This is a genomic window from Pseudoalteromonas sp. C2R02 (genome assembly GCF_018860845.1).
Taxonomy (GTDB): Bacteria; Pseudomonadota; Gammaproteobacteria; order Enterobacterales; family Alteromonadaceae; genus Pseudoalteromonas.
This window is the reverse complement of sequence record NZ_JAHKQC010000031.1, coordinates 1-57671: the sequence shown is the minus strand read 5'-3', so window position 1 is coordinate 57671 and position 57671 is coordinate 1. Positions and strand designations below refer to the sequence as shown.

Here is a 57671-nt window from a genome sequence, read left to right as displayed (position 1 = left end):
TTGATGTAATTCCAAGAAGAGTGCCTATAAATAAGAGTGAAGAACTAACTTTAACTGTTTCAGGTTTACCTAATCAATATGATAATTTAACACTTTATGTAGGCGGGGAAGCTGTTACTAATTTTCAAGTACAAGTTTCACCAGAAAATGAAAGCCTAACTATTATCAAATTTAAATCACCTATAATAAAAGTGCCTGGCCTATTTGATCTCACGTTAAAACTGGATATCAGTTCTGCTGAATTATTTTCTTCTTTAAAAGGTGCAATAGTTGTTGATGAAAAGTTAATGGCAACTATAAGTTCTCCTTTGTGGACAGATATCAATGGGGGTGAACAAATTAATGTTTGGGGAACTGGTTTTGAGCCTGGTACCAGTGTTACCGAAGGAACCCGTATCAAAGTTGGTACATCTGTTGCTCAAAATGTCAGAGTGCTTTCTACAGAACATTTAATTTTTACGGCGCCAAAAAACAAAACTGGCTTAAGAAATATATTCATTTCGAACCATAAAAATAATGAGCAAGATACAAACTTAGAACTAGGGTATGGCTTAAAGTTATTAGGACAAACTCAAGTGACAGATTCTGCCCCAACAGACTTATTTGTTGAAAAAAATAGTGGTATAGCAATTACAACTGGAGGCTTATTCAAAGATGGGTCTTCAGAACAAACTTTATTTGGTTACCCAATACCAGATAAAACGCTTGCGTATACTGTTGATATAAACGATGTATATCAGCCTCTTACTGTTGGAGGGCTACCTTCTTTACTAAATACCACTGAAGGAAAGAGAGAGTTAGAGCAACTGATCACACTGAGAAGCATTGAAGCAAAATCTATCACTGGCGGTGAATTAAGTGAAACTGAAAAAAATTATCTGAAATATCACCAGGTAGATGACATTGGGTTTAGTTTAGATGCACTAGATATTGAAAAATTTGAACTTTCTAGTATTTATGGTCCAAAAATTAGTGAAAGAGCACTATTAAGTACTGGTAATGGAGGGATGTTTGTATTGAATCTTGATGAAGCTACTAGTTTACAAGCGCTTAATCGAGAATATATAGCAAATAATTCAGGTAAACAAATAACCTCTACAATTACAGGTAAAAATTTAAGTGTATTTAGTACAAGCTATGCAGCAGAGCTAATAAAGCCTCCTTTTCCTATGGGATGTGAATCGGCTCCAGCAAAGCAAACAAATTCAGTACTAACATCTTTGAATCTATCTGACCCCTCAGATCCTATTATTATAGGTTATGATTATCAGGCTGAGGTAGGAACAAACTCATTGTATCTAGACTCTCAAGGTTGGTTATTTCATGCTGGTCGTAAGGGAGCAATGGCGTGGTCACCAGGTAGAGAATGTCCGTTTATAGATAACTATACTGCTGACGTATCAACCGATCTTGAAAGTGAACACTATTCTTTAAATGCTATTAATTTATTCGATCCACAGCTTAATACAAGAATAAATGTTAGTGGTAATATCTATGATATAAAGAAATATGGCAAACATTTCATAATGGCTATGGGTACTCAAGGCGTCGCTATAATGTATGCGGATGCCTTTGAACAAGCTCAATGGTTAACGATAGATTCGTCTATTCAGTCTCAGAAAGGAAAGGCAATAAAATTAACTATTTTGGGCTCGACTTTATTTGTATCGCAAGATATTGGTGGTGTACTCATTTATGATATTAGTAATATTAATAATGCAAAATTAATATCTGCAGGTACAGATTTAGAAATTAAAGCCATTGATTATTACAAAGGAAATTTAGTAGCAGCCAGAGGAAAACAAGGATTAAGTACAATCGAATTACCAGGGGCTGTTGTAACCAATGCAAATATTGAACAGATGGGTTTGTTAGGTGAAAACGAAGAACTGATAATAGAATTTAATGAAAATATTACTATCGAATCAATCTCTCAGCAAGACGCTGCTAAATTGATTGATACAACAAATAATCAAGAAGTTTCATTTTCATTTAAACCAATAAATGAGGTAAATAACGCAGCTTCAAAATTTACAGTAATTTTTGATCCTCAAGTAGCGCATGACTATCAATTAAGTATTTCTAAAGCGAATACGATCAGAGCTACTGACTTATTAGCGCCATTTAAACTTAGTTTCTCTGTTGCGTCAGGCAATAAGCCAAATATATCTTGGGTTGAAGGTGGTGTGCATCGTAAAGGGCAAAACTCTGAAGTGACAATTCATGGTTCTGGTTTTATAGATGAGGCAACTGTATTTGTTGGCCCCTATAACATACCAGCAAATATATTCAATGATCGTATTACCTTTAATACCGCAAGTTTGAATTTATTACCTCTGAATTCTGGTCAACATGCTATAAAAATCAGCCAAAATGGATTTATGGATTGGCATATGGGAGCAATCGTAATTGCTGATGATATAGAATTAAATAGTTTAAAAATGAATATCAATTCTGGTCCAGTTTCAGGTGGTTATCAGATTTCAATAACATCGGATAAAAATGTTTTTTTACCGGGCACAAAAGTGTCTTTATTAAAACAAGATGGTACAGAAATATATACAGAGCGTACTGATGAAGGCGGTTATTTAGTTAACCTATTTGATGATGTTGTCACAATGAAAAAATTCAACTTTAGAGCGCCACTTGTTTTAAGTCCTGAAGTTATAAAAGTCTATGTCAATACACCTTCTGAAAGCACCTATGTTGGTGAGTTCTCATATCAGCAGCAAAAAGGGATTTCAGTTAATTTACCTAATTACCCGCCAATGGTTATAGGGGCAATGGCACTTCGCCAAGATGATTTATTTGTTGGTGTTTTAGAAGGGCAAAAACCAAATAACAAACAACCATATTTAATGGAATACGGTTTTGAAATTTACGATACAAGTTTATTACAGCAACCTGTTCGTCTAGCACAACTATCTTTAAAGGATAGTGTTACGAGTATAGAAGTTGCAGACAATCTGGCCTTTGTAAGTGCTAGGAGTCAAGGGATTGTTTTAATTGATTTACATGATTTAAATAGCCCATTTATAATCCAAGAACAAAAATTGGGTGGATATAATGCAAATGATCTTGCTTTAAATACTTCAAAAGGCATTTTAGCTATTGCAGCAGGTAGTGGTTTTTCTGATGGATTTATAAGATTTATTAATGTTAAAGACGATAAAATGGGTCCTCCATCAGGTTATAGTAATATAAGTTTCAACGAAGGGGATTTACTTGGTGAGCCTCTACAAGTCGCTTGGTTAAATGAAGAGCTTTATGTTGTGTATCAGCGTGAAGGACAGCTATATCTAGCTATTTTTAATAAACTGTCTGGTGAGCTTAATTATGTAACTCAAAAGATAGAAAGAGGTGATTACAAAGGAGGGGCTGTAAGTTTACTGTTATCTCAAGGGATCATCTCTTTAAGCCATGATGATCAATTATTTAAATTAGAATTAATAGATGATAAATATCAAACAGTATATTGGGAAGAAACATCTAATAATAGTGTTTTACTTGCTAGTGGCGGTACAGGTTATGTAACAACATCCCATGGCTTTGTACAATTAGTTGAGCCAGGACTTAATTTAGTTGGTGTATCTCCAGCTGCAGAACAGATCATCACAGTTCAAGATACAATTTCTATAAAGTTTGATAATCTAATAAATACTGATGAAGTACATATTAATGAAAACATAAAATTATTAGATGTAAATGGTCAAGCATTACCTGCTACTTTAATACATGGTATCAATACGTTACAAGGCGGAATAGTTAAAGTAGAATTTTCGCAAAACTCATTTGATGGGCTAGATTTATTCTCATTAATTATAGAGCCCGAACTCGTAAATATTAATAACAAATCATTAAATAAAAAATATGAGTTTAATTATGGTGTAAGTCAAAATTCAAGACCAACTATTGATAGAATTAGACGTCTGAGTGATCAACAAGAAGTGGGGCATTATTTCCATGCTGATGGGACAGAGAAAGCTGTAATTAAAGGTCGAGGTTTTGGTAACGATAAAAACTTAATTGAAATTTATTTAGGTGAATCAAAGCTATCAGCAGATCAGATAACTTCAATCAGTGATAACGAGATTGAATTCAATTTTCCAAAACTTTATCTAACACAATCTGTAGCTCCTTTAGCGGTAACTATAAATAAAAATGATATTTCAACTCAGCAATTAGGTGCTGTTGTAATAATGCCTAAGTTGGTATTACAAGACTTATACCCTCCTACTGGACCACCGCAAGGTGGCAATTTTATAACTGTTCGAGGGTATGGGTTTAATCCGGCTACACAGTTTAATATATCTGGTACCCCCGCTAATAATGTAAAAGTAATATCTTCATATGAAGCAAAAGTAATGATGCCGTCAGGAAGCTTTGGTTTTGCAGATGTAACAGCAATTAACCCGCAATTTAAAGATGAAATAGCTTTATCTCCAATCGATTATTTTTATGCTTCAAAGGAAACAGGGAAGCTTGACCTCGCTAATAATAGTGAAAACCCTATCGTTGCAATGAAACTTCATAAAGATATTATATACGCAGTAACTGGTGGGAAATATTCAGTATTTGATCTTGACGGTAAAGTTACTCAAACATTAAAAACTAAAAATTCAGAATTGATTTTAGTGGATACTACAGATCCAATAAAGCCAAAAATCATCACAAGATCACAAGGTGAACAAGTACAAAGCTATCATTTTAAAACTCAATTATCACCTAGTGGCTTTGTTGATTTAGCACAATTAAATGATATGTTATTTGTAGTTGGCGCAAACAAGCTGTATCAGTTTGATATTAGTCAAGCAGCTTATCCTATATTAATAAGTGAATACAATATAGACGGTCATGCTAGGAGTATAGTTACTAGCGATAATATTGTTTACTTAGCATCTACTTCTGGGGTTTCTGTATTCAAAGTAGAAAAGGATGCAAAACTTCGTCAGCTTGCACATATGTCCAGCTCAATGCTTGGTGGTTGGCCTTCGAAAATTAAAATAGAAAATGACCGATTGTGGGCTGCTTTGCCTTCATCTAGAAAAGTGGTCGCAATAGAGCTCAATTCTGGTCATTTCAATAAAATAAAAGATATTCCGTTGCTGTCAAATATAGGCCAGAGATTACCTGTGTCTGATATTATGATCGTTAATGATAAGCTTTTAATATCAACTGCAGAGCAAGCAAGTGTAGAAATCTTTGATATTGAAACATCTAACCATTTAGCTGGAATAAATCTCGCCTACTTACTTCGAAATGGAAACATCTACGCAGGAGATTTGAAATTACAAGGTTCAATGTTGTCTGTTGCGGCTGAAAATGGAGATGTACAGCAATTCAATATTAGTCATTGGTTGAATCATAGTTACAATCAATCGATCGAACTTGATAATTACTTTTCAGTTACAGGCTCTGTAAACAGTTTGTCATTTAGTCAAGACAAGTTATATGCCGGCGTATCATACGCAAGGAATAGTCGTGGTGAGCCTGTAGAAAGCCCTGTATCTGTTGGAAAAAGATTTAGTCAAATCGGTGGCGGAGTGTTCAGCTTTGAACAAAAAGGTTTGAGTATTTTATCTCATCAGCCTAAGCTGGCTGGTGAACTATCTTTAACTGAAGGCATAGAAATACAATTTAATAAATTGATTGATCATGAACAGTTTATTAATCATGCTAATAGTTTATTTGAAGTAACTATCGATAATGCTGTAGTCGCTGGAAATTGGCAAAAAACGACTTATCGTTTGGGCAGTAAAGTTATATTTACCCCGGAGTTTTCATTAATAAAAAATAAACGATATGAAATTAATGTAAATTCACAAGTATCGGATATCAACGGAAACTCACTAAACTCTGATTACAATTATTATTTTTATACTTCAGATACTCTGAGACCAAAAATAGATAATATTTCACCTGCATCAGGTTCATATCGTGGTGGTATTGAAATAAGTGTTTACGGTAGCAATTTCTCACATGATGCACATCTTCAGATAGGTGAGCAATCTATTCCAGCAGAAAAAATTAATTATGTTGGAAATCAAAAGTTAACTTTCACATTACCTAAATTACAAAAGGCTCCTGAGAATAATTTATTAACTGGAATAAAAGTTATTCAAGGCAGAATGAGTGATTTTAAAGATGGCGCATTTACTTACATTACAGATCCAGCAATAGATAAAATTGGAAGATATAATTCCGTCAATAATAGCGTTGATGAAAATGAAAAGAAATTCTACTTTAATGATAATGTGCTATTAGCGATGGAAGGTAAGGGTTATAGTGAATTTAGTCGAATTTATATAAATGATATACCAGCCCTAAATGTTGAACTTAAACGACACAACTTATTAAGTTTCCAATTACCGACAGCAACATTAGGAGAGTTAGATATACGAGTTGAAAATACTCAGGACTCTACTTTCTTTGCTAGCAATAGTGAAATAAGTATTATTTTACCAGCGCAAACGATACATTCTCAGCTAAAAAGTTACAGTCATAACAAGGGTGTTTTAGCGACTACAGTTTCTAATTCTCAAACCGTGATATTACAAAAGTTTATATCATCAGTACCTCAACATTTGGGACAAATAGAACTTGATACAGTCGTCAAAAATTTATTTTTAGATAAAAATAAATTGTTAATTCAACTTGATGATAATAGCTTAATTATATTTGATATTAGTGATCCTTATATACCGAAAAAATTAAATCGAATAATAACAAATCAACTAACACCAGAAGCTAATGTTACATTTTATGATGGTGTAGTACTTATTATTGACCAAGCTCATATATATTTAGGTTATGAGCATGCAAGCCAAATGCAGCAACTAAATGTTATTGCACAAGATGCACTTGTTAGTAAAAATTTCTTGTATGTGTTAGAAAATGACCGAATATCTGCTTATAAATTAAATAATTTAAACACAGCCCTAGTTACAATTAATTTACCTGTAGTTGGTGCAAACAAATTAATTATGAACATGGGACGCTTATACGCGCTTTCAAAGAGCAAAATTGTCAAACTTGAAACACATAATGTAGCGCATTCAAATCTATTACAGATTGAATCTGATGGTGTTTTACCTCAAAGTACACAGAAAATAGATATTAATGGTGAATTAGCTGTAATCTTTGATGGGGAGTCTTTATCTTTATATGATATCAATCAAACACAAGATAAATTAAGTTTCAATAAATTAAGTGAAGCAGAGTTACTAAACGATGTCGAAAAGTTAAATTTTGATAAAGATATTATTACAGTATTAACAGACGTAAAAGAATTACAAACTGTTGAAGTACCTTTACCAAATTTGGTTGAATTATCTACTAAAACTATAAAACATAATTTACAAAAATTAGTTGTTAATTTTGTAGGTAATAGTGAATGGTGGCATTCAACTATATTGAGTGTAGCAACAAATTCAAAACAGCAACCAGGTTACACTGAGGTATTTAATTCAAGTATTATTTTTACACCTTTAGAACCTGGTTTTATATTAAATGATGAAATTCAGCTTGGGTTATATACTTGGCCTGAACAACCTATACAAGGTGCATTTATAGATTTTGATTTAAATACAGGATTAAGTACAAGCCTATTATTCGATAATAGAGAGCCTGTTATATATCAAATAACGCCAGCTTCGACCATTACAAATAGGATGACACCATTTATTGTCTCAGGCGAATATTTGTCAGATATTGACAATATTTCCATAGGGGAAACTATCGTTAATATGGCGGATTATACGCTTAATGATGGTGGTAGCAGTCTATTATTTAATAAATCATTTGATACAACAGGATTGAGAAACTTAACAATAAATAAATCGCAATATAGTGATACTTTAATTGCAGCCGTAAATGTTTCTCAAGCATTAGAAATAGAGTCCATTAGTACTGATAATTCTTTAGGTAATGATAAGTTATCAGATTCTGGTAATAATTTAATTACGATTGTAGGTAAGGGGTTTAATGGTCATTTAGATGTTCATATTGTTGCGCCTGAACTATCTGAAGTTGCTGATGCTTCTACATTAATTGACTATAAACTAACTGATCAAACGTTAACGATTATCTCTCCTGAAGTTATCCCAAACATTCAATATAAAATAATAATTAATAAAAAGGAAACGAATGAAATAATTGAATCTCAACAGCAATTAATAGCAATTGATGATACTGCACCTATAGTTACTCAATTTAATGAGTTTAACTATAAACAGCCATTAAGTATTCTATTGAATGAAAATGCACAAGTTGAAAGCTTTTCAGTAAATCAAATAATGTTTAATTATTCAAACGCGCAACCAAAGGACGTTTCTCAAAAGTTTGATTTCAATATTGTAGATAACAAAATTAAGCTCGCTTTAAAACCAAACTTAACATTAGATAATAATAGTAAATACGTTTTCTCATTAAATAAAATTACTGATAAATCAGGAAATAGAGTACTAGATCACAGTTCAATTTATAACGGAAATTTGGGTTATGAGTTTACAACGTTAGACAGACTTGCACCTAAAAACGTTAGTTTGATCCGTGAAAAAGATAGTTTGCCAGTCTCACCGACTATGACTTTAACTCGTGGAAGAGCATATACATTTATTGCAGATTCCATTGATAATCTGACCCATAAAGATCAAATTTCTTATCAATTTAGAGTTTCTACAGATGGTATTAAATATAACGCTTATAAAGTAATGCCTAATAACAAAGCTGAAATTGAAATTTTAGAGCAGTTCCAACAATTAAAAATCAAAATTAAGTCGATTGATGAACTTGGTAACTTTAAAGAAAAAACATTCTCTGCAGCTGTAATTGATCCAGTGATAAATATTTCACCTATCTCAACTAATCCAGAAAAAGTTGAAGAGTTAACTAGTGCTCAAATTTTATTAGAAATTACAGGTGATTTTGATTTAGTTAATAAAGTTGATATACAAATAAATGGTCAATGGCACCATGCTCAGTATATTAAAAATCAAAGTAATGGTCAGATTAGTATTAACTTCTTAAACCCGCGTCTATCTGAAATAGCTCCGTTGGAACATATTAATGTAAAAACTCAGGTTCATTATGGTTACGGCTCTGTCAAGCAACAAGAAGATACTTATAAGCTACATATGGATGCTACTCCTCCAAGTATTCGCATCGTTTCTCCAACAAACGGGGATCGATTACCAATTGGCGAAATAGCTGAAGTTATCATTCAATCTTTTGATAAATATGGTGTGACTAAGGTTGAAATGTCAGTAAATGGCGGCAGTTATCAAATTCTACCTACAGCAAATCTATTTACCTTCACTCCAAGCTCAGAGGATGCTGTTACTTTACAAGCAAGAGCCACAGATCCTAACGGAAATATTGGCATATCAGAAATAGTAACTGTAAAACCATTTGATGCCACTAAAGGTGAGCCAGAATTGGCAATATTAACGCCTCAAAATGGGTCAACTTTAAAAGAAGGGCAATTTGTTGAAATAGAGTTTCTATTGAAAAATATAGATACTGCTAATTTAAATATGTTAATCGGTGCTAATGAGAATGATAGCAGAAACCCGGAGTTAATTTCGATTAGCAGAGATGAGAATTCACCTGAGAGGTTTAAGAGGTTAATTAAACTGCCATTAACAGATGAAAATATTGTTGTGCTATTAAAATTAAGTAGTGGAGATCACGTCGCACGCAGCTTTATTAACATTGAACGTGATACAGGAATAGATGAAAGTATTAACTTAACGCTTTTACCTCAAACCAAGGTTTTATCAGGCACAGGTCTTAGAGTTATTGGCCAAGTTCCTTCTGAAATGACTGATTATAACAATAAATCTTATATAGAAATTACCGATAGCGATAAGGATTCACAGGTATTAGCTTTGGCACCAGTGGATGAAATTATAAATATTAATGATACCCAAGGCAAAGTTGAAATAACTGCACATTTACAAGATCTTTCAGAGCATGTAAAAACACAAAAAGTTGATATTGTTAAACACGATTATTTAGATAATGATTATCAATTAGTTGCTGACTTAACTGGTAAATCTGAAAGGTTTGTAGATGTTGTAGAACAAGTATCTATTGATGGATATGTAACATGGGTTGGGATCCAGTCAAAGTTAAATGGTTTTACAATAAATGCGGATCAAGAGTCTATTTATAGCCAAACCGAAGGCGAAATAAAAGATTTATTCAAATCAACCTCATCAATTTATGCACTTATAAATGAAAATGGTAATGAATATCTACTCGCTTTTAATTACAAAAATAAGCTGGCCCAGACACCTAAAAAGATTGACCTATCGGGTGAATTAATTGGTGTTAATGGAGATGTGGTATTTCTAAAACAAGGAAAGCTATTAACAGCAAAAGTCATAGCAAATACGTCAATTAAGACACAAGTGACAGATCTAATCGGTTACCAATTTACAGATGAAATTAAGTCTGTATCCGTTTGGAGAAACCAGATATGGGTATTAAGCGGTTCGCAGTTGACTTTATTGGAGATAAAAAATGGTCAAAAAATTGATCCAAAAGTAAGCTTTTCAATCGCGCCAGGCGATAAGTTAGCAGTCGTTGCTGGTGAAATATATGTTTGGCAAAAAGAGATTGTAACTCACTACTCACTTACGAGTGAATTAGAGTTAGTACACAATAGAAGTATTTCAGTTCATTCTAAAATTAACGGTTACAAAACTCAGGGGAACATTCTTTGGTTATCTACAATCGATGAAACACATGGATTTAATTGGGTTGCTATTGAAGAAAGTGAAGTTGTTGGGGTTTTACCTTGGCAACAACCTATTAGTATAGGGACTGGCTTCTACAAAATTAATGAGCAAAAAATACATCGTTATACATTAAATTCAACTAATCCACAGATCTCTTCAATGGCAGTTAAAAAAGATGCTACGACTATTTATATTGAAGGGATAGAAAAATCATTAGCTATACATGATTTGTTACTCATTGATGAGAATAATAACGCTATCCCTGCATACTGGTTTAATGAAAATACAATAGCTATTAAACGAGGAGATGTCGTTGGTAGCAAATTAAGTGTTTATAAACGCCAAAGAGATAAAATTGAATTTACAACTGAATTTAATTTAAATAATACACCACTTACAGAAGCAAGCTCGATAATAAGCGGCTTTCCTATTGAAATTGCCGAAGGTGCCATTGCGCCTATTAATCTAATATACCCAGAAAATAACAGAATATTTAACAGTAAAGCGTCAACAATAAATGGACAAAATATATTGTTGGAACAATCTAAATCAAATGGTTGGAGCTGGTTAAAATCAGGTCCTGTTCAAGAGCAAATCATTAATTTAAGTGTTAATGATATCGAGATTCAGCCTATAACTGTTAATGTAAGGGAAAATGAGCCTGGAGATGGTCAGCTGAATATTTCTGAGCCACTCAATAATAGTAGATATAAAGAAGGTGACTGGCTAACTGTAAAATATCTCAGTGAAAATATAAATGATGTAAGGTTTATTGAGCTGGTTCTGATGGATTTTAATGGTAATGAAATTACTCGATTATTTGGAGATAAATCATCTGGAAGTATGGCTTTAAAATTATCAGGTTTAGACTCATTAGATACTTATAAGGTGAGATTGAGAACATACTTTGGCGAACATTTTGACTATATAGAAGACAGTGTCGGTATTCGTGTTGTCCCTCAAAGAACAAAATTAGCATTTTCAATTGATGGTATTGCTGAGCGTGCCTATACAAACAGTAAAGTACTTATATCGACTAGTAGTAAAAATCAGATAGGACCTAAGGCACAAGTTACGATATATGATGAACTTGGCAATGTATTAGCAAGTGGTTCAGAGCCGTTAGAAATAACAGTACCAGATGTCGAATTTCTTAAAATCGAGGCTAAACGTCAAGATGGACTAGGTAATACAAATGAGGAAGTGAAGAATGTATGGGTTAAGGATGCATATGAAATATCACAGGATGCACCAATATCTTCATATAGTCATCAGATAGTAACACCACAGCAGAATTTTTATTTTGATGAAGAAAAGTTATTCAATGAACAAGGTGACTTACTAAATCGCTTCGATGGTAAAGTGCAAGCTGTAACCTATTTATATGATAGATGGCTAGTTGCTCTAGAAGGCATAGGACTTGTATTTGTAGACCCGAATAATGAATTTGAAATACTAGGGACATATTTGTCTTATGATACTTACAAGGATATTGAAGTTATAAGAGATACAGTATGGACCTCAAATGTAAAAGGTGAATTAAAACAATTTAAAATATCTGGAAATAGTTTAAAGCTTAAAAATACTTTTTCATTAGGGGAAATCAAGCAACTGGAAAAGGATGATGATTCAATATGGATAGTGACAACATATTCACTTGAACAAGTTTTACTATCAAAGCCTACAGAATTAAATCAAATTTATGTAGGTGATGAATTGAGTTCAATGCTAATCGCAAAAGATAAATGGTTATTAACGCTTTCAGGTAAATTAATTAAAATTAGTGTAAATAATGACCTGTTTACATGGCAGCTTGATATAAAAAACACATCCCAGTTAGGCATGTTTAATAATGAATTATGGACTTATGATATCCAAAATCAGCAATGGATTTTAATAAGCATATCTTTAAGTAAGCCATTTGTAATTGCAAGGTATGACATCAAAACTCAAGGTGAGCTATTTGTTTTTAATAGTAAACTCCAAAGCTCTCAAGGTGATGTTTGGTTGTGGAAATATAACCATGGTGAAATTAAAAGCTTGTTTAAATCACATAATATTCGTGGAAATACTGTCAATGTACTTTTAAAAAATGGGCAAGCAATTGCAGCAAATCAAGGTTATGCCATAACACGACAAGAGGACTTACCTCATTCTGAAATAAATGAGGTATACCCTGCACCGTATTCTGCAGATATAAAGCGGTTAAAACAAATTGGAGATCAGATCTTAGGATATGATGAATCTAGTGGTGTAATTTATCGTATTGATTCAGATACCCTTATAAAGAGTGAGAGGTTATTTAAACAAGCTGATTTAATTGATATGGATATATATCAAAATAATTTGGTTATTGCACACAGTGATAAACTAAAGTTCAAGTCTTTAAATAGCGAAATTGAAAGTGAATTAGTTGTGGCTATCGGTGAATCCATTGTATCTATTACAACAGATTTTGAATTTATATATGTTTCAACATTAAGTGGCAGCTTATATAAAGTTAGAACGGGTTCTCTTCCTATTGATGACTTTAATGTAGAAATAACAGAATTATTAGCGGGTGGAGAAGAATTAAACAACCTTCAGTTATTATCTGATAATTTATATTTCTCTAGTGATACAGGTATAGGGAAATATAATTTAGCTACAAAACAAAGTTATTCATTATATGATGAAAAAGTTCAATCATTCACGATACATCAAGGTGCACTTTGGTTTAGTCAAGCTAATGAATTTAAATATTCACCACTTAAAAATAATAATGCTATAAATACTGTTTATGTAGCTGAAAATGATATTAATTCAATATCAATAGATGGAGATCAAGCACTTTTAGGTCAAGGTTTATCTGGTTTCGAGCTGATTTGGTTAGATAAACAATCAATAACGCCTCATACAGGTCTAGCAAAACCAGTAATAAATCATATATATCAACTTGGAGATCGTTTGAGTATTGAACAATCTTCACCTCATAATCTAAAATCTGTGACTTATTACATAAATGATGTGAAAGTAGCCACAGAATTAACATATCCATTTTCAACTAATGTACTTATACCTGCAGAGCTTAAAAATGGGCAGATATTTAAGTTGAAATCTATAGCAATCGATTTAAATGGCGAAATAATAACAAGTGAAGAAAAGCAATTAATTCTTCAAAGTGATGACATGCCTGTGAATAGGTTTGAAGTATCATTAGACTTTAAACAACCAAGCTATATACCAAGTCCATTAAGGTTGGAAGCAATAATAAGCAATACAGATCAAGACGTACGTCAAGTTGAATTTTATTTAAGTGATTCAATTGATGGCCCATATAAAATGATTAGAAAACATTATGGGCCTGAATTTGTTGTTCGTAGAAACTTTGAGCTTGCAGACAGTGGTAAATATATAAAAGCACGTGCAGTTGATATTTATGGTAATTTTACTGAATCAACTCCAAAACGTATTGATAGATTAATAGACCAACAAAAGCCTATCGTAAATATTTCATTAGATTCGCCTTTAGCTGAACAAGGTAAAGTTCCAAATACTCATGATTTTAAATTACAGTTAAATTATAGCGATATTGGTAGTGGTATTGAACTGGTATTACTTAAGCGTGATGGAGCTGTTATTTGGGCTGGTTTTACTGATGGTGATATAAATATTACTGAATCTGGTCATGAGCTAGGTAAAACTTATGTTTATAGCCTAACAGCAACAGATAAAGCTAAAAATACACAAACTACTGAACTGCATGTTGAAGTTGTATCAGATGCATATCCTGAACTTGTAGATATTCAATTACCAACTGATGTAATTGAAAAAGGACATTTTACAGTTAAATTGAATATGTCGGATGATATTGATTTAAATGAAGTTGATGTTAAATGGCCAAACTATGAAAGAAGTTACGATATATCAGGCAAAAAATTCGAAAAAGCAATATCAATAAAAGATATCCGTCAACAACGTTTAGATAGTGATATTACACAAAACTTAGTCATTGCAATTAAAGATGATATAGGTCAAATAACAGAGCAAACCTTTAATTTACCAGTTAAAGTAGATACGAAACCTAATGCATCTGCTCTAGTATTGACAGCTCCTTATGCTGCAATATATGGCCAAGTAATCTCCGTAGATGTTGCTAATCTAAATGGTGTCGATGATGCTGGAGCTTCGCAGCTAGATGTTAAATTAGAATTATATTTTAATGGTGTATTACAGAAAGAAAAATTTATCTGTATGAGTAATGCACAATATTATAGATGTAGTGATAAAGCTCGTACATCAATTGAGTTACCTCAACAATTGGTTGACGGCGATAAAGTTGAAATCAGCATTAAATTAACTGATAGGCTTGGTCAAACGACAACGACTGAAAAAACTAGTATCAGCTTGACACAAAAGCCGAATTTAATTCAGTTTGATAATTTAAATCAATCAAGTATCAATCCAAAAGAAATTCAAAGTGGTCAATTAGCTGATTTTAACGTTAATGTACTTGATATTTCAGCAAAGCCTGTTCCGCTTCAAACAGTCACATTTAAATTAATTAGTAGTGATGGATTGGAAAAAATAGTTGGGAATATTGAGTCAAATGAGATTGGAAATAGCTTATTAAATTTTGATGCATGGGAACTCAAAGCTGGTAAGTATAAATTAGTAGCCAGTTTAAAAGATTACCCTAATATCAGTCCTGATGTCATATTAGTTGATATATTACCTGGCGAACCGGCAAAAATTCTTATTGATCATATACCTAGTATCGTCGTTAACGAAACGAGTCAGGTTAAGTTATCAATGACAGATCAAGCTGAAAATATAATATTTAATAAAAATGATTTATTTGTTGAATTGATGTTTGATCATAATGATTTCCATTTTGGCTTCGCAGAAAATATAACGGTTGTTAATAAGTATGACGACGCTGGTGTATTTGTAGGAGAAGTTGCCAATGTAAAACTAGACCAGGGTATTGCGATTATTAATGTATCAGTACCACAAAAATCTGATTTATATCAGTTAAATAAGCTTGGCTCTTTCCCTCAATCGTTAAAACTATTATATCAACAGCGACAAGGTCAAAATTATAGTGAAATATCAAGTATCCCTATAAATATAATCGCAGGAAAGGCTGCACAATTTGACTTAAGTATTTCTGAAATAACCAACCATGAATTTGGTAGATTAGACATACTTGAAGTTGATGAAATAGCAACAATTAACATGCAATTAACTGATAGTTTCGGTAACCAAGTTAGCAAAGTTAATGTTAATGGCCAAGAAGAGGACGCAAACCTTAATGTCACATTTAATTTGACAAATAATGGGTTATTTAAAGACGTAGAGCAAAACAATACTTATGTTATGAATGCGGGCTCTTTAAGCATTCAGGTCACAGATAACTTCATAGAAAAAACACATTTGAGCTTAGAAAGTGTTCAAGAAGATGTAGCCATAAATAAAATTGCAAATATGACGCTAGATTTTGTGAAACGACTACCTGCGATAAGTTCATCTGAAGTTCAAACAGTTGAAGATTCAATAATAACACCAATTAATTTTGGTTTTACAGAACCGGTGATTGAATCCGCTGTAAATAAAGTGTTGAGCATATTTGATATTAATGGCAATGAAGTTGATGGGCAATACACATTTATTGATAATCAAACTGTTGAATTTCTACCAAATAATGAGCTAATACTAAATACTCAATATCAATTTACAACAACAGATTCTGGATTAATTGGTTTAGCTGAAGAAGATCCTTTGCTACTTCAAACGCTTGCTTTTAATAGCGCTGATATGAAAATAGCAGCACAAACTAAACCTTATTTATTAACTGAAACACTAATGAGTTTGGACATGACTTTTGGCGAGAATATAGCCAAATCACATATTAGTTCTGGGCAAATTGTAATTAATGGTACTTCTCAACCATTCATTTTCAATCAAGGTAGTTTTACAGTACCTACAGTAACCGAACAAGAAGAGGGTAAACTTGTACCCGTAGAATTATCAGGTCATATATCGAATAGAATGTTAATCGTTGCAAATACAATTACGTTACCTTTATTAACTCTAGAGGGGGATTATGATGGTGATGGTCTCAATAATGGGCTTGAGCATACGTTATCATTAGACCCTACTGATCGTGACACAGATAACAACGGAATAGAAGATGGTCGTGAAGACTATGATAATGACGGTTTAGATAATTTGACAGAATTGTCATTAGGTTCTGATTTAACCAATAAAGACACAGACGATGATGGCTTATCAGACGGTGATGAATATCAATGGGGAAGTGATCCAACTTTACAAGACACTGATGGAGATGGCATTAGTGATGCGATTGAAATAGCATCAGGTTCAGATCCAACCGATTTTAACAGTCGTAGCATCAAACCTGAATTTGTTACAGCACTTCAGGTGACACCAAAAGAAGTAAATTACAATATAGGTGCACAATCTGAAGATATAATGCTTTCTGTAATTGCTCAAGTTACATTAGAGGGACGAAATTATTCAGTAGATGTTTCTGATCCTGGCTATTATGATCTTATTTTTACATCATCTGATACAAATGTAGCCGTTACATCATACCAAGGCTTTACACCAGTTGGCGAAGGTACTTCTGAGTTAAAAGTCAGTTTCGGACAATTCTTTGATACATCAAATATAACAGTAACTGAAACAATCTCTTTAGGTGATGTTATATGGGAAAATGAAAACGTTACTTTTGATGGACCTGTATTTGCAGATAGCGTAACAGTTATTGGTGATGTAAATGTTGAAATTGCAGGAGATTTAAATGTTGCAGGAAACTTTGATGTAAAACCTGTTTCAAATCTACGTTTAAACACCAAAAAATTATCAATTGGCAATGATTTATATATTCTTGGAGAAGAAATTAATCAGAGTGTTACTGAGTTAAACTTAGTTAATTTAAATTCTGAAAATGGTCATTTATATTTTGATGTTGAGATACCTCAAGGAGCAACTAACCTTGCAGTAAAATTGTCAGGAGGCAACGGGAATGCGGATTTACATGTCACTTCTCCTGATATGTGGAACTGTATTTCTGAAGAACCAAATAATGAGGAAGTGTGTTTCTTACATAACAACAATTGGCGTTCTACACATAATATAACTGTACTAGAATCGACTCCTTTTTCAGAAGTCAGTTTATTGGTAACGTACGATATTGTTAATAATGATCCTAAAGCATCAACTGTAGATATTATTAGTTCTGAAGATATGTATATATCAGGAGATCTAAATATGATTGGAGGAGACATAAGCCATATTGGCCATAATATCGATATAACTGGTTCTTTAAACTTATCGGACTTTAATACAATAAAAGCTAAAAATATATTTGTTCATACAAATACAACTATTGATAGTGGAAGGTTAAATTTAGGTTTAACAGAAGAATTTGTAGTCGACTTAAATATGCTACAGGAAGGATCAATTCGTGCGTTGCCTGCTAATCAACAAACCAAAGAGTTATACCCTATACATTTAAAAGTTGGACAGAAACTCACTGCTAAAGGGTCAATTTCTGTAAATGGTGCAGGATATCCTGAAGGTGTAGGCTTTGGTTTTGTTGATGATTATTGTATTGGTGCACATGCCGCAGCAACTATTGAATCTTGTAGTTATGGTAGTTACAAAAAGCCATTATACGCAGGGTCAGGCGGTGAAAATGGTGCTGGTGGTGGGATTGTCAATATAAAAGCAAATCGCATAGAAGTTGATAGTAATAGCTACTGGATTTCGATTGGTTCTCAGTACCCTAAATTTGCACATGGTAAAAATACTGGTGCTGGAGGAAGTGCTTTTATCGATGCCCATGAGTTCAAAGTTATTGATGCCGAAAATATAGTTATATCGCACTATTTTGGTGGCTGGGGTGGAGAAGCACATGCAGTTGAAAGTATCAGTACATCTGCAGATTATGATGAGCAAATAAAAGTAGGTAAAACGGTTAATTATTCACAATCCAATGGTAGGGTTGCAATTATTTCCGATAAATTCGATATCCAAGTGACCGGTAATGGAGGTGGTGGAGGTAGACCTGAAGATATACAAAATCCATTCAATTTAGATAACCAAATAGAAACTGTTTCACCTGAAATGGAGCAATTAAAACGGTTATCAACTTTGATTGGCATTTCAAATGAACCTGCTACAGGTACCGTTTATTTAGCGCAAAAACAAAGTGAAAACTCAATGTTCATGATAAAACCTTCCGAATCAGGTGGAGGTGAGGTTTTTGCGAGAAATGAAAAGCTAAATTCAATTGAAAATAAAAATGCAGTGAAGCCTGGTGATTTTGAAAAGATGAAACCAATTAATCAGTTGATTCAACAAAATCAAGCTTCTGGAAATTGGTCTGTTTTGGATTTACTAGAACCAGACTCAACCGTTGTTTTGTCAGTGGGTAGTCATCAGGTGAATGATATCAACTTAATTGCAGATGATTTATGGAATATTACTGTAAATGATGACCCTTGGGCTAATAACTTAAAAAGTTTAGGTCGAGAACTAGATGGTACACAAATACGATTGACAAATGATTCTGATGCTTCTGTTGACGCACAAATAATATCAAATACAAAAAATAGTTTAGTTGTTAAATCAACTGAAGATTTATCAAACATGTCTTCAGGTGTTATACAAGGCTTACATTCTTTTAACAACTTAGAATTATTTTATGCAACTGTAAGTTTTGGTAAAGATATTGTCGAAGTAAATGATGGTCAATATTACCAGACTAAATTATGGGCGGGATATATAGACCCTATAACTATTAAATCAATAATAGAGTCAGGAAATATATACTCTGTCGATATTTATATTGATCAGGAATTAGTATTTGATGATATATCTTTTAGAGCAAATTATAGTTCATTAGCAGCAAAGAGTATTCAATTTAATAATACCATGACTTTTGATGACCGTTTTGATATTTCCGCGAATAGTATTGATTTTAAACAAGATGCGTATATAAATTCTACAGTTGTATTCAATACATTTAAGAAACTAAACGTAGCAGGTGATCTTGTTATAAATAAGGCATTTATTAATAGTATTGGTCAAATTAATGTAGACGGTGATGTTACTGTGAAAAATAGGTTAAGTATTGGCTACCCTGGATCTAATTTCTCTGAAATTAGCCCTAACAAATTTGAAATAAAAGGAAAATTATTAATAAATGAAGAAGCTGGTATTTACTCTATTCAAGGTGATAAAACTGTAAGAGTCGAAGGAGAGTCAGAAAATATACTTGCGGGGAGTCATGTAACTTCGGCGTTATCTACTGCTTTTGAAAGTATTAAACCGACTTCTATTGGTAACTATAAAAATCCATTATCACCAGGGAAAAGCGCTTTATACCACAAAGGGTGCGATCAAATTAATAAGTGCAACATTAATACCTCACTTAAGTTTTCGGGTGGAGGTACATTAAATATTAAAGCCCAAATAATAGAGAATAATGGGACTATATCTGTAAGTCCTGAGTCGAATTCTATATCAGAGCAAGTCATTGCCGCTGGTGCTGGTTCTATATTATTAGAGGCGGATACAATATTAGGTAATGGATCTATGTATTCGGTAGGTTTTTCTGGGACATACAATAAAGTTGATACTTTAGGTAGCTCAGGCCGGATAGCATTAATAAGTGAAAATTACAATTTTACTGGGGATATTATAACAGGTAAAAACTATAAAGGTTTATCTAACACGGGCACTGTTTTTATCAAAGATAAAAACATGGGATATGGTAGATTAGAGCTAAAAACCGATGTTAATTATGGTGGTGATACAACACTAACAAATTGGATAAAGTTACCTGAAATTGGAAATCATGTTATAACAAAAGTTGAGTCGTTGGAAAACCAGCATTGGAGAATTTCTGTTTCTAATGCAAATTGGCAAGATAATAAAGGGTTCAACATAAAAGGTGAGTATGTTGATTTACAAAATGGAACTAACCAGTTTTATGAAATTATAGACTTTGACGAAAATAGCGTAACAATCAGTTCACCTGAGGATCTTAATTATTTAAATCAAGCTTCGTTTGAATTAATCGGTGTTCATATTTTTGATTCAATTTATCTATCAGAAAATAGCAAATTAGATATAGGTAATGATAAGTTAATTGTCTTAGATCGGGCTAACTCGTATCTAGGCGACAATATCTTTTTGAAAGCCTTAATTAATAATTCAGAGACTCTATCATGGCTGACAGAAAATAATGTAAATTTGTATCAAAAAGAATTTATTGCCCCAAATGATTTAGAGTTAAATTATCGTGAAACTAAAATAATATCAGCTGATAAGATCAAAGTTTTTGGTTCTATAAACTTGAGTAATTCTGCGAACTTAATCCTACATGCGAATTCAAACTTAGAAGTAGAAGGTGATTTTATTCTTGGCCAAAATTCTAAAGTCACAGGTGACCTTGAAGGAGCCAATATTGAAATCTTTGGAGATTTAATTTTAGAGTATGGGAGTAACTTAAGATTTAAAAAGCAGGTGAATTCTTTTATTGTACATGGAGAAGTTAAATTGAATACATCTGGTGCAAAATTAGAACTTGTTTCCCATGATGTAGAGTTTAAAAACTCCTTAAACGTAGGTGCAAATTCTGATGTTGAACTTAAAATATTGGGCGATTTAACGATTGAGAAAGACTTTATTTTATTATATTCGAATGATCACTCTTTGATTCAAGTTAAAGGTGAGTGGTTAATAAAAAATAATATGGTACTTGAACAAAGTGCACATTTGAAAACATTTTCTTTAGGTGGTATTAAAATAGGAAATAACTTAAATACCTATAAATATTCAAGGTTTGCATTATCAAGTCCACAATATGATCAATTAAAACAGTTATTAATTAATATCACCAATACTGTTCAAATCGATGAATATTCAACAATCACAGCGACTGCTGCTGGCTTTACATTTAAAAACTTTCCAGGAAGTTTAAAGTATAGTTGTCATGCTGGTGTTGTGAAAAGCCGTTATAGAGATAGAGATTTTAAAGATTGTCAGTATGGTTTTTATGCTAAAGCACAATTCGCTGGGCTAGCTGGTGATGGTAGCTACCTTGATTATCGTTTAGATACCGCTGGTGGCGGTGTCATTGTAATTAATGCTAAAGATATTGTACTCAATGGTGATATATCAGCTGATGGTGGAGTAAGAAATGGTGAAGCAGGTGGATCTGGTGGCTCTATTCATATTCAAAGCGATAAGTTAACAGGTTCTGGTACTATTTCAGCCAAAGGCAGAAGCGGAGGATCATATGATCCTCAAGGTGGTGGAGGGCGAATATCAATTTATACAAATGACCATACAGCATATACTGGAAAGACCACAACTGCGTCTACTGACTATATAGGTTACAGAAATTATGAAGCGGGAGCAGGAACAGTATATATTGCAGATGATATCGGTAAACAAGGGCATTTTAAAATAGACAATGGGATTACTAATAGCCATATGCTCCATGCTGATTCAGGTACTGTAATACGAAATGCCGGAAAAGGAGTTATAGAATGTGTGACAGATCTAAATGAGAATAAGTGGCTGATACAGCCAGAAGGATATTGTGATAGTACTGTTACTGCAGGTCCATGGAATGACTCTTTTGAAAAACCTAAACACAGCCTCATCGGACGTTCAATCGATTTAGATATTGATGATGAAACAAATGAAATACTCACAATCATATCAAATACTAGAAATAGCTTAGTAGTTGCAAGTAATAAAGATTTATCTTACCTAGTTGGTAAAACTTATCAGGGAATACATCAATTTAAATCAATTGAGCTTCTTAATAGAGCAAATGTTGATTTTGGTAATAATCGTGTTGAAGTAACTGATATCGATAATTCAAAAGTGATGGATAATATTCAGCTAAAACTTGGCGCTGCAAATCCAGCTTTTAAAGCTTATTTAGATAAAACCTCTGCAATTATAACTTGGCTTGAGTAATAGTATGAAAAAGCGCTTTTTATTTATAATAAAAGTGCTTTTTATTAAATAAATCTCACTATTTTTAAATAGTTAGGGTATAATTCGCCGGATTTTGTATTTGTTTTAGGTAAAGGGAGTTGTGATGAAAGGCTTAAAAATCTTGTTTGGTGTAGTTGTTATTAGTGGTTTGATTGCTTGTGGTCCAAAGCCAGAAAGTGTGGCAAAAGTTGGTGATAAACAAGTTACGAAAGCAGAGATAGAGTCTTATTTATCATTAAAGAAAATAAATAGTAAAAATGAAGAACAATATCAATCAGCAAAGCAATATTACTTAAAAAATTTAGCATTAATTGCAGCGATCGAAAAAGAGGGGAGTTTAGATCAACAAAAAATAGAAACTGAATTATTTGAAATTAAAAAAGATTTAATTTTAAATCGTTATTTGATGAAGTTTTTAGACACTGTTGTCACTGATACTGCAATGAGAAATTATTACGCTGAAAATCAAGATAAATACCAAAAAGAAAAGGCGAAAGTGTCACATATTCTTTTTAGATTGGATAAGAATGCTACTGAACAGCAACGTCAGTCTAAATATAGCAAAGCCATGGAAGCCTATAGTAAATTAAAAACAGGCGCTATGTTTAATGAAATAACATCACAATATTCTGAAGATTTAGTTTCTGCAAAAAAAGGGGGTCAATTAGGTTGGATGCAAAAAGGGGCAATCTCTCCTGTATTTTCAGATAAGGTATTTAATCAATTGCAAGCTTCAGAAATATCAGAACCATTTCTAACTGAGTTTGGTTACCACATTGTAAAATTAGAACAAAGCCCTTCGATTGTGAAACAACCTTTTGAAAAAGTAAGGGGTAATATTAAACGTATATTACGCCAAGTTGCAAAAGATGCAGAACTAAAGCGATTACAAACGAGCATAACTGTCATTCAGTAAAATTAAATTATTAAGAGTAAAAATAAGGAAATATCAATGCGAACCATAGGATTCTTACTCTTAGTAAGCCTTGTTGCTGCGTGTAATAAAACACAAACTGACAATACAATAAATGGTAATCATGCGCCAGATGAGGTTGTAGCTAAAGTAAATGGTGAACCAATTTATAAAACAGAGTTTGATTTAATCGTAAATCAAACTGTTGGGGAATTTGCAGCTTTACAACTGACTAAAAAGACAAAAGATAAAATTTTGCAAAGCTTAGTACTTAGAAAACTAATGAAAGCCGAGCAATTAAAACTGATGGAACAGGTTGAGCTTCAACATATTGAACTTCAAGTTGCAGCATATCGTGATGAATTACTTACAAAACAATATATCAGAAATAACATTTCAGCAGAGCCCGTTTCGAATGAAATGGTGAATGAATATTATCATAATAACTTATCTCAGTTCGGTAAAAAGCAGATCAGACGTTTCGATATGATCAGAGCACAAATAGGACATGATGAAAAACAAGTAAAGAAAATTAATAAATTTATACAAAATATATCACCTAAAGAAGACTGGCAGGCGCTAGCTAATATACCGGAGTTTCAAAAAAACTCAGTTAAAATAATTCGTGGCAATAGCGCTGATAAAGGGCTACTAAAATCTTATCAATCAATAATATCTACTTTAGCAAAGAACGAGGCATCAAAAGTCCATAGTATTAATGGTATTTTAGTGCGTTTTAAAGTAATAGATTTAATAGAATTACCTGCAAAGCCGTTAATAGAAGTAAAAGAAGATATTCATAAACGTTTAGCACCGATACAGATTAAAAACGCGATTAAAAATCAAGCGCGATTTTTAAAAGATAAGTCAGAGGTTAAGATCTATGCCTTTGATTAATATATTTAAAGCAATAAAAAAAATATCCTTATTGATTTTCACCACTTCCTTACTAACTGCTTGTTTTAATTCAGATGAGGGCAAGAAGTATCAAGAAGGCATAGTACTGAATGATCCTATTTCTGCCGTTGAATTTAACTATTTTTCAGGTGATTACAATTCTATTGAATCTTTAACTCACGCTCAGCCTGACATTATGGGAATAACGCCTGAATTAAATTTAGATGTTGTGAAAAAACAAAGTAAAGGAGCTTATTATTTTAGGGGATACTTTTATGTTGAAGAAAAAGAACAATATCGATTTGAAACACGACAAAGTGGTCTCAGTTTATTACTTATAAACAATGAAGTAATTGAAAATGAGGTGAATCTAGATATAGGTTATCACGAATTCATTTATTGGCTGATACCTGAAGATATTGATATTCAACCCCAAGTATTCATACTCTCTGAAACAACAAGTACAATAGATTTAGCCGAACACAATTTATTTTTAACACAAAATAATTTAAGTCAAGCTGCCGCAATTGATTTTGAACCTCAAAATATAATAAATGGACTGTCATACCATTATTATGAATTAGATGGTATTTCATTTGAGTTATTAGAAAATTTATCACCAATTGAGCAAGGAAATTTAAATCAGTTATCCCTAGTTGAAAAAAATAAACATAATGATATGGCAATGATATTTAAGGGATATTTTAATGTTGAATCAGCTAGCTTATATAGCTTTAAAGCTAATTCCAATGTGCCTTTGCGTATCTATATTGGAGAAAAAGAGTTAATAAACCAAAATCTAATAGGGTCATCTTTATATATCAATTCGATTTGGATTGAGCCTGGAATTTATCAACTTAGGGTTGAAGTACTTGGGAAATCAGAATCAGACGCTATAAATTTACTCTGGAAAAAGCAAGAACCTAATATCGAGTCTCAATACCTAGCAATTGATGAGCTAGGCCTTACATCAGAAGAATTTACTAAAATTGAACTAATAGCTGAACCTGAAAATGAACAATGGGAACTTGGTATAAATGGTCGTTATTACTTTTCAAATCAGCCGGCAAGTATAAATGAAATTGATTTGTTTATGCCAAATACGGCAATGCGTTTAGATAAATTTGAAATAGAACAAGAGCAAATTAATTATCCATACTCAGCATATTTTACAAGTCAGGTACAAATACTAGAAGAAGGCAATTATACCTTTTATTTAGAGCATGATGATTTATTAGAACTGAAAATAGCTGAGCAGACAATTTCTAATAAAGTAAGTCAAAAAACAAATATCAAAAATAATTTAAATAGATCACACTCCAACACTTATTACTTAGACCAAGGATATTATAAATTAGAAGTTTTCTATCACTTAACTGACGAATCTAATTTACCAAAAATTGAAATAGCGCCGACGGGAAATATACGTTCAAGTTTAAGTTCATTTAAATTCTCTTCTTCAACACAAGAAGTTGCAACAGATTTTGATGGTGATTTAGTTTCTGATGAAGAAGATGATTTTCCAGACGACCCAACGGAGTCTTCAGATATTGATGGCGACGGAATAGGAGATAATACAGATGATGATATTGATGGTGATTCTGTATTAAATGATGATGACGCATTTCCAAATGATCCTAATGAATGGTCAGATTTAGACTCTGATGGTATTGGTGACAATTCTGATACAGATAGAGATGGAGATGGTGTTTTAAATGAAGATGATGTATTTCCAAATGATCCCAATGAGTGGTCAGATTTAGACTCAGATGGTGTAGGTGACAATTCAGATACAGACAGAGATGGTGACGGCGTTTTAAATGAAAATGATGCATTTCCAAATGATGGAACTGAATGGGCTGATTTAGATAATGATGGTATAGGTGATAATTCAGATACCGATAGAGATGGTGATGGTGTATTAAACCAAAATGATGCATTTCCAAATGATGCGACAGAATGGTCTGATTTAGACAGTGATGGCATAGGTGATAATTCAGATACAGATAGAGATGGTGACGGTGTTACAAATGATATTGACCTCTTTCCAAATGACGCTTCTGAATGGGCAGATTTAGATAAAGATGGTATTGGTGACAATTCTGATCCGGATAAAGATGGCGATGGTGTTTTAAATGAGGAAGATGCGTTTCCAAGTGATCCTAGTGAGTGGTCTGATTTAGATGGTGATGGTATTGGAGATAATGCCGACCCAGATAGAGATGGCGATGGTGTTTTAAATGAAGATGATGCTTTACCTAATGATAATACAGAATGGTCTGATTTAGATGGGGATGGTGTCGGTGACAATTCAGATCCAGACAGAGATGGTGATGGTGTTTTAAATGAAAATGATTTATATCCAAACGACCCAAGTGATTGGGCTGATATGGACGGAGATGGTATTGGTGATAATGCCGACCCTGATAGAGATGGCGATGGGGTAATAAATGAACTTGATGATTTTCCTGATGACCCGCTAAGATGGAACAACGATCCTGATGCAATAGATACAGATAATGACGGTTATCCTGATGATGTCGATGCATTTCCAAATGACCCGACAGAGTGGATTGATACTGATGGTGATGGTATAGGCAATAATTCAGATCCGGATTTAGATAATGATGGCTTTGCTAACGAAGATGATGCATTTCCTAATAATCCGAATGAATGGAAAGATACAGATGGTGATGGTGTTGGAGATAATTCAGATCCAGATTTAGATGGTGATGGGGTAGATAATGAGACTGATTTATTTCCAAATGATGGTACTGAATGGGCCGATTTAGATGGTGATGGCATAGGTGATAACTCAGATCCTGATAAAGATGGCGATGGCGTGAATAATGATGAAGATGCTTTTGAGAATAACTCATCAGAATGGGCAGATTTAGATGGTGACGGCATTGGTAATAATTCGGATCCTGATAAAGATGGCGATGGTGTTTTAAATGTAAATGATCTATTCCCAGAAAATAAAAATGAATGGGCAGATTTAGATGGTGACGGCATTGGTAATAATTCGGATCCAGATAAAGATGGTGATGGTCATGACAATGAACAAGATGCATTTCCTAATGATGCTAGTGAATGGTCAGATATTGATGATGATGGCATTGGAGATAATGCAGATGTAGACCGCGACGGTGATGGTGTTATTAATGAACAAGATTTGTTTCCTAATGATAGCAGTGAATGGTCTGATTTAGACAGTGATGGTATTGGTGATAATTCCGATCCAGATAAAGATGGCGATGGTGTTTTAAATCAGCAAGATGCTTTTCCTGATAATCCTAATGAATGGTCTGATTTGGATAAAGATGGTATTGGAGATAATTCAGATCCTGATAAAGATGGCGATGGTTATGATAATGATAAGGATGCGTTTCCCGATGATCCAACGCGTTGGCATGAACAATTAGAGGTTGAATTAAAACTTACTGGGGAAGTTGGCATCATAAACCTAAATTGGCAGCATGATGAAAACGAATTTTTACATGAATTTTATGTTTGGCGTGCTCAAATAAATACGGCAATGGTTAAAATTGCAACATTAGATAACTCTGTTTTGCACTATTCAGATACTGATGTAATTCAAAATAAACAATATCAATATCAAATTGAAGCACGTGCAATAAATAGTACTTTAGGTAAAAGCAATACACCACAAATTTACACAGCATTTAATAATATTTCAGTCGAAAACTTAAGCATAAAAATGGGTGAAACAGGATTATTACTAAGCTGGGAAGCGTTAGGTGAGTTAAGCGTCATTATCGAAAAACGTCAAGGTGTTGAGACATGGGTTCCAATACATATGTCTGATTCAGTGAACAGCTTTTTAGATGATAACGTTGAAAATGGACAAATATACCAATATAGGGCTAAAACTCGTCAAAATTTTATCGACCCAGATTCTGGTAATGAATTTTATATAGATGGTCCGCCAAGCAATGTGCTATCACAACAAGTACTCTTTTCCTTAAATGTTGAATTCATTAATGCCAATAATATGCAAGACAATATATATATATGGTATACACGCACTAGTGAAAATCAGCAAATAGTGAGCATTAAAGGTAATGTTTTAAATGCATTAGGTTCTACTGAACTGACTATAACATCAGCTGATTTAAAGGAGGAACATACAATTTCAAATAATGAATTTACGTTATTTGTACCTGTTGATAGTGATCACCTTATGTGGCAGCTAACAGCTCAAAGCCAATCACAGCAAACTTTAAAAAATCCGGTTTATTTAAAATTTAAACAAGATAATGAAGCCCCTGTATTGACAATCGATCAGTCAGATATGACCACTGAACTCAATAAAGTAACTATTACAGGTGTTATTAAAGATGAAATTGGCCTCGAGCAATTTTATATGTCGTCAGATCGATATCCAAAGAGTCAGTTTGCATTTATAACAGACAATAGCGGACAGTTTAGTGGAGAAATACCACTGGTTTTTGATGATAATTTAATAACTGTGACTGCAACTGACAAATTAGGAAACCAAATAAGCAAACAATTATTAATTCAAAGACTGTCTCCTAATAAGCCCGTTATTGAAATAAAAAGTCATGTAAATAACCAAGTTGTTAATACTAAAAATGTTTATATAACTGCTGTTATCAATACAAATAAGCCAATAGAGTCATTGGCTGCATATTTAAATAACAGCTCACAAGGTGATATTACCTGGGTTTCTGATAATCAGTATAGTGTTAGCTTTAATCAACTTGAACTTGAATTGGGCGATAATCTGATAGAAGTAAATGTAAGCTCGAAATTTGGTAATGATCATAAAGCGATTAAATTAAATTACCAGGAGTTATCGGATACGAGTAAACCCGAAATACAAATTTCTTCACCGGTAAATAACAGTCAAATTAAGCAAAGTGAATTCGAAATTAAGGGTTATATATTATCGGAAGATGAAGTTAATTTAACAGTTACAAACCAAGCTTATACTGATGTTGCTTTGAATGTTTATCCGGATGTCACTGGTAGATATATATTTAGTTATTCTGCAAAACATAGTGAAGGACCTTGGACATTAACCGTAACAAATAATGCAGGTAGTTCAGAATTAACACTGAACTATACATTAGATCAAACCCCGCCTGTTATTCAACTACAAACACCTTTAGTAGAGTCTCCAAGTATTAATCAGGTATTACAAGTACCATTTACTATTTCTGGAGTGGTGATAGATGACGAAGCTGTCACTTTTACTATCAATGATGAGGTTGTAAATTTATTACCTACAGGCATATCAAATCAATACAGTTTTGATTTAGATATAAATTTACCACATAACGAAGAAAGGCCTCTTGAATTAAAAGCAACTGACTTTGCAGGTAATTCGACAGTAAAATATTATATTGTTAATAATCAAGCAAGTACATCTATCGATATTATAGCGCCAGCTAAAAATAAACAGTATTTAATTGAAGAGAATACGTTTGATTTACAAATTGTTGCTCAACTCAATAATGCATCAGTTGATTCAGAATTATATATTAAAATCGACGATCAACCTGAGCAAAAAATTACAGCAATTAACACCCTAATTAATACAAGTATTCCCTTATCTAGTGAAACACTATCAAAAGGGCCAGAGCATATCGCTCGCATTAAAGCATATGATATTAATGGTCAACTACAAGGTGAATCACAGGTCAATTTTGAAATTAATAAACTAGCTGATGTGCCATTAACGGTAATACAAACTCAACCTAAAAGTCTAGAGTCTCAAATAGAGACAAACGCATTCATAGCATTTTATTTTAATAAAACAGTAGATAAATCTCTTATAAATATAGAAGTAACAGAAACAGTTCATGGACAATCATATATTGATGAAACAGAACCTGGCACTAACTTGCTTGAACCCAAAGGTGCAAAATTACAAGAGGTTAATAAAAATAATGAGCTTGTTACCGGCAGTCTAGCCAGTTTACCAGGAGATCATAGTTATGCATTTTATCCAGACAATGGTTTTGCTTATGGCGCAGCAATTAAAGTTAAAATTAGTGTAAGTGATAAAGAAATGAGCCGATTTAGCTTTAATGTAAAACCGTTACCAACTTTACTTGATGGTAATGTAAAAGACAGTTTTGGTGCGAGCGTGTCTGATATTAAAGTGCGTTTAAATGAACTCAATCGCCAAGATATTACTGACTCTGATGGTACATTTTCTTTTGGTTATATTGATACTGGTCACGAAAATATTCAGTCAGGAGATTATACATTAGAGATAAATCCAAATAGAGAAAACCCTAATTTTGGAAACTACATACGCTACATAAATATAGCTCAAGGTAAGCGCAATCGTCTTGGTGTTTGCTCATTACCCGTGATCAATAAAACTGTGCCATTTAGCCAAGTGAAATCTGGGCAAGGTAATACCACATTAGCTAATGGAGATTTAAAAATTGATTTTTCATCAGCGCATATCAATACATCACAAGGACAAAATACTGCAAACGTACAGTTTAGCTTATTAGAAACTAGCACAATTGGAATGCAAATGTCGGCAAATACTCCTGCATTGTGGGTGTTTTCAGGGCAACCACAAGGAATACAGATAACAGGCGACACACCATTAACTATCACAGCCGCTAGTTTTTATGGTAGTTATCAGTATTTACCTGACGATGGTGATTATTTGGTGCTGATTGGCAGGAAATCAAATACTGACATGTTAGATGCTGTTGGTGTTGGTATAAGAGAAGGCGTAAATATACGCTCCATAGGTACTGTTCACTTGAGTAATTTAGATTACATTGGTTTTGCTCGGGTTCATAGTGAAAAACAGCTCGTATTACAAGATTATGTGCAAGGAAAAATTGGCTTAGTGCAACTTAAAGCAATGTTGCAAACTAGCGTCAATCCATAGGAAGTGATTGTAATGAGAAAATTAATATCAATAATAATAATATTCATAGTACTGATAACTGCTAGTTTTAGTAGCTGGTTTGCACAGGGCTGGGGTTGGTTAGATGTACACAGAGTAAGGTTTGGTCATGTACTTGCTCGTGGCTTAGATATGCAAGACGGTAAAGTATCTTATGTAGAATATGGCGCAGATGGAAAAATTGTACCTGGTTGGTCAACAGTTCATAAACAAGGGTTTTATATATTATCCGGTCAACATATCAATTCGACATTTAATGCGTTAGATGCTTTTAAAAATGAGTACAAAAAAGTACGCGTATTAAGTATTGAGCAATATAACAGTGAAGAGTTCAAAACAGTAGGTGGATTAGATTTACCTAAAGTAACACTACCCAATTATTACAAAAGTGTCGTGATTAAACCTACAGAATCAGTTATTCACCCAACTGATGGTCATATATTGTTATTATCTCGTTTTGATTTAACTAATATGTCAAGTGTGTCATCAAATGTTAAAGCTGTATTGTTTGATCCTACAGGCAAAAAAATCTATGCATCAGATAAAAATATCGCTTTTAAATCAGGTTTTTATGATGGTGATGAAGACGAAATCAATAATGGTATTCCACCAATATTAAAATCATTAAAAGATAAAAAACTTTATGCACCATTCGAGGGGGCTAAAGTTGAAGTTTATGCTTATCAAGGTTACCCAGATTACAGCGGTGAAGACGGCAGTTATAAAGTGCAATTTGGTTTAGTGCCTTGTCCGGGATTTTACTTTCAATATACCACCCCAGCATGGATGACCTATGAATACATTGCCTTTACACCAAATGGTGTAAAGCCGCTATTAGATGTATCTAAAATTCCGGGGTACGATGCTTGTATTGGCTATGATGCCTACATGGGGCAGACTGATTTAGTCGGGCTTATGGCGCATGTTGAAGTTATAGGCATTATCGCAGGGATTGCGATACCAGTGATACCAAGTAGTAACTTTTATGTTGATACGGGTGTAATTTCTGGTGTTGCATCATTACAAAGTAACGGTGTTACCGTAGAAGAAGGACCTACAAAATATGTATACAACCAGCCTGATTTAGATCCTGTTGCCAATCCAAGATATGATTTTGATGGCGATTTTAAATATGATTTAGCAGTGCTGGGAGATATTGAAAACGAATTATTTGTTTGTAAAAAAGACTCTAAAGATGCTGAATATCAAGGTGTATATTTAAGTTCAGAACATAGTCAAGGCGTCGCAATTAACTGTGAAGATTCTGAGCCAGAAGCGACCCAACCAGATTTATATCGATTAGCAGACAAAATGCCTGATTTTACAGATCAGGGACTACTTGAGACCATTTCAACTGATGATTTACAAGACACAGATATTCTAATTTTTAGAGAATCAACAGGTATGTTGATCACTGAACGTAAAGGTATTAATGAAAATGAGCTAATGGAAAGTCGTAGTTATTACGAAGCTATTGGTCGTGGATTTATATATCAAATGATGATCCGAGGGCCAGCTGCTACCGCCCAAAGTTACCATCCCAAAAACTGGGGTGAAGATGGTTTTAATCGTTTTCAATCTAATGCCAATATGAATCCAGCGCTCCATAACAGAGAGTCAGATCACTTAAAGCAAGGCGAAGTGCTAAGAACAGTACTCATTAACCGTAAAACAGGATATATAGGTTCAAATAGGAATTTGTATAAGAACCAATACCTTGGTGGCTTAGTATTAGATAACTTAAATAGAGTCAGTATGCAGGCGCCTAATTTAAAAATAAAGGCAGAGCGCTATTATAAGGTTAATGAAGGACCTAGTGCATCTAATGAGCAACAAAAGCATATAATAGGTTACGAAGGTTCTGCAATGAATAGTGATCAAATGATCACGATAACGACACAGTGGTATGAGCATGATGGTACACCTTTACCTGATGGACTTGCTGACTTTGGTTATACAGGACGGTTGGCAAAAATTGATGGTTCAGGCTCTCTAAGCTCTGGCGGGGTGATGGAACATTTTGATATAAAACCCGGCACACATATAGTACAAATAAAACTACCAGATGATGCTACGCCGGCAGATCATTATTATATACAAGTAAGCGGCGAACCTAAGCGCGCGAATCCATCATTTGCTGATGGCGGTGCAAGCGATAGTGGGCCATTACAATACCGCCCGAAACATTATGTACCCTTTAAAGTACCTGTTTTAGATCAGTTAGCCACACTAGAGCAAACCTACCTATATAAAAAATTAAAAGAAGAGGGGCAGACAGACAACCTAGAAAAACCAGAGCCAATATATCGTTGGGTTTATCGCCCTGAATTGCAATTTAGTACCTATGACTTAGAAGTAAATAGTATTCTAAGAGCGCAGCAAGATGGTCAAACTTCTGAAATTTATCAAAAAGAAGTGCCAATGATAGCGGCGGGTGACAGCTTAGTTAAATTTATGTACGACCTAATAGAAAGTAATCATGACGCATTAGAATTCTTAGGCGAAGGCCAAGAACTGGTATTTTCACTTGGGGCCAACGAAATCAAAGCTAAAATGGGTCCGGGAAACCAACTGATATTCACTAATTTAGAGCATATAGCCGCATTAGACGTTGAAGACTTTGTAACACTTAGCTTATATAACAATAACGATCCGACCAATGTATTATGGGAGTATGCCTTTGAGGCAGTAGCAGTCGATACCCGGTGGGCAGGATACGACAATATTGGTGAAGATGGCACAATATATGTTTCAGCAGATGATCCTGTTGTGCCGGTACAAGCTATTATTTTAGGCTATGCAAATAGAGAAAATCCTGCTCCACTTAAGCTTAAATGGAAACCCAATGGTGCCGCAACTGTTGAAGATGAAGATTTAAGTTACCAAAGACAAGGTGTATTTCCTGCAGATATTCATATGAATACTCAAGCTGGTGCACGTGCTGAGCCTTACGCATATTTAGATGCTGACAATGTCGTAAAACTAGGTGCAATAGAAGTCATACCGGGCAAACCACATCATATTAATTTCACCAAAAACGAAGGTGAAGTATTTATAGAAGGCCATAAAGGCAAAGAAATAGAAGTGTACATTGAAGATGCCCATGGTAATGCGGTAGCTGATGGTACATCTGTAAGTTTTGCAATAAATGGTGCAGCTAAACTTGAAATGGCAGATGACGGTACAATAAACGGTAGAGCAAAAGCGTTTATTGTAGGCGGTAGTATGCCTGAATCTGACAATACTCTTTTGGTCAGTGCAGGAGATGCTACTAGGCAGTTAACTTTTCCAGTATCCCCACTTACAGTGACAATTGAAGAATACCCAACTCAAATGGAACCAAGAAGTAGTTATCCTGTCACGGTAAAAGTCACTGAACCCGGTGGCCCAGCGGTTTCGGGCATGCAAGTAGTTATGCATGCCAGCGCTGGTAAGTTTAAACATGGCAGTCGCAGTACTAATGCTAATGGTGAGTTAACGCTTGAACTTTATAGTGGATTTCATTCGCTAGACAATATAGAAATCACTGCGAGGGTAGGGTTAGTTAAAGGGGATTTAGCCGTAACCAAAGTAGCGCCATCCATAGATAACTATGCTGATACCAGTGGCACTATGCTCGTAGGTGATGAAACCAGTAACGGCTATTATGAATATGATCGTTTTGATGGCGCAAGTTTAGGTTTAGCATATAAAACAGAAGCTAATATCATGCTGCATGGTTCAGCTGGTCATACAGAATCATTAAAATTAGGCAGTCTTGCCGAACCCAATATTCAACCAATAGCAGCGTATATTTTTAATGATAATTATGAAGATAAAGCTGTTGATTTTAATCAACAACATCATGGTGTAAATAACCATATTACGCTCGTCGCGGATAACCCAACTGGTACAGGCAATAGCTACCAATTTAATAAACAAGCTATTTTAAATCCTGCCAATGTATGGGAATCAAGTCGGGTTACTGTGGCTCAAAGTGAGCAGTTTAAACCTAAAAATAGTGTTGGTTTTCGTTTAGATATAAAACCCTCAGAGTACGGAGGCTCAATATTTGATTTTGAAGGCGGTGTTCAAAACCTAACTTTAGAAAACGATGGTCATTTAACGTACAGCTTATTTACTAAAAATGGTAAAGCGACTGTAAGCAGTGATGCACCTATCTCTCTTGAAAATTGGCATACAGTGGCGGGTAAGTACCACAATGGCAAACTGGTACTCGAAGTAAATGGGCATTTAAACTCACAGGATGCAACAGGTGAACTCGCTTATTCAGTTACGCAACGCGGATTAACGATAGGCGAAAACTTTAGTGGTAAGCTAAGCAGCTTTAAAGCCTATGATTATGATGCCCAGCCACTCGTGACATTTGAAGATGGCACCACAGAAAAAAATTATACCTTTGCTGCGGACGAAACCCTTGCAGCAGTTAAAGTGATTAGTACAGGTAAACTAAATCAAAATGGTGAGCAAGCCAGCACGATTAGAGTTGGCTTACAAACACAGTCACAAAATAATTTTATCGGAGTAATAAGCAAGCAGTTTTATGGGCAATTTGCTTCGTTTTATACTGAAACAGAACAGCCACCGGGTTACCCACCCGTTGCAATGAATTATTATAAAAATTATACACCTTTCCCCCTTATGGGGGTTGCCCACGCTGGCTTTTTTGATTGGAGCTTTGATGATGTTTGGGACAATCTTAAAACGGCTGCCAATGTTTTATTACCTTTTGAAGATATAAAAACATTTTACGAACAAGTAAATTATTTAATTGATGACGATAAACGCTTTGACCCAATGGAGCTAACTATCAGTGGTATTGGCGTGCTTACTATTGTGCCAATATTAAAGCCACTCATTCCGGTAAAAAATGCATTAAAAGCTTTCTTTAGGCCATTAAAATCATCAAATCCTAAATTCATAAAAGCTATTGGTCGGGTTTTGGGTCGCGTTGGCGATGATGTATTACAAGGTAAATATGATACCGCCTTTAACTTAGGGCTGTTTATGATGTTAGTAGGAGAAATGCTAGCAGATGAAGAAGCCAGAGCAGGCTTAATGGTGATGATAAACTCAATACAAAGCGACGACGACTTTTTTGCTTGGTTAGATTATTTAAGTTTACCTGCAGATGGCTGGGAAGGTGATGGCGAGCCGCCTGAAGTGGGCTTAACTGCTGCTGTTGATTTGCAACCAAATTATTTTAGCCCGCTCAATGGCGTGATAGGTGTGGCATATGCGGATAGGAAAAAAGGTTTAAACTATGGCCGAGTTAAATCTGCTATATTTGCAAGAGGATTACTGAGAGCTGCACGCCAGTTAAATGGAAAAGGAGGAAAATTAAAAGAGGGTAAGCTGGTCGATTCAGTTAAAAATGTCACTAAATATACAAAAGAAGCAGCAACTAAAGGTGAACGAAAAATTGCATTTTCTCCGATATCGTTAACCGGATTTTTAGCCGGTGGTAATGCACTACGCAGATATATTACTAAAAATAATAATTTACGTATGTCACCTTTGACTATTCTGGCAATACTCTCTTATCTAGAATCTCGTAATGTCCCAGTCTGTGACGCAGAAGCGATTGGTAATTGTATCCCACTTTCTGCAGGTATAGATAATGAATTAGAAAAGCTATATGTTAAAGCTTTTACGTCATCACTCAATGAGAACATCGATAAAGTGGGTGGTAAGTTTGAAAATGGCCATTTATTTCATGTTGGAATGCTTGCTTTTAAGCATTTAGTTTACGAAACAACACTAAGAGATGAGGATAGGGTAACAGCAATTGAGCAAAGATTTAAAGTGTATTTATATGCTCGAAATGACTTTGGTGTACTTGAAGAAAATGGAACTAGTTATGATCGTTTTTCTGATATTACTTTAAATGGAAACAATTCAGAAAATAGCACGATTATAGAAATAAAATCTTATAAGCAAGGTGAAGCAAATGATATCCCAAGGCGTTGGAAACGTTTTGATGTGAGTAAAGGCGGACAAGGTTTACATAAACAATTTTATTTAGACCGCGTATTAACGTCAAAAAGAGAAGGCCAAAATATATTGGTTAATGAAATGCAGTGGTTTTATCAAAAATTTCAACGAACTAAAGAATTACAAGGATATAGTGAAAAAACCTTAGATAAAGTAGCACAATACGCTCGAAAATTACCGAAAGATGGTCGAAGCAGTGCAGGTTTTGCTAGCTTAGGATATGACAGTGCGAAAGATAATAAAGTTTTTACTGTAAAAAAAGCAAGAAAGATATTATTACATGGTGATATAAAAACATTAATTCTAACGACCGGTCGTAATGTTATGCTTGACGGTGTTGACGAGGATTTAATAGAAGATTTGATTGAAAAAAGTGAGCAATTTTAATGGATAAGTATTTAGCTGGCTGGCAGCCTGATGATAAAGCCTGGATGAAAGCCCGAAAAGCAGAATGGAAGTTTGTTAAACCAGTAGTGGAGCGATATGGTACTCGTGACAAAGCAGAGTTTAATACATTAAAAGAGTTTTTTTTAACGGGAAGTATCAATTTTGCTAACCATAATAGTTATAGAGCTGAGGCTTTAAAAGAAATGAAGCCAAATGTTGTAGATGATTTCGATTGTGCACTTTATGGAATACATTCCAGAGTTTTTCTATTATTACTCTTTAGCCCAATACAAACCGATGAAATGTATCAATATGTGATTAATACTGTTAAAGCGCGGGATGAGCATTGGCAACAGAAAATGGCAGATGCCGGGAAAACGTATTTATCATGTGCGAGATTATTTCATGGTACTGCTATTCCTCGAGAATATAATACTAATAATCGATTTCCTCTCGCTAAGAAAGAAGTTCTTATGTATAAATATTTGCACGGAAATAAGTTAAATGAAGACTATAAATTTATTTTTGCAGAAAACAACATTGAGTATGTTAGTAATATTTTTACCAGATTAGTACCAGACCTGATGACTTTCTGTTCAAGGCCTTATGTTGACGACAATGATTATTATGAGTGGTATTCAAGTTATATTGAATCTTGCTTAGATTTTTGCAGTGAGAATCTTGAAGTAAATATGGTTGCACCTGACATAGCTATTAAAGTTATGGTTTTTAGCGTGTTAGATATAGTCGAAAATCAAGAGATGTATGTAACAATAAAAGGAAGGGTTGCTAAAGGTTTTCTTGAGTTATTTGAAGATCGTATTGAGGATTTCCCAAAGGTTTGCGTCAATACAATAAAAGTCGCATTAGATTCTTGGAAAAATGGTGGTGGTAAAAAAGAGTGGCTAGAACTCAAACCTAAAGCATGGAATTCGTGGAAAAGAGCATCTTGGTTAGACGAATCTCTATTTGATGAATTTGGTAAGCCTTTAAATGGTGATTTACAGTAATAAATAAAAATAGACATATATGGACACTTCACACTTCACACTTTGCAAGCACGATCTGTTTAGATCTTGTAAAAAACACAAAATAAATCTTTTATTCTTTTTGTTAGTCAACACCTGCCAATGTGGTTTTCTGATTAATTGATATTAAAAATATCAGCACTGACATATATACAGGCTCTGTTCTTTTCTAAGAAAGAAAGAAAGGGACAGGCATAAAATATGGCCATCTAGATATATTGAAATATGATTAAATAGTATTCAATTTGTTTGGTTGGCTAACATGACGAGAGCAAGGCGTAACTTAATAGATTTAACTTCCAGCAGTTATTATCATGTTATTTCCAGATGTATACGTCGCTCGTATTTATGCGGTGATGATAGTTATTCGGGACAAAACTTCGATCATAGACGGTATGAAAGAAAGGGACAGGCATAAAATTTGGCCATCTAGATATATTGAACTATGATTAAATAGTATTCAATTTGTTTGGTTGGCTAACATGACGAGAGCAAGGCGTAACTTAATAGATTTAACTTCCAGCAGTTATTATCATGTTATTTCCAGATGCATACGTCGTTCGTATTTATGCGGTGATGATAGTTATTCGGGACAAAACTTCGATCATAGACGTATTTGGATACAGGATCGTATCAAGCACCTTTCAACAGTATTTTCAATTAAAATAGCAGCTTATGCTATCATGAGTAATCATTATCACCTTGTTCTGAATGTAAATAAGCAAGCAGCTAATAGCTGGGATGATGATGAAGTTATTAAGCGTTGGTACCAACTTTATAATGGTAACGTGTTGGTCGATCGCTATTTAGCAGGAGAAAAGCTAGATACAGCTTGTTTATATCGCATTAAAATGTTTGTTCAAAAGTGGCGGGAGCGACTTTATGATCTAAGTTGGTTTATGAAAAACTTGAATGAATTCATTGCAAGAGCTGCAAATAAAGAAGATAACTGTACAGGTAAATTTTATTCGTTGCCGTCCTTGTCACTCACCCTTCGGGCCAGCTAAGCTGTTTTAATTTATTCCATATAAATTTATGGGAAGGGCGTTTTAAATCACAAGCACTGCTAGATGAAACAGCCATACTGAGTTGCATGATATATGTTGATTTGAACCCTATTAGGGCAAAAATGGCTAACTCTCTGACCGATAGCGATTTTACATCGATTCAAGAACGGATAAAACAATTCGCGTCCTTTAAAAAATAAGAAAAAAAATCGCATAAAAACAATGAAATTTCAGTTCCTCAACAACCATTAAAATTACTACCATTTGGTTCAAGTCAGAATGAGGGTACGATTCCTTTTACTTTATACGATTATTTAGAATTAGCAGATTGGAGTGGGCGACTGGTCAACCCAAAAAAACGCGGTTCAATTTCAGAGAGTGAACCTAAAATATTAACAGTGATGCGTATTGAACAAGATAGCTGGTTTAGCACCATACAATATTTTCGAAGTCAGTATGGGAGCTTTGCAGGATCAAGAGCATCAGGATAAGTGGTATAAAGGCGTAGGTTAGTAATTAATAATACCAAAAGATATTCCCCTCTTTTTGATTAAAGGTGAGTTTTGTTGGCAAAAATTCAGTTATAGTAATCTTTTGACTGAAATTAGCATGATATGAAAAAATAACTTCCTTAGTTTTCACCTCAATTGGTATTTATGATCCAAATTTTTGTGACTAATCATTTTTTAGGACGGCTAAATTTTATGTCTGTCCTTTTAATTTCCTTTTAATTTCAAGCCTTTCAAAAGCATCAGCATATTAGAAAATCAGATGTTTCAGTCTTACAGCAACCCAAACCGTTATTAAAATTCGGCTGTTCAGTAGATAAAAATACACTTTCTTTTACACTGTTTGATTATTTGGAATTAGCTGATTTGAGCATTCGGTTAATCATTCCAAATAAACTTGGTTCAGTTAAAATAATCCAACCTGCATTATTAACTCAATTGAAGATAGAAATAGATACTTGGATAAATACCATTCAACATTTTAGGCGGTAATACGCTAACTTTGAAGATACAAAATTTTCACTAATAAGCTGTGCATTCATATCACCACAGTTGGTATAAAGGGTGTGTTTAGTATTAAATTATAAAAAACATATTTTTTTAACAGCTATGGAATATGTAACAGTGCACTCTCTATTAACTAAACACGTCTACATATAAATACTCAGCCCTTAAAAACGAAAAACCTTAATTAATTCAGTGTATAAAGTGAAATTATTTACCTTTATGGCGTGTATTTAAAGTGCATCGATAAACGAGCTTAGCCTTTTAATACTAAATGAGTCATTTTAATAAATTTAATATTCTGAAAATCAGCAGTACAGAGTTGGGCGTCTAATTTCCTTTAATTTATTTTTAATTTTTACTGCTTAAAGTCAAATTTTAAAATTTACAATTCAATTGTAAATTATTCAGAAAAAGCTAATCAAATACAGATGGTTAATTAACTTTAATTGTAGATGTTTAGATGTCTATAGATCTGAATGATATAATTTCTCAAAACTCAATATTAAAATGTTCTTAACAATTTGTTTACATTCAGGTGTTCCCAATATAGATTTATGGCCAGTGTTAGTACCTATAAAAATACAAAAAGGAAATACAAATGAAAATAAATAAACTATTACCGTTTTTGAGTGTGATGTCATTGTCTGCATTTGGTCAAGCTCCACTGACAGAGGCACACATGTTGAAATATACGTCAAAAGCACAAAAAACGACAATAGGGGCTTCTGCTTCACTGAACCTAAAAATTAATCAGCATTACACTAAATTGAATCAAAACGGTCAAAAAGTATTCACACAAACGGTTTCTCACCCTAATGCAAGTTATATCAAATTACATTTTAAAAATGTTAACTTAGCAAACGGTGCGAGCTTAGTGGTACGTTCAGAAGATGGGCTTGAGCGCTATGAATACAATCAAGCAAACATGAGTGCATCGACAACAGCATTAGGTGATGACGGGGTGAGTTCATTTTATGCTATGTCTATTTCTGCAGATAAAGTAATTGTTGAGTACACGACTTCGGCGGCAAATAATGCACTGGTATTAGATGCGAGCGCTCAGCAGTTAAATCCAGTAATTGATAGCTATTATCATGGTACCGAAAATGAATTATCGCAATCTGTTGCATCAGATGTTGGTATTTACTCTACATGTGGAGAAATGGAGCGCAAAGATGTGCAATGTTGGGCTGAAACTAATCCAACCGAATACGAACGCACTCGCCCAGTAGCACGACTGTTAATGGGGGGATCGGGTTTATGTACTGGCTGGCGTGTTGGCAGTGATAATCGTATGTTTACAAACAACCATTGTGTTGATTCTGCAAGTGGGCTGGCAAATACCGAGATCTGGTTTAATTATCAACATACATCTTGTAACGGTTCGACATTAGATTCCGTGGTAAAAGTAACAGGCAAAGATCTTTTAAAAACTGATTACACGCTTGATTACACCTTATTTAGTATTAATGATTTTGCTAAAGCAGCACCATTTGGTTATTTTGGCTTAGATGTTCGTGATGCAACACAAGGTGAGCGTATTTATATTCCTCAGCATGGTTCAGGTAATCCAAAAGAATTGTCGATCGAATCAGATCAAGATAGTACAGGATTGTGTTCAGTAAATGATGCTAATGCAACAGGTCGTGGAACGGATACTGACCTTGGGTATTATTGCGATACAATAGGTGGTTCTTCTGGCTCACCAGTTTTAGCTGCACAAACTAATAAAGTAATAGCGCTGCATCATTTAGGTGGGTGTACTAATAAAGGTGCAAAGGTGAGTTTAATTTGGCCTCAAGTTGCGAGTCATTTTAATGGCCAAATACCGGATGGTGATAATGGGTCAGATCCGGTTGACCCTGTTGATCCAGTTTTAACCGTTCTAGAAGACGGAGTAGCTGTATCTTTAAACGGCACAACTGGTTCTGAGCAGTTTTTTAGCTTAGAAGTTACAGAAAACAAAGATAAATTGTCATTTAGTACTACAGGTGGTACTGGTGACGCCGATTTATACTTAAAGCAAGGAGCAAAACCATCAGAATCATCCTATAGTTGTCGTCCATACAAAAATGGTAACGAAGAAACTTGTACTGTTAACAACCCTGAAAAAGGTACGTGGTTTGCAATGGTCAAAGCATATCAAGGCTTTACGGGTGTTGCATTGAAAGCGCAAACAACAGTGGCTAATAATTGTGGCAGTAATTGTTTACAAAATGGGGTGTCAAAGAGTAATTTGGCGGGAGATACTAACTCACAAGTTGTCTACACCATCGAAGTTCCAGCAGGTGTTACCTTAAATGTAAGTGCTTCAAACGGCTCAGGCGATGCTGATTTATATGTTAAAAAAGGTGCAGCACCTAGCACAACAAGTTATGACTGTCGTCCATATAAAAATGGTAATAATGAGTCATGTGACATTAGTTCAGGAACTGGTGGCACTTACTTTATTATGCTTAATGGTTACAATGCATATTCAGGCCTTACACTGATAGCAAGTTATTAAGCGATAATAATCACTCTGCAAAAAACTAAGTAAACAAAAACGGTGCTAATAAGCACCGTTTTGTATTTACGTTTTAATGTAATTACTTAATCAAATTACACAGCGTTAAGCTTTAGCTCTCGGATCTAGCGCTTTTGAAATCAAGTAAATAAGCTGCTCTTTGTGCGCGGCGCTAACCGTGTCACCTTTACGACGCTTAATCATATCTTTGATTTCTTTTAGGTTATAACGTGCTAATGCTTGAATACTTTGACCACTTGCACCTTGCTTATTGTTACTTGCAATTTTAATCAAACGGTTAACATATTCACGCTGAAGGTTACGTCTAAAGCTGTTTACATCTTTTTTAGCATCAGCTTTAAAAATTGCTTTGGTTAATTCTGCAAATACTTCATCTAACTTAAACTCGTTACCGTATAGTTCAGTATCTACAATACGCTTTAACACGACAGGGTGTAGTACGTGGTTTAGTACCGACTTTTGTGTGCGTAATGCCATATCGTGGAACTTAGGATCTTCAGTTTTTGAGTAATTAAAGAAGAAACGGCGCTGAATTTGTAAGTGCTGTGCGAGTTCTTCATCAACTGAGAATGCATCTGGTGCAAATACAAAGTCACTGAGTACTTCCATTGCACGTCTTTGCTCTTTTTCTGGCACTGGCGTGAATGGCGTTTTAGCATTTTCTTGACCAGCAAACCCTCGCTCTACATAAACACCGCCGATATAGCGTGATACTACACCAACATTGTTATGATATTCGCGATTGAGTACGGCATAATCAGTTACTAATCCTTGGTAAGATTGACCTTCAACAACTGAGCGTTTTAATATGTCAGACACTAATGTATTTACTTTATCTAAACGATCATTAGCATAACCAATGGCATCATTTGATAAGTCATAAATATTAACGCGAGGATCAATTGCTTTACCTGGCGCACGCATATCATCAGCATCATTACCAAACGCATTTCCAGACTCTGTTGAACGCGCTAATATTTTATCTAGACGTTGTTGCTCGGCTTTTTCATCCTCAAGTGGTGTTGAATAACCATATTCAATAACCCACTCATCGTATGGTCCAGTCATGGTGGTGTAGTAAGAACCTTGCTTTTTACCATTAGGTGCAAAGTTAATAGCAGGGTATTCCATTACTGAGCCAGTTAAAGGTAAATTATCGCTTGGCATAATTGATTGCACTTTATCTTTTGAGTGCAATTGGCTTGAACGCATGTTGTGGTTTAAGCCAAGTGTATGGCCAACTTCATGCAATACAAGGTAATGTAAGTATTCATCAACAAAACGTGACTTGTCAGCGGCACTTGCTGCTGATGCATTCAATGCAGCTTGTCCAAATTGTGCTGATTCTACCAGAGCTGAATGATCCTGATGGTGATCGGCATTATGTGCGCTGTGTTCGCCACTGAATATATCAAGTGCATTTAAACGACGCGTAAAGCCAGATAGCTCAAGCATAATGTCAGCACCTAAAATTTGTCCTGATTTAGGGTTGGCAAAGCTTGGCCCGTAACCAGAGAAAACAACTTTTGGTGATGATGTCCAACGTAATACATTGTAGCGTATATCACCTGCATCCCATTTAGCATCATCTGGTTGTACTTTCACTACCATTGCATTTTTGAAACCCGCTTTTTCAAATGCAGGATTCCAAGCTAGCGTTGCTTTTTTAATGATGTCTCTGTACTCAACTGGCGTGGTATTTTCAATCCACCATACAATTGGTTCAACCGGTTCTGAAATAGCCGCATTTGGATCTTTTTTCTCTAAATGCCAACGGTTAATCACATCACGATACGGTGTTGGATCTTGTAAAGCCGTCATATCGTATTTAGTTTGACCAAAGTAACCCACTCGTGGATCATCAAAACGCGGTTTAAAGTTATTCTCAGGCATAGCAACTAAACTATGGCGAATATGCAAGTTAATGCTTCTATCATCTGTATAAGCAAAGTCTGCTGTGCCAGGGCGTGAAACGCGTGGTCTCATAGGTGCTGCGCTGTCGTAAACGTATTCAATGCTTAAATCAGTATTTTGAGGGTAGTTATGCAGCGCCAAGTATTTTGTTTTATCTTTACTTAACTTACCTAAAGTACGTCTTGAGCCCGGTTTTTGTTTCGGGTTTTTTGACGGCTTTATTTGATCCAGTGCTTCTGTTAAAAAGATACTTTTTGCATCAATTAAAATATCACCCGTTTTTTCATCATGGGCTTTAATTTTAACACTGGCAATAATTGGGCGGTTAATATTCGCATCTTTAGCGCCACTGATTGCATTGTTGGGATCAAAGTAAAAATGTTGGTTTTCAGCACGAATTTCTATACGGTCAAATACACGATTAAATGTGTAAACTGAACTACCACGATAGCCGCCTCTAAAACCAAAGTTTCCTGAGCCATCCATAATTTGAGAAAAATGAATAAATTCGCTGTTTAACTGAGATTCGTTTAGCTGAAGTAACACAGCGCCTGATTTTTTGTTTTGAAATAATTTAAATAGGCCATCATGTTGCGTGTGATCTTTTGTGATTTCAGCAATTGTTTTTTGTTTTTTGTCTTTTTTAGTTTCTGCTTTAGTCGCACTTTTATCTGCTGCAATTGTTGAGGCACTATAAAATGATGTGGTGATACACGCTGCTACACTAAGCGCGAGTACTTTTTTGTTAAATGTCATAATTATTCCTTACGGGTACAGTAACGAAAATATAACTTTTTACACATAAAATAGGTAGTAATGTAGGGTGAATTTCATAAAAAACACGTTAAAAATGACTATTTTTCTGGTGATTAATTCGTTTTAGCAGTTTTTATGTGGGTAATGATATAGTATCACACATATAAATAACCTTTGTTTTTACAATTACCGCTTAAAAATTCCTCTAAATATATTATCTATAACTATTATTTTCATTAAAACGCATCAATTTTGATTAAAAAATGTTTTATTTGAGTTGCGAATTATCCTCTTTTTAGCAAGTAATTGATTGTTATTTTTGCAAGCACATTTGTCATAAATAAAAATCATTATCATTTACATGTCTTGCAGTTATTGATATGTTACAACATATCAAAAGTTGCTGTTGATTTATAAAACTAATCCATAAGACACTTGTAGTTTATGTGGCTACGAAGTTTTAAGTTGCCGGGCACCTGATATTGAAACAGTGATACTAAACATTTAAATGATTATAAATAGGATGAAAACATGAAAGTACTTAGCTCATTAAAATCAGCAAAAACAAGACACCCTGGCTGCCAAGTTGTAAAACGTAAAGGGCGTGTTTATGTCATTTGTAAAGAAAACCCGCGATTTAAAGCTGTTCAAGGTAAAAAGAAAAAAAAGTAATTTTTAAAATTGAATATTAAAAATGTCGTACACACATGTTGTACGACTCATTACTCTATGCAACGCCTACGTACATAAAATTTAACTAAATTAACTATTAAAAGCCGCTTGTCATTTAATTCATTACTCTCAAATTATTTAACTGATGTGATTATTGTTAAAATATAATCCAAACGTCATCCTCAAACGTATAGCACTTAATTAAAACAACATATATGTTCATTTGGATAAAGAGTATTAATGCATTTTTCAAAATCAACAGATAATAGTGCTGTGATATGTCGATAAATTTAGTCTGGTTCAAACGAGACTTACGTTTATCAGATCATGAACCATTGAATAGGGCAATATCTGATAGTATTCGTTCAGGTCGGAAAATACTGCTGTTGTATATATTTGAAGACCTTCAACTAAGCGATAGTCATTATTCAACGCGGCATTGGCGTTTTGTATACCAATCTTTAATGGATATGCAGCAAGCTTTACCTGATCAGTCACTCTGGATAAAGCGCGGTAATGCGCTAGATATTTTTGATGAACTAAATAACAATCTGGATATTAATTGTATTTTTAGTCATCAAGAGATTGGATTAGGCAATACTTATCATAGAGATATTCAATTACAAAATTGGTGTAATTATCATCAAATCAATTGGTACGAGAGCAAAACTGGTGCAGTAATTAGAGGTTTATCAAATCGGAAAACTTGGGACAAGACTTGGTCTGCAATGATGCGAGCTAAAATTGAACCCACCTTAATCACACAGGCTAAATTTGTATTACAACAAGATAAATTTACATGTTTAGAGTCAGCTTGGTTAACCCAAGACACTTTAATGCAACAAGGCGGAGAAACACAAGCTCAAAAAGTGTTGCACAGTTTTTTTGAGCAACGCGGCAAGTCTTATGCGTATTCATTATCTAGTCCGCAATTGAGTCAAACACATTGTTCACGGTTATCACCCTATTTAGCTTGGGGAAATATGAGTTTAAGGCAAGTTTATCAAGCAACATTACAGCACTGGGATCAAGTGGGTTGGAGGCGTTCACTGGTGGCATTTAGTTCTCGGTTACATTGGCATTGTCATTTTATTCAAAAATTTGAAAGTGAACATACTATGGAGTATCAGCATTTAAACCGCGGTTATGACAATTTACCTACAGATACAAGTGCTAACGCAGCATTGAATTTGAATGCATGGAAAAATGGTCAAACAGGTTATCCGCTGGTAGATGCCTGTATGTTGTGTTTAAAGAATACAGGGTATATCAATTTTAGAATGCGCGCGATGCTGGTTAGTTTTTTAACCCATAATCTTGCACTAGATTGGCGATTAGGCGTGAAGCATTTAGCATCTGTTTTTTTAGACTTTGAACCAGGTATTCACTATAGCCAATTTCAAATGCAAGCGGGTGTGATGGGTATTAATACCATTAGGGTGTATAACCCAATTAAGCAATCTAAAGAAAAAGATAGCGAAGCGCATTTTATAACGACTTGGATCCCTGCTTTAAAAGAATTGCCACTGCCTTTAATACATGAACCTTGGCTCATGACTGATATGGAGCAAATTATGTATGGGTTTATTTTAGGAGAAGATTATCCAAAGCCAGTTGTAGATATTGTTAAATCAGGTAAAACAGCTAGAGATTTATTATGGAAATGGAAGAAAAGTGATTTAGTCCAAAAAGAAGGTTATCGAATTATCGCGCGTCATGTGAGAAAGAATTAATACTATGGCACAACGAGAAAATAAATCTAAAGGGAAGGCTGTATTACCTCAAAAACTATGCCCAACTTGCAATAGATTTTTTAGTTGGCGTAAAAAGTGGCAAAGAGATTGGGACAATGTTATTTATTGTTCCAAACGCTGTCGCAAATATTAATACTTGGGTTTAAGTCATTTTATAAACTTATAAAAATGGGTAACGTGGTTTGATAATTTTATTAATCGGTTATTTAATCTGTTTTTTGTTATTTCTAAGATAAATAACAGCTTGAACGCCTTGCTGAACAGTGCGATTATGTAACGTAAGTTTACCACCTTGCTGCTCTAACATATTACGAGATAAACTGAGACCAATGCCTTTACCTGTTTTTTTTGTGGTATAAAAGGGCACAAATAAATCATCAAAATTGCTGATCCCAGCGCCACTATCAATCACCATTATTTCAACGCCGTTATCTTTTTCTTGGCTTTGTAAAAGCACACTTTGACCGGTTTCACTGGCTTCAATCGCATTTTTTATTAAATTTACTAAAACTTGTTCCAGTAAAACTTTATCTGCAATCACCTGTTTTGCCATTATGTCAATTTCAATATGAGTATCGAACAAAGTCAAAATACGATCAAAACACGCTTGTACAGATATGAGCTCTAAATGTACTTCATAATCTTTTGCTAAAGAGGCATAACGATTAACAAAGGTCATTAAACCACTACTGCGCGTGGCAATCACATCTAGCGCTTGGCATACGTCTTTATCTTCAGGTTTAAGCACATCTGTCAAAGATTCAGCTAAAGATTTGATAGGTGAAAGAGAATTATTTATTTCATGACTCAATACACGCGTCATTTTATGCCAAGCTGCTTGCTCTGTTTGATATACGATTTGTTCAATATTAGTAAGTACAACAAGCTGATATTGCTCATTTTTCATTGTAAACTGACTATGCCTTAACTGCCATTTTGCTGTTAATTTTTGATCTTCTAACTGCCAAGGAGATTTATTATTTTGTAGGGTATTTGTTTGTTTAAATCCTAACTTTTGTGCTTGAGTCCCTTTAATATTTTGCCATGGTTGTCCGCACCAACTTGAAAAGGCATCATTGGCATGTTGTAATCGATTAGATGCATCAAATACGCCTATCGGACTGGCCAATTGCTCTATTAGTCTGAGCACTAAAACAGCTTGTTGATCGTATTGATGTTTTCGAGTTTGTAATTCATCTGCCATTAGTGCAACTTCATCACTGAGCATTTTTATTGCACCATGATTAAACTCAGGGTTGGCTCTTAAAGAATAATCTTCTTGGCGCACAGCTTCTAAAACTGAAGATATATTAAAAAAAGGTGCTAACAAGGTTTGCCTTGCTTGCCAAAAAAATATCCCTAAAATAATACAAGTAAAAACGGTTACACTAACAAAAGTAAGTAACGATGCCTGCGTTATAACTAATAGCGCCAATAATAAGCCTATAACAACTAAGGTGAGGCCTATCGCACTAAAGCTAAGAAATTGCTCTAATGATTTAAATTTAAAACGGGTTGCTTTATTATTCACTTTGGTACCTAAATGATCTAAAAGTTAAACTTTTCAAGGCGTCGATAAATTGCACTTTTGCTGATCCCAAGCAATGCGGCGGCATCTTCTACATTATTTTTTGTTTGTGACATGGCCATTTTAAGTAACTTTTTTTCTGCCTCTTCTAAAGTCATGATGCTGAGTCCAGTACCATTATTTTGCTCAGATTGAATAACAGAGTTTTGATTATTCACATCTTTTATACCTGTGTTTTTGCTTGATTTAAAAGCTAATTCATGGGTTTCTATTATGCCAGAATCATTCATTAATACTGCGCGGGCCATCATATGGCTAAGCTCTCTGACGTTGCCTGGCCAAGAATAATGGCATAAATGAGTTTGAGCATCTTGAGTAAGGATCGGTTGAGGTAATTGATATTTTTCACTATGTTGTTTTATGAAATATTCCGCCAAAGGGATAATATCATCGACACGATTTCTAAGGGCTGGTACTTCAAGTTCAATGGTATTGAGCCTAAAATATAAATCAGTACGAAAGGCGCCTTGGTCTATTAAAGTTTCAAAGTCTGCATTTGATGCACAAATGATGCGACAATTGGCTTTATAGGTGTGATTATCACCGACACGTTCAAATTCATTGGACTCTAATACTCTTAATAACTTGGCTTGTTGCGCCAAGGCTAAAGTTCCAATTTCATCTAAAAATAAAGTACCATTATTGGCTGCTTCAAAGCGACCAATGCGATCTTGTTTGGCATCGGTAAACGCGCCTTTTTTATGGCCAAATAACTCACTTTCAAATAAAGTTTCTGTAATTGCGCCAACATTAACATTGATACACTGACCTTTTCGAAGCGATGCGTGATGGATAAACTGTGCAATACAGCTTTTTCCTGTGCCATTTTCACCTCTTAAAAATACTGTCGCATCAGTTTTAGCAATACGCATAAGTTGCTTTCTAAGCTGTTGCATTTCATTGCTGTGCCATAAAAGTGGATTGTGTTTGCTGGGTGAATCAGATAATTGGTGCGGCTTGCTCGGCGCACTTTGTTGGCGTGCAATATCTGCCAATGCTAATTGCTTTTTAACCATCATAACCACCGCATGGTTATCCCAAGGTTTGGCAAAAAAATCTTTGGCACCTAGTTGCATTGCTTCTACAGCGAGATTGACACTAGACCAAGCTGTCATGGCAATGATGGGCGGGCTTGCGTTAGATGTTTGGTCTCGTAAAAAGTTGAGTCCTTCTTCACCTGATGTGGTATCAAACTCATAGTTCATATCAAGTAAAACTAAATCGATGTTATTCTGGCTTAGTAAGTCCTTAGCTGTTGCTAAGTTTTCAGCTTCTAAAATTCTATAGCCATGGTTTTTGAGTAAGAATTTTAGGCTAATTCTTACATCGCCTTTATCATCTACGATTAAAATGGTTTTTACTGTCATGACGTTATCTTTTTTAAAAGTGAAGCTTATGTAAACTGCATTGTTTATTCTAATTTTATGTTTGATTATCAGTTATTTACTATCTAATCAGTATTTTATGTTATCAGCTTTATTTAAAAATACAAAGCTTGGCCTAAAACCATAGGCCAAGCTATTGGTTTTATTCGCTTCTGAGCGCTTTTAATGGGTCGTCTATTACTACTTTTCTAACAGGTAGATAGCAAGCTAAAACTGAAATGCTCATAATGACTGGCAAAGCGATTAATAAAGAAGTTAAATCAAGATTGATATTAGCTTGCCAAAATTTATCATTTAATAAATAGGTGATACATGCAAGAAAACATCCGCTTAATACGCCAATAAACACAGGTTTGATATTTTGCTTAATTACCATTTTAATCACTGTATGTGTATGTGCACCTAAAGATAAATGTATGCCCAGCTCATAACGTCGCATTAATACACTGTAGCTTAAAACACCATATACCCCACCAGCAGCTAAACTTAATGCCAATAAAATGAGGCTGATTGTTAATAATGCTGTCAGTTGTGTTTCTCTTAAACGAAAATCTAACAATTCATTTAAACTGCTAAATTGTGAGATACTTAGGTTAGGATCAATACCTTTGAGCAATGATTTAACTTGTTGAGTTTTTAATGGCGCCGTTGTTTTGATCTTAAAGCCTAAGCGTGTTGGTGAATACGGTAAATAAAATCGTTCAGTCGCATAGCTACTTCTTCGGTCGGGTACATAAATATCACGTACCACACCCACAACAGTTAAAGGTGTATTTATTTCAGTTTGTAATACCTTACCAACCGCTAACTCATCATTAAAAAGACGTTTAGCTAATGATTCACTGACTATCACCTCTGCAGGTGCAGGTTGTTCACCTGATATTGGTGTAAATCCTGTGCCGTTAACAAATTCATGCTGAAGTAGTGCAAAGCTATTTGTATCAAAAAAGCCAACACTAAAGATCCCTAACATAGTATTTTTGGCATCATATAAGTAAATCTCCCAACCCATATGTAAGGGAGTAACAGCTGTTTTAGCAACATCATTGACTTGTGCTTCAGCTCTTAGGGTTGATTTGATTTCATTTGATAAAGTTAAGTATTGTGTTCTTTTAAGGCTACCAGCATCAACACGTAAATAATGGACGTTTTTACTATTAAAACCTATGTCTTGATTTAATCTATTGATTGCTGGCGTTAATACTGATGTAGCACCAAATAATAATAGAGTAGCGAAACCTATTTGGCTAGCAACTAAAACATTACGAGTAAAATGAGATATTTGAGCGCCTGTGCCTTTTCCGCTGCTATGTAAATGGTTGTTAAGTTGTGAATAATCTACTTGTTTTGCACCGATCCAGGCCATAATAAAAGCAATCAATAAGCTAATAAAGGCACTGATGAAGATAGTCATTTCATCAAGCTCTAAACGTTGTAAGCGCGTAAACATATATTGTAAGTCAGCGTCTAACCATACCATGATCCAACCAGCTAAAATAAGACCAAATAAACAAGCTGTTAGACATAATATTAATGCTTCAGCAAACATGCTCATAAATACGTGTTTCGGTTGTGCACCAAGAGCCGCTTGTATGGCCATTACATTTTGTTTTTGAGCAGCACGAGACAAAAATAAATTAGTTAAGTTACTAATCGCGATCAGTAACAGTGTAATCACACCAGCGAGTAAAATGAGTGCCATATCTGTGCTACGGGCAATAATTTTTTGTTTCAGAGGTAAAAACTGCGCACCTATGCTGGTATTAGCGGCGACACCTTCTCTTCCTTGATATAAGGCATTTATTTGTGGGCCAAGTTCACTATTTGCTTGTGTTAAACTCACGCCTGGTTTTAATCGCGCAATACCGTTTATGCCTCCTGTGATACTATCCCAATTTGAAGTAAGAGAGACTTCTTCATCAAAACTGATGAAAGCATCAACTGGAAAACTGCCAAATACTTCAGGAGCAACAAAATCTTCACTTGTTACACCTATTATTTGATAGCGGCTTTGTCCTAATTGCGTATATTGCCCTACGATATCAGATTGACCTTTAAAGTGTTTTTGCCAGCTTTTATAGCTTAAAATAATCACTTTTTGCTTATCATTAATGCCCTCATTGTCATTGAAATATCGTCCTAAATGCATGGCAGGACGAAGTAGACTAAAGTACTCAGGGGTAACGCGCATACCATCTAAATACGGGGCTTGTGCTAAATCTGTTAATCTATCACCAAATAATGACATCAGTGCCATTTCATCTATCACTGTATCATTGTTGTAAATGTGAAATTGCGCAGATAGAATTTGAAAACCGTATTGCGTTTCGCCATTGATGGTTTCACTTTGATCAGTTGTTATTAAATTGTCGGCATTTGGGTAAGGCAGTGGTTTACTCAGTACTAAATAGTTAATATTTAGTACTACAGCCAGTGCAGCTAACGTTAAAGATAAAGTAGCAATAACCGTAAAACTAAAGCCTGGTAACTTAAGTAAGTTGATAAATGCGAGCTTGATGTCTTGCTTAAAGAAGCTTTTAATTAAATTCATACTGCCAGCTCCATTTTTAGCTCATCAGCCATAATGCCATCAAGTAAATGCAGTTTGCGTGTCGAAAAATCAGCATAGCGAGGGTCGTGTGTTACCATGCAAATGGTTGTACCCGAACGGTTTAATTCTGCCAACATTTGCATAATAGCATCACCATTTGTTGAATCTAAGTTACCTGTTGGCTCATCTACTAATAGAATATCAGGATTGTTAACAAGCGCTCTTGCAATGGCAATGCGTTGCTGTTGTCCACCAGATAGCTGATTTGGTTTATGTTGTGCTCTGTGACTCATTTTTACTTTTTCAAGACACTCTTTTACGCGATTATTCACCTCTATATCGTTTAACGCATCCGCTCTATACCTTAAAGGCAGTGCAATATTGTCATAAACGCTCAGTTCATCAATTAAATTAAAAGATTGAAAAACAAATCCGATATGTGCATTGCGCAATGTGGCACGTTCATTAATTGTTAAAGCACTGGCATCTTGTCCTGCGAGGATAAATTGACCTGATGTTGGTGCATCTAATAAACCCAGCAAAGTGAGTAGGGTGGATTTACCACAACCTGAGGGCCCAGAAATTGACACATAATCACCATCAAAAATCTCTAAGTCGACACCTTGTAGGGCATGGGTTTGCATCTCGCTAGTTACGAAAGTTTTAGTGATCCCAGTCATTTTTAGTTTGCTAATTTGATTCATTTTGATTCCTTTATTTTTATAGATTTTTATTTAGCGATTACATCAAAGTTAGGGTCGAATGTGCTTGCCAGCGAGACATATCCGACAGTATAAACTGCTCAGCAGCTTTAGCACCGGAAATGATTTCAATTTTATCATGGGTTTGCGCACCAAACTGCAATTTGATCTGTTTGGCTTCATCGATACTTTGATTTAATCTGAAAAGGTGAGCACTTTGGTCTTGTTCAACACCGATCGGTTTATTGATATAAAGTACATTCTTGCGAAGTCCGGTATCTATTTTTCCTTGGATATTTAACTCAGGTCTCGCGTTGTGTGTTAAAGCACTGTTTAAAACCACTTCAACTTCAACACTGCCATTGTTGATCACGGGATCAATTCGGCTTACAACGCCATTTATGATCCCACCTCGGGTATCTATTGCGACATTTTGTGACAGCTTAACTTGCTGCATTGTTGACTGAGGTACACTTAAAAGGGCGTACAATTCATCTGTACTACCAACCAAAGCCAGTTGTTGGCCAAAACTGACGCTTTGTCCTATCTCAACACTTAAAGATTGCACGACTCCTGTGATCCCCGCTGTTACCGTTAAAGCGTGAAATTGTGATTGCGCTGCATTTTGAATTTCTTGTTGCGCATCGATATTGGATTGTGCAATTTTAAGATTGGCAATATGCAACGCTCTGAGCTGTTCAATACGTTGTTGCTCTATTTTTAATCGTCTTGTTAATTGGCGATGCTCTAATAAACTGCGCTGATAATCGATATTAGAAACAATGCCTTTATCAATTAGTTGTTGTTGTGCGTTAACTTCAAGCGCTGCGCTCTCTAAAGAAGAACGTAAAGTTTCTAGTTGTGCTTTTTGCGCAAGTAACTCACGTTTTTGATTGATTTCAAGTTGAGTGAATTGATTTTGACTTTGATTAACGCTGCGTTTGGCCTCTGAGAGTGCTTGCGATATCAGTGGATCGGTTAATTTTAGTATTACACTGCCAGATTCGACCAAAGCACCTGGCTTTAATATAATTTCATCTACTGTAGCATTACTTTTAGCTGTTAATAGTCGAGAAGTTTTTGATTTTAAACGACCATATGCAGATACATGTAATTGTAAATCGCCACGTTGTACTGTACCGGTCCAGATATCATTCTTGTTTACTTTACTCGCACCACTTGGTTGTAATACAAGCCATAAGATGAGCGAAAATAATATGATTGAGAGGCTTGCCCACTTTAGCCTATTTGATTTTTTATTCTGAGTTACTTTAACGTCCATCTGATATTCCTTACTATCAAGTATGAAATATCTACTTCAAGTGCTGTGCCAAAGTGTAAGTTGTTATATTTAAAGGGATTTTATTGAATTTATATTTTATTTTTTAATCTGTTTTTACGAAATCGACAAAAATTCCCGAAATCAAAAAGATCAATTATAAATGAATTGATATAAAGTCGATGGAAAATATTACAGAGTTTTGTTGGCTAAACTACTTAAATGGAGGATGCAATCAAGTCATACAGTTGCTAGTAGATAAATACTGTTATAAACGTAAATTTTATGTGATTTAAAACTCACTTTTACCTGATTGAATATTCTCATAAATTGCAATTCCGGCTGCCCTTTTTTGTAAAGTGGACCGCGCGTCGTTGGCTGTTTGGGCATCAAATGAATTAACTTGTTGTTCATTAGTTTTATTGTCATTTTGTGTGCTTGAAGTATAAAAATCCTGGGATTCTTGAGAGATTTGTACATAAGTATCGAGTGTCTGTTTTTGAAGATTAGTTTGGTAAACTGCAATTCCTACATCCACAGATTTGTCTTTGATTGCTTGATTAGATGCTTGTATATCATCTTTATTGATAGGTGTACCTGATTGTTTGGCATCAATAACTTCTATCATAGTATTTCGTTTAATAGCCTTTTGCACTACATCTATATAATCACTTGCACTTGAATTGATTGTTGTCACTTTAATACCATAATCTTTTTTAAAACACCATTTAATTATAGTACAAAAATCATACTTTTTGTGTTGATACACTTTTTTACCATGGTTTAACTTTATAACAATTTGTGGAATTTAAACAATTGATTTTTATATTAATTGCCAGGTTTTTATTTAGTAAAAGCCAAATTTAGTTGCATCTCTTCTCGTTATTAAATGTTGAAAAATTTAAAAATCACCCTTTCTTTGTATGTATTATAGGCACGAATAGTTTTATATTTTTCTTGGATAATAAAAACATGTCAAAAATAATAAAAAGGAAAAATTATGAAAAAGATAATTACAGTTGCTAGTGCAGCAGGATTTACTCTACTTTCATTTGCAGCAACAGCTGGTTATTGGGATTTTGCTATATATAACTACGTTGATGATAGCGGTAAAGTTGTAGGCACATACTATAGGCCTTGTTTTGAACGTCCTGGTGTATTGCAGGGCGAAAGAACAAATAAAAAAGTATTGGTTGAGACTGGCACTTGTAGATAAATAAAATAATATTTGATGTCAATATAACTTAGGAATCATTATGAAATTAACAATAAAAACAGGTTTAATTGTTGTGCTAAGTATTTTAGGTACATCTGCTGCTTTCGCTGCTTGGTATCCAAGTAATCATCAAGAAAGGCAATATTATCATGATGCGGCTAAAACACAGCATGCAGGACATACCATTCAATGGTGTAGTGGTCGTTTTAGCAAATATGGCCAGATCACAGAACATTATACAATTGAAGAAAACTTTCCTTGTAGAGGTGATGGCTTAAATTAGTTATTAATAATTAAAGTCTATTTAGGGCCTAACCATTTTCAGGCCCTTTATATTTTTATGTTAATAAATATCATATGTGGTTAGATATCATCTAATATCTAATATCTAA

At 34.4% G+C, this 57671-nt stretch carries 20 protein-coding genes (1 of these 20 running past the window's edge); 13 read left to right on the top strand and 7 right to left on the bottom strand.

Annotated elements, in window-relative coordinates; genetic code table 11:
- The 8 genes from KO527_RS12255 to KO527_RS26280 all read left to right on the top strand — a co-directional run.
- Window positions 1-22748, top strand: the 3' portion of a protein-coding gene (locus tag KO527_RS12255) for an Ig-like domain-containing protein (RefSeq protein ID WP_216040586.1). It extends 14782 nt beyond the left edge of the window; 22748 of the gene's 37530 nt are visible here — the last part of the coding sequence; its start codon lies off the left edge, out of view; the stop codon is at window positions 22746-22748.
- Between the two features lie 124 nt (window positions 22749-22872).
- Entirely contained in the window at window positions 22873-23685 is an 813-nt protein-coding gene (locus KO527_RS12250) for a peptidylprolyl isomerase (RefSeq protein ID WP_216040585.1), read from the top strand.
- Between the two features lie 36 nt (window positions 23686-23721).
- Window positions 23722-24579 carry a hypothetical protein gene (locus KO527_RS12245; protein WP_216040584.1) on the top strand — a complete coding sequence of 286 codons (858 nt, stop codon included), beginning with the start codon at window positions 23722-23724 and terminating at the stop codon, window positions 24577-24579.
- Window positions 24566-31486 carry a thrombospondin type 3 repeat-containing protein gene (locus KO527_RS25900; protein ID WP_252733667.1) on the top strand — a complete coding sequence of 2307 codons (6921 nt, stop codon included), beginning with the start codon at window positions 24566-24568 and terminating at the stop codon, window positions 31484-31486. Before KO527_RS12245 ends, KO527_RS25900 begins: the two co-directional genes overlap by 14 nt.
- 12 nt (window positions 31487-31498) lie before the next feature.
- Window positions 31499-37885 (top strand): laminin G domain-containing protein, encoded by a 6387-nt coding sequence (locus KO527_RS12220; RefSeq protein WP_216040583.1) that lies wholly within the window; start codon window positions 31499-31501, stop codon window positions 37883-37885.
- Window positions 37885-38895, top strand: a complete 1011-nt coding sequence (locus KO527_RS12215) for a hypothetical protein (protein WP_216040582.1) — start codon at window positions 37885-37887, stop codon at window positions 38893-38895. The genes KO527_RS12220 and KO527_RS12215 overlap by 1 nt, the downstream gene beginning before the upstream one ends.
- A 500-nt stretch (window positions 38896-39395) precedes the next feature.
- Window positions 39396-39920: a transposase gene (locus tag KO527_RS26395; RefSeq protein ID WP_354668620.1), complete on the top strand. Its 525-nt coding sequence runs from the start codon at window positions 39396-39398 to the stop codon at window positions 39918-39920.
- A 1614-nt stretch (window positions 39921-41534) separates the two neighbouring features.
- Window positions 41535-43442, top strand: a complete 1908-nt coding sequence (locus KO527_RS26280; protein ID WP_216040581.1) for a serine protease — start codon at window positions 41535-41537, stop codon at window positions 43440-43442.
- Window positions 43443-43547: 105 nt separating this feature from the next.
- Here KO527_RS26280 and KO527_RS12200 read toward each other — a convergent pair whose 3' ends face one another.
- Window positions 43548-46133 (bottom strand): zinc-dependent metalloprotease, encoded by a 2586-nt coding sequence (locus KO527_RS12200; RefSeq protein ID WP_216040580.1) that lies wholly within the window; start codon window positions 46131-46133, stop codon window positions 43548-43550.
- A 531-nt stretch (window positions 46134-46664) separates the two neighbouring features.
- On the opposite strand from KO527_RS12200, the gene ykgO reads away from it, so the two are divergent.
- The 3 genes from ykgO (at window position 46665) to KO527_RS12185 (ending at window position 48692) form a co-directional block, all read left to right on the top strand.
- The gene (ykgO, locus tag KO527_RS12195; RefSeq protein WP_042148530.1) at window positions 46665-46805 is read left to right on the top strand and encodes a type B 50S ribosomal protein L36; all 141 of its coding nucleotides are present in this window, start codon (window positions 46665-46667) and stop codon (window positions 46803-46805) included.
- A 278-nt stretch (window positions 46806-47083) separates the two neighbouring features.
- Window positions 47084-48538, top strand: a complete 1455-nt coding sequence (locus KO527_RS12190) for a deoxyribodipyrimidine photo-lyase (RefSeq protein ID WP_216040579.1) — start codon at window positions 47084-47086, stop codon at window positions 48536-48538.
- A gap of 4 nt (window positions 48539-48542) precedes the next feature.
- Complete coding sequence (locus KO527_RS12185; protein WP_216040578.1) at window positions 48543-48692, top strand: DUF2256 domain-containing protein; 150 nt, start codon at window positions 48543-48545, stop codon at window positions 48690-48692.
- Window positions 48693-48761: 69 nt separating this feature from the next.
- On the opposite strand, the gene KO527_RS26390 is transcribed toward KO527_RS12185, so the two are convergent.
- From KO527_RS26390 to KO527_RS12155, 6 genes are all read right to left on the bottom strand, one after another.
- Window positions 48762-50090 carry a sensor histidine kinase gene (locus tag KO527_RS26390; RefSeq protein WP_216040577.1) on the bottom strand — a complete coding sequence of 443 codons (1329 nt, stop codon included), beginning with the start codon at window positions 50088-50090 and terminating at the stop codon, window positions 48762-48764.
- Window positions 50091-50107: 17 nt separating this feature from the next.
- Window positions 50108-51514, bottom strand: a complete 1407-nt coding sequence (locus KO527_RS12175) for a sigma-54 dependent transcriptional regulator (protein ID WP_216040576.1) — start codon at window positions 51512-51514, stop codon at window positions 50108-50110.
- A gap of 160 nt (window positions 51515-51674) precedes the next feature.
- Complete coding sequence (locus KO527_RS12170) at window positions 51675-54083, bottom strand: ABC transporter permease (RefSeq protein WP_216040575.1); 2409 nt, start codon at window positions 54081-54083, stop codon at window positions 51675-51677.
- Window positions 54080-54787, bottom strand: a complete 708-nt coding sequence (locus KO527_RS12165; protein ID WP_216040574.1) for an ABC transporter ATP-binding protein — start codon at window positions 54785-54787, stop codon at window positions 54080-54082. The genes KO527_RS12170 and KO527_RS12165 overlap by 4 nt, the downstream gene beginning before the upstream one ends.
- 37 nt (window positions 54788-54824) lie before the next feature.
- Window positions 54825-56066 carry an HlyD family efflux transporter periplasmic adaptor subunit gene (locus KO527_RS12160; RefSeq protein WP_216040573.1) on the bottom strand — a complete coding sequence of 414 codons (1242 nt, stop codon included), beginning with the start codon at window positions 56064-56066 and terminating at the stop codon, window positions 54825-54827.
- A gap of 289 nt (window positions 56067-56355) precedes the next feature.
- Complete coding sequence (locus tag KO527_RS12155; RefSeq protein ID WP_216040572.1) at window positions 56356-56760, bottom strand: hypothetical protein; 405 nt, start codon at window positions 56758-56760, stop codon at window positions 56356-56358.
- 303 nt (window positions 56761-57063) lie between these two features.
- Here KO527_RS12155 and KO527_RS12150 point away from each other — a divergent pair, with 303 nt between their 5' ends.
- On the top strand, window positions 57064-57279 hold the full coding sequence (locus KO527_RS12150; protein ID WP_216040571.1) for a hypothetical protein: 216 nt from the start codon (window positions 57064-57066) through the stop codon (window positions 57277-57279).
- 40 nt (window positions 57280-57319) lie between these two features.
- Entirely contained in the window at window positions 57320-57562 is a 243-nt protein-coding gene (locus KO527_RS12145) for a hypothetical protein (protein WP_216040570.1), read from the top strand.
- The last annotated feature ends 109 nt before the right edge of the window (window positions 57563-57671 follow it).

What these genes read in the sequence shown, in the direction of transcription:
- KO527_RS12175 (WP_216040576.1), bottom strand. Translation starts at nt 51,514, where the DNA reads ATGACAGTAAAAACCATTTTAATCGTAGATGATAAAGGCGATGTAAGA.
- KO527_RS12250 (WP_216040585.1), top strand. Translation starts at nt 22,873, where the DNA reads ATGAAAGGCTTAAAAATCTTGTTTGGTGTAGTTGTTATTAGTGGTTTG.
- KO527_RS12160 (WP_216040573.1), bottom strand. Translation starts at nt 56,066, where the DNA reads ATGGACGTTAAAGTAACTCAGAATAAAAAATCAAATAGGCTAAAGTGG.
- KO527_RS12215 (WP_216040582.1), top strand. Translation starts at nt 37,885, where the DNA reads ATGGATAAGTATTTAGCTGGCTGGCAGCCTGATGATAAAGCCTGGATG.
- KO527_RS25900 (WP_252733667.1), top strand. Translation starts at nt 24,566, where the DNA reads ATGCCTTTGATTAATATATTTAAAGCAATAAAAAAAATATCCTTATTG.
- KO527_RS12165 (WP_216040574.1), bottom strand. Translation starts at nt 54,787, where the DNA reads ATGAATCAAATTAGCAAACTAAAAATGACTGGGATCACTAAAACTTTC.
- KO527_RS12245 (WP_216040584.1), top strand. Translation starts at nt 23,722, where the DNA reads ATGCGAACCATAGGATTCTTACTCTTAGTAAGCCTTGTTGCTGCGTGT.
- ykgO (WP_042148530.1), top strand. Translation starts at nt 46,665, where the DNA reads ATGAAAGTACTTAGCTCATTAAAATCAGCAAAAACAAGACACCCTGGC.
- KO527_RS12150 (WP_216040571.1), top strand. Translation starts at nt 57,064, where the DNA reads ATGAAAAAGATAATTACAGTTGCTAGTGCAGCAGGATTTACTCTACTT.
- KO527_RS12220 (WP_216040583.1), top strand. Translation starts at nt 31,499, where the DNA reads ATGAGAAAATTAATATCAATAATAATAATATTCATAGTACTGATAACT.
- KO527_RS12170 (WP_216040575.1), bottom strand. Translation starts at nt 54,083, where the DNA reads ATGAATTTAATTAAAAGCTTCTTTAAGCAAGACATCAAGCTCGCATTT.
- KO527_RS26280 (WP_216040581.1), top strand. Translation starts at nt 41,535, where the DNA reads ATGAAAATAAATAAACTATTACCGTTTTTGAGTGTGATGTCATTGTCT.
- KO527_RS12145 (WP_216040570.1), top strand. Translation starts at nt 57,320, where the DNA reads ATGAAATTAACAATAAAAACAGGTTTAATTGTTGTGCTAAGTATTTTA.
- KO527_RS12190 (WP_216040579.1), top strand. Translation starts at nt 47,084, where the DNA reads ATGTCGATAAATTTAGTCTGGTTCAAACGAGACTTACGTTTATCAGAT.
- KO527_RS12200 (WP_216040580.1), bottom strand. Translation starts at nt 46,133, where the DNA reads ATGACATTTAACAAAAAAGTACTCGCGCTTAGTGTAGCAGCGTGTATC.
- KO527_RS12185 (WP_216040578.1), top strand. Translation starts at nt 48,543, where the DNA reads ATGGCACAACGAGAAAATAAATCTAAAGGGAAGGCTGTATTACCTCAA.
- KO527_RS26395 (WP_354668620.1), top strand. Translation starts at nt 39,396, where the DNA reads ATGACGAGAGCAAGGCGTAACTTAATAGATTTAACTTCCAGCAGTTAT.